Below are 56,046 nucleotides of genomic sequence, written 5' to 3'. Positions count from 1 at the left end.
GGCGGCGGTCTTCGCGGTCGTGGCGAGGAACTCCGACAGGCACCGCCCGACCTGCTCGTGGCCGCGGGCGTTGGGGTGGAACGACTCCTGCAACGCGTGCGAGGCGCGGTCCTGGTCGCGCAGACCGTCGAAGTCGACCGTCAGCCGGGTGAACCACTCGCTCTCCGGCTTGCCGCCACCGGTGCAGGCCTCGTGCTTCGCGCCCGCCCGCGTGAGGTCGAGGTAGCGGGCGTCGACGCGGTTCGCGGCGGTCTGGATGCCCTTGGCCAGCACGCCGACGCCGGTGTCGCGGACCCACGCCATGTCGGCGGTGCGCAGCGGGCAGCCCGCCAGGTTCTGGAGGTCGGCCGGGACCGACGACGCGACGGGGGAGGCGTAGGACTGGACGACCAGCGAGTACGAGCGCTGCGTGTAGCCCTCGGCGTCCATCACCGAGCGGATGTCCCGCAACGCCCTCTCCACCTTCGGCACCATCCGGTCGACCCGGCCGCGCCAGTCGTCGGACAGCGTCGCGGTGCAGTCGGCGCCGCGTTCGAACCAGGCCTGCACGCACCGGTTGAGCACGTCGGAGAACCGGGGGTCGTCGTTCGCGCCGACGGCGACCACGATGACCGCCACGCGGTTCACCCGCGCGATGGCGGCGAGCCGCTTCGCCTGGGACTGCTCGGTGTTCTGGAGCTTGTCGGTCAGCCCGACCTGCTCGGAGTTCGCGCCGGAGCAGGCCAGGTTGAACGTCTTGTCGATGCCCGCCACGGTCGTCCTGTTGATGGTGGCCCGCAGCGAGCGGTGGCACCAGTTGCCGTTCTCACCGTCCGTGCCGGGCTCGTAGCTGCCCGCACCCTCCCCGGACATGGTGCTGTCGCCCATGGCCACCATGGCCGTGGGCGCGTCGCGGGCGGGCCCCGGCGGTGCCGCGAAGCGGTGGTCGCTGACCACCGTCAGGACGGCGATGAGGGGCAACACCACGAGGAGGGCCGTGGCTCGGCGCGCTAGGGGGGACATCGGCGCCTACTTTACGGAAATCCGGCCCGCGTCGAGGACGAGCGTGCGGTCCGCCGCCTCGTGCACCAGGTCGTGGTGGGTGGCGACCAGCACGGCCGACCCGGCGTCCGCGGCCCGGCGCAGCACCCGCACGGCCGCGGGCGCGCTGCGGTGGTCCAGGTGCGCGGTCGGCTCGTCGGCGAGCAGCACCCCCGGTCCGGCGATCACGGCGCGGGCGAGCGCCGCGCGCTGCTGCTGGCCGAACGACACCTCGGCCGGGTAGCGGTCGCCGAGCCCGTCGATGCCGAGTTCGGCCATCAGCCCGTCCACCGCGTCGGCGACCGGCTCACCGCGCCGCTCGGGGTCCAGGCGCAGCGGCAGCGCGATGTTCTCGGACAGGGTCAGCTCGCCCGAGAGCCCCAGCGCCTGCGGCAGCACCGCGCACAGCCGCCACGCCGGGGGAGTGGCCAGCGACCGCCCGCACACCGCGACCGTGCCCCTGTCGGGCTGGTCGAACCCGCACAGCAGGGTGATCAGCGCGCTCTTGCCCGACCCGGACGGACCGGACAGCGTCACCAGCTCACCCGGCTCCACCGCGAGGTCGACGCCGCGCAGCACGTGCACCGCGCCGCTCGGGTGGTCGAACGACCGGTGCACGTCCTCGGCCCGCAGGCTCATGCCAGCACCCCGTCCCGGAGCGTGAAGCAGGTGTCCGCCAGCGCGATCAGCCTCGGGTCGTGCGAGGCGACCACGACCGGGACGCCGCGGCGGGACAGGTCCACGAGGGTCTCCAGGACGAGGTCGGCGGACGCGGCGTCGAGCTGCGAGGTCGGTTCGTCGGCGAGCACCACGGTCGCGCCGCGGGCGAGCGCGCAGCCGAACGCGAGCCGCTGCTGCTGACCGCCGGACAGCGCCGTCACCTTCCAGGTCGCCGTGCCGGGCAGGCCCAGCTGGTCGAGCAGGTCGTCCACCCGTTCGGGTCTGCCCGCGGACTGGGCCGCCGCGCGCAGGTTGTCGCCGACGGTCAGGTGCCCGATGAGGTTGTCGCCGGGGTTCTGGAACACCAGCGCCACGTCGGTGCGCCGCAACGCCCGCCGCGCGCGGTTCGACAGCGTCGCCGTGCCTGCCCCGCGCAGCTCGACGTTGCCCAGCGTCGGCCGCTCGACCAGGCTCAGCACGCGCAGCAGCGTCGACTTGCCCGACCCCGACGGCCCGGCCAGCACGGTGATGCCGGTCGACGGCACGTCGAGGCTCACGTCGGACACGGCCGTCACCGAACCCGCGGGCGTCCGGTAGTCGACGCCCACCTCCACCAGCCTCAGGACGTGGTCAGCCACGGATCAACTCCCCGATTCGAGCGGCCCGAGCGGCCCGCAGCGCGATCCACGCCGCGGCCACGACGACCAGCGCGCTGCCGACCGCCGTGGTGGCGAACAGCGGGAACAGGTTCGGCAGGACGGGCCCCGGCGCGAGGCGCGGCGCGGGGTCCAGTCGCGGCACGGCGAACCCGGTGCCGATCGCGCCCGCCGCGCCGCCCACGACGACCGCGAGCCCGGTCAGCGCGCCGAGTTCGACCAGGTGGCTGCTCAGCAGCGTGGCCGGGCTCATGCCCATCCGGGTGCTCAGCGCGCCCGCGACGGCGTTCTGCCGCCTGCGCACCTCGATGGCGAGCAGCAGCGCGATGGCCGCCACGATCGCCAGCACACCGCCGATGGCGGTGACGAACGTGAACGTCCACCGGATCGTCAGGAACGGCAGCCCGGAGATCGCCTTGGAGCGCTCCTCGACGTTGCGGTAGCCGATCTCGGCCTCCTGCAACGGCCGGACCAGGTCGACCGCCGACTTCGACGACCACAGGTACCAGGTGTTGACGTCCTCGACCGAGGCGACCCGGTCGATCGGCACCACGTACCCGGAGGTGCCGATCTTGGGGAACGACGGGAGGCCCGCGGCGGGGTTGAGCGGCGGCAGCCCCGGCAGCAGGACCTCGCGGTTCGGCGTCGCGCCGATCCTCAGCGGCTCGGTCAGCCTGGCGCGCAGCTCGTCGGGATCGGTGGACCCGAGGTAGGCGCCGTCGGTGAACGTCGCCGGGTCGACCACCAGCGCCGTGCGCTCGTACTGGCTGCTGACGCCGACGACCGTGGTCGAGCCGCGCAGTTCCGCGGGCAGCTCCCGCGCGCCGGTGACCAGGTCCGTGCTGATCTGCACCACGCTGTTCGCGCCCGTGTAGAAGCCGGACTTGTCGTCCAGCGACGCCTTCTGGGCGCCCGCCACGGTGCTGCCCACGGCGATCGTGCCGATGGCCAGGACGCCGACCAGGAGCACGCCCGTGACGGGACCGGCGGTCGCGGCGAGCCTGCGGACCGCGATCTGCGCGGCGGGCAGGTGCCACAGCGACAGCCGGTGCGACAGCCGCAGCAGCACGCGCGACACCCTCGCCGCGAGCAGCGCCGTGGTCAGCACGACCAGGAGCGGGAACGCGAGCGCGGCGGCGTCGATCCGCGGCAGCCCACCGATCTTCAGCGGCGTGGACAGGCCGCTGCCGAGCAGGCGCTGCCAGGCGAGGAACGCCAGCGCGCCGGTCGCCAGCTCCCACGGGACGGCGGCGAACACCCGCCGCGCCCGGCCGCTCGACGGACGGCCCTGGAAGGCGCGGTGCGTGCGGAACGCGGCGACCAGCCACGTCACCGCCAGGCTCGCGAGCACCGCGACGCCGACCGCCGCCGCGGCCGTCGGCACCGTGCCGGGTTCCAGCGAGGTCGACGGGGCGTAGACGGGGAGCAGCAGCCAGGCCACGCCCAGACCGGCGGTGCCGCCCAGCAGCAGCGGCAGCCCCAGTTCCAGCACGGCCCGACCGCCCAGCGCCGCGGGGCCGGAACCCCGGCACCACAGCATCCGCAGCTCGGTGTGGCCGCGCTGCACCCAGCCCGACGTCACCGTGGCGACGCCCGCGAGCCCGATCAGCAGGCTGATCAGGGTCAGCGGCAGGATCGCCGAGCGGACGTTGCCGATGGTCGCCCGCGCGTTCTCGACCACCAGCGGCAGCACCACGTTGCGGCGCAGCCCCTGGTTCGCCCGGTCCAGCACCGCGGTCCCGCGCTCCAGCAGGGCCTGCGCCTGCGCCGCGGTGGCCGGGGTCTCGGTGGGGAAGCGGACGGTCATGCCGACGCCGCCCGCGGTGACGCTCTCCGGCAGGTCGAGGAACGCCTGCCTGCTGGGCGTCCAGACCACGGCGCTGGTCACGTCGGTGTTCTTGTCGATCGGGTTCGGGATGACGAACTGCCGCTCGGTGCACCACCACTGGTCGAGCGGGTCGTTGAGGTCGGCGTAGACCGCGGTCACCGGGGGCAGCCGTCCGCCCATGCCGCGCTGCCCGAGCTGGAAGCCGTCCACGGTCCTCGTCAGGCTCAGCGGTACCCACAGCCCGTCGCGCGACCCGCCTTCGAGGACCTGGAGGCGGTCGAGCGCGCCGTCGCGGTAGCCGAACCTCGCGAACGTCTCGGCGCCGCCGAAGTCGGTCCTGCGCACCTCGGTGTAGGTGCCCGTCAGGACTTCGGCCCCGCCCGCGGCCTCGGTCGCGATGTCGATGACCTCGTTCACCGACTGAAGCGGAACGGGTCGCTTGGTGTTCTGGTCCAGGCCGGGGTGCAGCAGCTGGTCGCAGAGCCGGTCCGCCTGGTAGGCGACGGCGGCGCTGCCGGAGGCGGAGGAGTGCAGGACGGCGGCGGCCACCACGAAGCTCAGCAGCAGCGACGTCACGACGCTGACCAGCAGGGTCAGCGGGCTGGAGAGCGCGGCTCGGGGGGCAGCGCGCCACGGGATCTGCACTTCGGCACCCTATACGTCGGATGTTCGGTCGGAGGCGTTTTGGCGCCGAGCCTTGACAGTGGTCAGATGGTCTAGTCCAATTCCGGAAAGACCACCTGGAGGCCGCCACCACTAGGAGGACGAATGTCACGAGTGCTGGCCGCCAGGGTGGCGGCGGTGGTGACGTTGATGCTCGGCGCGGTGCTGGTGAGCCTCGCGCCCGCGTACGCCGCGGGTGTCACGGCCACCTTCACCAAGACGTCGAGCTGGGAGACGGGCTACACCGCCCAGTTCGTCGTCGAGAACGACACCAGCACGACGGTGTCGAGCTGGAAGGTCGAGTTCGACCTGCCCGCGGGCACCACCGTGGGCGCGTACTGGGACTCGTTGCAGACCAACGGTTCCGGCCACTACACGTTCACCAACCGCGACTACAACGGCACCGTGGCCCCCGGCGCCGCGGTGACCTTCGGCTTCAACGTCGCGGGCACCGCGAGCCCCGCCAACTGCAAGATCAACGGCGCTGCGTGCACCGGCGGCACGACCCCGCCGACCACCACCAGCACCACGACGACCACCACGACCACGACCACCACGACCACCACCACCCCGCAGCCGCCGGTGACCGGCCTGCCGAAGAAGGTGCTCGTCGGCTACCTGCACGCCAGCTTCGCCAACGGCTCCGGGTACATCAGGATGAAGGACGTCTCCGACGACTGGGACATCATCAACCTGTCCTTCGCCGAACCCACCTCGGCCACGTCCGGCCAGCTGCGGTTCAGCCAGTGCCCCGTCGCCGAGTGCCCGAACGTCGAGTCCGAGGCCGAGTTCATCGCGGGCATCCGCGCCAAGCAGGCCGCGGGCAAGAAGGTGCTGATCTCCATCGGCGGCGCCAACGGCCAGGTGCAGCTGTCCACGACGGCCGCGCGCGACGCGTTCGTCAGCTCCGCCTCGGCCATCATCGACAAGTACGGCCTCGACGGCCTCGACGTCGACTTCGAGGGCCACTCGCTCTCGTTGAACGCCGGTGACACCGACTTCCGCAACCCGACCACGCCGGTCATCGTCAACCTGATCTCCGCGCTCAAGACGCTGAAGGCCCGCTACGGCGCCAAGTTCGTGCTCACCATGGCGCCCGAGACGTTCTTCGTCCAGGTCGGCTACCAGTTCTACGGCGGCCAGGGCGGCGCGGACAGCCGCACCGGCGCGTACCTGCCCGTCATCCACGCCCTGCGCGACTCGCTGACCCTGCTGCACGTGCAGGACTACAACTCCGGCCCGGTCATGGGCCTGGACAACCAGTACCACTTCATGGGGGCGGCCGACTTCCACGTCGCGATGACCGACATGGTCCTCGCGGGCTTCCCCGTCCGCGGCGACACCACCAGGGTGTTCCCCGGCCTCCGCCAGGACCAGGTCGCCTTCGGCCTGCCCGCGAGCGTCAACGCGGGCGGCGGCTTCACGACGGTCGCCGAGACGCACAAGGCGCTGGACTGCCTGACGAAGGGCACGAACTGCGGGGCCTACCAGCCCAGGGCCGTGTACCCGAACCTGCGCGGCCTGATGACGTGGTCGATCAACTGGGACAGGTTCAACGGGTTCGAGTTCTCCAAGGCCAACAGGGCGTACCTGCCCCGATGACCGCCACTGCCGGGTGGTCCCCCCTCCCGGCATGGGCACCGTCGGCCGGGGAGCGGCTCAGCCGTTCTCCGGCCGATGTCCGGTCGCGCCGCGCAGCAGGGACCGGACCGCGGCCCCGTGCACCAGCCGGACCGGCAGGAAGAAGAGCCTGCCGAACGGGTTGTGGAACCCGACGGCCGTCCCGACCGTGAGCCGTCGACCGTCCGGGGAGACGTGCACACCGACCCGGAAGTCCAGGTGCAGACCGTCCACCCCCAGCACCACCTCGGTGTCGGTGCGGGCCAGCTCCGGGAACGGCACCCCGCGCTCCCCGAACCCCAGCGCGCCCACCAGCAGCCGGAACGCGGGCGGCGGTGCGGCGAACAGCCTGTCCACCCACGCGCGCGGGTCCGCGGAGGAGCCTTCGGGGAGGTCCGCGGAGTGGGCGTCGGCGTAGTCGACGCGGGGGAGAGCGGAACTCGCGGGGGTCGGCACGGGCACGGCTCCATTTCGCTCACCTGCGGGGCAGACCCGGACGGTAGCCGCCGTGGTCGCGGCCGGTGCCGGGGAGGTGCCGCGCACGATCAGCGGGCGGGGCTCGCGCGGACGTTCGTCGGTGCGGTGGTGGATGTCGGCGTGGGTGCTTCGGCGTCGCGGGGTGGTGGTGGATGTCGGCGTGAGTGCTTCGGTGTGCGGTGCGGTGGTGGGTGTTCGTGTGAGTGCTTTGGCGTCGCGGGGTGGTGGTGGATGCCGGCGTGAGTGCTTTGGCGTGACGGTGCGCGGTGGTGGGTGTTCGTGTGGCTGCTTCGGTGTGGCGGTGCGGTGGTGGATGTCGGCGTGGGTGCTTCGACGTGACGGTGCGGTGGTGGATGTCGGCGTGAGTGCCTCGGTGTGGCGGGGTGGTGGTGGGTGGCGGCGTGGGTGCCTCGGCGTGACGGTGCGGTGGCGGTCGGCGCTGGCGGCGTGGCCCGGTCGGTCACGGCACCGTCGTCGACCGGACCCCTCCTGCGCGGAGCGTTCTCGGCGTCGGACGGCGGTCCGCACCGGTCGAGGGAACCCCGGCACCCCCGTGGTGCGGGGGTGTGGTGTCGACTCAGGACGCCCGGCGCACGGCCTTCTCCAGCTCGGCGCGCTTCATCTTGGAGCGACCGCTGATGCCCAGCGCCTTGGCGCGCTCGACCAGTTCGGCCTTGCTGAGGTCGGACAGGGAGGGCTGCTTCGCGCGGGTGCCCTCCACGCTGCGGCGCAGCGCCTCCATGAGGTCGACCACCTCGGTCGCCTCCGGCGGTTCCGCGGCGGACGCGGTCTTCTTGCCCGCCCGCTTGGCGCGCAGCAGCTTCTCCACCTTGGCGGTGTAGGTGTCGCGGTACTCCTCCGGCCGCCACGGGCCGCTCATGGACTCGATGAGGGCCGTCGCCATGGCGACCTCCTTGGGCTTGGCGCGGTCGCCCGTCGGGAGTTCGTCCAGCACGTCCGCGGGGTCGCGGATCTCGTCGGCGAAGTACAGGGTCTCCAGCGCCAGCAGGTCGCCGTCCGCGCGGATCGCGGTCAGGTACTGCTTGCCGCGCATGACGAACGTGGCGATGCCCGCCTTCCCGGTCTTCGCCAGCGCCCGCACCAGCAGGCGGTACGGGCGGACGTACTCGGACTTCGCGGGCCCCAGCCAGTAGCTCTTCTGGAAGTAGACGGGGTCGATGTCGTCGAGGTCCACGAACGCGTCGATGTCGATCGTGCGGGACCGGCCGGGCGCGATGTCGTCCAGCTCCTCCTGCTCGACCACGACGTACTCACCCCCGCCGACGTCGTGGCCCTTCACGACGTCGGCGTAGTCGACCTCCTCGCCCGTCCGCTCGTTGATCCGCTGGTTGCGGATGCGGTCGGACGTGCCGCGCTCGAACTGGTTGAAGTGCACGGTGTGGTCGCGGGTCGCGCCGTAGAGCGCCACCGGGATCGTGACCAGCCCGAAGCTGATCGCTCCACTCCAGATCGCCCGAGCCATCGCCGCACCCTCCAGTCACCGGGAACCGCAGGTCGGGTACCACCGACGACAACACCTCAACCCCGTGGGCGGCCAGGGTCCGGGTTGCGCGGCGCACGGACGGCCGAATCGGGGACCCCTCCGCCACCGCGTCGGCGCGGCGGACCGGCACCGCACGCGGACGCGTGCACAATGACCCCGACGTGCCGCCCCTCCGACGGGGTGGAAGACTCTCCCACCGCCCCGCACCTCAGGTCGGCGCATCCCGTGCGGGCCAGCACGAAACGCGGGGCCAGAACGAAACGCAGGGCAGCACGAAACGCGGGGCAGCACGGATCACCGCGCGGTCCCAGTCGGAGCCCGGCGGTGCAGCCGTTTCCGGGCACGCTGAAGACACCCGCCGAGGTGGCGTTCCACCCGACGACGGCGGAACAGACCCGCCGGGGTGGCGTCCATCCGGCCGCGGCGCGCAACGGATCCGCCGCGATTGCGGAACGAACCCACCGAGGTAGCGGCAATCCAGCCCCGTGCGGAACAGGGTCCACCGAGGTAGCGGCCATCAGGCCTCGTGCGGAACAGGGCCCACCGCGGACGTCACGCCCGCTGATCACCGGCCGAAGTGCGGCTGCTCATCCCCTTCGACCGCCTCATGCCGCGCGGCGGATCATCACCTGCCCCGACCCGCAGTGCGCGCACACCGTGCGCGGCACGACCCGGTCGACCAGCAGTCGCCGCGAGTCCTCGAACGTCGGCACCGCCTTGCCCGGCACGAGCAGCGAGTCCAGCGCCTCGCGCCAGCGCTCGGCCTTCGCCCGCGCCCGCTCCACCGGGTCTTGCAGGTGGGCCCGCGCCCGCGCCCGCGACTCCTCGCGCGCCTCCTGGCCCGCCTGCCCCAGCGGGACCCTCTCACGCGGCTCGTACAGCTTCGCGTTGCGCCGGTGCACCCGCCACCACCGGCCGAACGGCACGCCCGGCACCGGTGGCTTCGCCCGCTGACCGCCGCTGCCGGACCACGCCCGCAGCCGGGCCCTCAGGAACTCGTGCGCCTCCTGGTCACGGCCGCGCGGCCTGCCCTGCCACGACCCGTCCGGCCGGTGGTCGACGGCCGCGAGCACCGCGTCGACCGACCACTCCTCGGCGAACCACGGCACCAGCACCGCGCGGACGGCCTGGCGGTCCGCGTCCACCCAACTCGCGCGCAGGCACACGGCTTCGACAGCCGTGTCGATCTCGGAATCGGTCTCGGGGATGACACGGCCGGGCCACTGCCTGGGGTCTAGCCTCACCCGCATCGCACGCTCCTCTCGGCTCGCCAACACCAAAAACGAACACCTGTTCGAGATGGTGCCGGTGAGCACCGACAAAAACGGGCGCGATGAGCGGCCCTGTGGGCCGTGTCAAGCTCGACACGCGGGCCGAAGGTCCCGATCTGGGCTTCTGAGCTGCGGTTTTGTCTCGGGGCGGGGCGCGGAAAATTTCTTCAAGATTTTTCGGTGATCGCCGCACCAGGGCTTCCGCAGCCGGGGGATTCCAGGTCAGGCGGGTCGTCCGGCCCCGGCCGACGCGGTTCGCCGGAACTCGCTCGGATTGGTGCCCCTGACCCGCTTGAACGCCGCGCTGAACCCGAACGGGTCGGAGTAGCCCACGGTGCGGGCGACGTCCGCGACGGTCGCGGCCTGCCGTTCGACCAGCAGGTCCGCCGCCAGCGTCATGCGCCAGCGGGTGAGGTAGGTCAGCGGCGGTTCGCCGACCAGGTCGGCGAACCGCTTGGCCAGCGTCGAGCGGGACACCCCGGTGCGGTCGGCCAGCGACGCGACCGTCCACGGGGCCGCCGGCTCGGCGTGCAGCAGGCGCAGCGCCTGGCCGACCACCGGGTCACGCTGGGCGGCCCACCAGGCCGGTGGCGCGCCGCCGGGCCGGTCGAACCAGTCGCGCAGGATGCAGACCAGCATCCAGTCCAGCAGCCGGTCGAGCACCACCTGCTGGCCCGGCGTGTCGACCGCGACCTCGGCGGCGAGGTGGTCCAGCACGGCGTCGGCCGCGCCCCCGGCGTCCACGCGCAGCACGACGGGCAGCGCGTCCAGCAGTCGGCGGCTGATCTCGCCGCGCACCGGGTAGGCGCCGACGATCAGGGTCGTCGCACCGCGCACGACACCGGCGTCCCCGCAGTCGTCGGCCCAGCCGAGCCGGTGCCGGGTCCCGCCCTGCTCGGGCGTCGCGCAGTGCTCGCCGCACTCGATCGGGTCGGCCAGGGTGCCGACCTCGTCGACGAAGCGGAACGTCGAGGGGCCGCGCACGACGATCGTCTCGCGGGCGCGCAGCGGCTCGGGCAGGCCGTGCTCCGGCACGATCCAGCCCGACCCGGTCAGGACGGTGCAGAGGGTCAGCGGCGCACCGTCCACGAAGTGCAGCGCCCAGGGCGGGGCCAGGGTGGTGCTGCCGAACAGCGAGCCGTGGGCCCGCACCCCGCGGATCAGGTCACTGAAGGCGTCCACCCCACCGACCTTAGACGAATGGACAGGCAATCCGGCTTCTCACCCATGGGCTCGTCCGAACCGGACGGGTTGACTCGACCCCATGAGCAACGACACCACCCTGGTTCTCGGCGCGACGGGCAAGACCGGTCGCCGTCTCGCCGCCCGGCTGCGACTGCGCGGCACGCCGGTGCGCGCCGCCTCCCGGTCGAGCCGGACCCCGTTCGACTGGTCCGACCCCGGCGGCTGGGACGACGCCCTGCGCGGTGCCGCCGTCGCCTACGTGGTGCCCCCGCGCGTGCCGGGTCCGGTGCACGAGTTCGTGGCGCGCGCCGAGGCCGCCGGGGTGCGGCGGCTGGTCCTGCTGTCCGGGCGCGGCGCCGACACCTGGGGCGACTCGCCGTTCGGGCTGGACATGCGGTCGGCCGAGGACGCCGTGCGCGCCTCGGCGCTGGAGTGGACCGTCCTGCGGTCGTCGAACTTCGCCCAGAACTTCGACGAGGACGTCTTCCACGCCCCGCTGGTCGCCGGGGAGCTGGCGCTGCCGTCCGGGTCGGTCCCCGAGCCGTTCATCGACGTCGAGGACGTCGCCGACGCCGCCGCCGCGGTGATCGGCGAACCCGGTCGGCACGCCGGGGCGGTCTACGAGCTGACCGGACCGCGCGGGATCACGTTCGGCGAGGCCGTCGAGATGATCTCCCGCGCGTCCGGGCTGCCCATCGCCTACCGGCGGATCTCCCCGGACGAGTACACCGCGGCCCTGGTCGCGCAGGGGGTCGGGCAGGAGGACGCGCACCACGTCGCCGAGATGTTCGTGCTGATGGAACGCGGGCTGATCGCCGCGACCACGGACGACCTCGCCACCGTGCTGGGCCGGGCGCCCCGCACGTTCGAGGACTACGTCGTGCGGGCCGCCGCGGCGGGAGCCTGGCGGCGCTGACCACCCCCGGCACGACCCGAAGGAAGGACTGCGATGAGCACCGACACCGGTTCACTGACGGCCGAGGACCTGGACTTCCTCCGCCGCCCCCTGCACGGGTTCCTGACCGTGGCCGCGGGACCGCTCCCGCCGCAACCCCGGCCGGTGTGGTTCGAGGCCACCGCCGAGGGCACCATCCAGCTGTTCACCGACCCGGACTCGCTCAAGGTGCGCCGCCTGCGCCGCGACCCCCGCGCCTCGATCGTCGTCGCCGCCCCGGTGGGTGAACGCGAGCGCTGGGTGTCGGTCGCGGGCCGCACCACCGTGGAACCGGGTGGGGCGCACGAGCTGTGCTCGCGCCTGGCCGCCCGCTACTGGGACCTCGACGAACCCCACCGCGCCGACGACCTGGCCGGACTGCTGGCCCTGGACCAGGTCCGCCTCGTCATCCACCCGGACTCGGTGAACCGCTACACGGCCTGAAGCCCCGGTCAGCCCGGCGGCAGCCCCTCGGGGTCGTAGGCGCAGGCCGCGTTCCACAGCAGGAACGAGGTCGCGCCCGCCTCCGCCGCACCCTCGACCTGCGCGCGCACCTCCGCCGGCCCGTACTGCTTGCCGAGGGAGAACGCCTGGAGCCAGGGTACGACCACCGTCCCGGAGCCACGGGTCACCGCCACGAAGTCGGCGACCGAGTTCCGGACGATGTCGTGGGGCTGCCCGTCGGGGTCGGCGACGCCGTACTCGCCCGCACCCCAGTGCGACGGGTAGACCATGGGCGCGACGTAGTCGACCCGCGCGGCCAGAGCGGGGATGTCCTGGGCGACGTCGGACCCGCTGCGCGCGGCGATCCCGAACACCGACGCGCCGACGAACGCCCCCTTCGGCCGCACCGCCGCGCGGGACTCGCCGAGGAAGTCCGCGATGGACAGTTCGGGCGTCGTGGTCAGGCCGGGGAACCGCATCCGGGCGAGCGGGCCGTCGGGGCGGCGGACGTAGTCGTAGAGGACGTCGTCGAACCCGAGCGAGGCCGCCTCGACGGCGAGGTCGATGTTGTAGGCCCGCACCTCGGGGTGCGCGAAGTTGGTGAACGCGTAGCCGCCGTAGCCCCCGGACCACGGCGTGCCGTTCTCGTCCTGCACGACCTGGTCCTTGGCGCCGCTCTCCCACGCCGCCCTGGCCAGGACGGGGTCGCGGAACGCCACCAGCCTGCCGACGACCCGCACGCCCATGTCGTGCAGCTGGGCGATCACGGCCCCCGCGTCGTAGGTGCTCGTGCCCGCCCCGATCCGCTTCGCCAGCGGCACCTGCGAGTCGTAGCCGATCTCGCCGCTCTCGTCCTTGACGTCGAGCTGCACGGTGTCGATCCTCTTCTCCCGCACCAGTTCCAGGACGGGGTCGCGCAGCGCCTGCGACGCCCACGCGCTCGCGCTCATGTGCACGGCCCTCATACCGGGGTGCCGGGCGGTGACCCGCAGGTCGTGGTGCCCGGCGTTGCCCGCCCTGTCCACGGCCTCGATGCGGACCTGCTCGGGCACGGCGGTGAGGGAGGCGCTGAAGGACCCGTCGGCCTCGACGGGCACGCGCTGCTCGTCGACCAGCACCGACTCGGCCCCCTCCGCGGTTCCCGCGACGGTGACCGGCCCGCGCAGCGACACCGCGTCGACAGCGTCGGCAGACACCGTCGGGGCCGTGTCGTCGACGGTGAACACCCGCTCGGTGCTCGTGCCCGGCAGGAACGGCAGGGCGTTGGCCACGTGCACGACCAGCCGGTGCTCCCCCTCGCCCAGGTCCACCGCCTCCGGGGTCAGCCGGTCGCCGTCGCGGCGGGTCGGCACGGCCGCGCCGTCGATCGTCACCTCCACCGAGTCGAGCGCGTCGGCGTCCTCCGAGCTGATGGCGAGCCTGCCCACGTCGGGGGAGCGCACGACCGCGCCGTCCTCGATCCCCTGGACCACCAGGGCCGTTCCTCTGCTGTGGACGACGCTGGTGCTGGTGGCGGCCACGGCCGTGACCGCCATGGCCACCGCGACGATGACCACACCTCGTGTGCTGACGGACGGTGAAACGCTCATCGCGGTCTCCGTGGTGCTCCGGGAAAACCGGACTACCCCGTGCTCGACGTGGCGGAAACCCGACCGCGCGCGGTCGACCGCAGTGGGTGACGTCGCCGAACGGAAACGGCGGAAACGTTGACAGCCCGTGAAAGTCAACCGCAACGCGGCCACACGAACGGGTGGCACGGTGCTCGGGCAGGATTGCGACCGTCGAACGCAGGCTATTCCTCGGCGACGCTCGACCCGGCTGGCGGACCACCGGGCCGGAAGCTCGTCGTCAGGGAGGAAGCCCATGCGCACCAACGCCCAGCGCGGTCTTCTGGAGGAGTCGACGGCACCTCCACCACCCCGCTTCCCCGTCCGCCTCCGCGGGTACGACCCCCGTTCGGTCCACGGTGAACTCGCCGCGATCGAGGCCGAAACCCTTGCCGCTCGGGCGAAGCACGAGGAGGCGGTGCTGCGGATCAGGGCCGCGGCGGCCGAGCTGGGGCGCGTCCACGCGACGCTGCACGAGTACGAGTGGCTGCACGCCGAGAACCCGACGCGCGAACCCCTGGCGTGCTACGTGCGCCACCTGGTGTACGTGGCGACGCGCGAAGCGCGGTCCATCGAGGAGGACGGGCGAGCCAGAGCACGCGCCACCGCCGAACGCGGTGAGCGGACGCTCGCCGCGCGCCGGGCCGAACTGGCCGAGGCCCACCGGGAGGGCGTGCGCCGGTTGGAGGACGCGGCGCGGCAGGCCGCGCGGCTCGTCGACGCGACGGTGCGCGACGTGGCCGACCTGGCGGGCGCGCTCGCCCACCTGCGCGCGGCCTCCACGGCCGGGGCGGGCTCGTGAGCCGCGCCGAGTGGCCCGTGGCGCTGCGGGAGGTGTTCGCGGCGTCGCAGCCCACGCTGCCCCTCCGGTTCCGGGGCTACGACCGGCTCGCCGTCGACGAGGCTCTCGCCGACGCCGCGGCGCGGAGGGAGGCCGCGGTCGAGGAGGCCGAGGCCTACGCCGACCTGGCGTGCGTCCTGGACGGCCAGCTGGCGGAGGCGCGAGCGGCGCTCGCCGAGTTCGACCGGCTGCACGCGGGGGAGGAGGTCCGCTCGGCGGAGGACGCGCACACCCGCGACGTGGTCGGGCGGGCGCGGCAGGACGCGCTCGCCGTGGTCGAGGACGCCCGTCGGGAGGCCCGCCTGCTCGTCGCGCGGGAGCAGCGGGCCGTCGCGTCGAGGGCGGGGGCGCTGGAGGACGAGGAACGGGACGGCAGGCAGCGGCTGGCGTCCTCGACCGACGCGGCGGGCGACGTCCTGCGGGCCGCCGCGAGCGGGTGCGCACGACTGCTGGCCCGGTTCGCCGAACGGCAGCGGGTGCTGGAGGAGTGGACGCGGGAGTTCTCCGGCCTGCTCGACGTGCTGCCGTCGTTCCGGGGGACCGTCGGCATACCGCGGAGCAGGAGGCCGGAGGAGGTCGGCGGTCTGCGGACCGAGGTCGAACTGGACGCGGAGGGCGCCCAGTGACCGGCGGTGCGCTTCGGCAAGGTCGAACAATTTCCGCGGAGCGTTACACGATCGTGTAATCGATTTGGTCGCCGATCGCGGGGAACGGTAATTTCCGTCGCGACCGTCGAAAGGCGTGGTGTTCGGAACCGCTGTTGTCGTCGCGTTGTTCCGTCCACGTCGCGTGGAATACTATCGTGAGGATCCTCCGTTGCTCAAGAAGATCGGGACCGTTGTCGTCGCCACGGCCGCTGGTGTGGTCATGCTGGGCGGAATGGCCTCCGCCTCGGAGGGCGACTGCGGTGACGCGTGTCGCGCCGACGGCACCGTCGGCCAGGACGGGAGCGTTGACCAGGGCCAACGCCGGCAGGTGGGCCTGGTCAACGTGAACGGCACGAGTGTGGCCGAGAACGTCAACGTCGTCGGCGCGATCTGCGACAACGAGATCAACGCCCTCGGGGTGCAGGTGTCGATCAAGAACGTCCTGAACGGCGCGGCGGTGCCGGTCGCGGCCCCCGGCTACCACGAGACGGTCAGTTCCTCTCCCGATTTCTGCGCGATGTCGGGAAACCTCGACGACTGAACTCGACGATTCCCCGGAGCGTTGTGCGCGGATTCGTCTACCAGCAGTGTCGGAACCGATCCTGCCGCACGATCGTGCGAGCCGGGGCCGGGAGTTCGACCAGGCCCCGTGCGCGGACCGCCCCGAGGCCGGTGATGCTGCCCGGCCAGGGTCCCCGGCGCGTCGGGGATCGCGGGGCAGGACCTTCGTGACCAGGTCGACGGGTGGGTGAGCTGGCCGCAGATCACGCGACGGCTTCTCCTGTGGATCGTCCTCTGTGAGAGGAAAACGATCTCAACGGGAGCAGCCGTCGCGCCTGTCCGGGACCTTTCGGAATCGGAGCGCGACGCTCCCGGTGGATTCCCCTCCAGGCATCACGGGTGGGGCCAGGGGTTGGCGGTGCACACCTTCCCGTCGGCCTGCTCCGCGTTCCCCCCGGTGATGCGCGTGAGCTCGTCGTTGGCGGTGCTGAACGTCTGCTGCATCATCACCGGCGCGGGGCTGCCGTGGGCGTCGCACGGCTCGTGCGGGTGGCCGAGGAAGTGGCCGACCTCGTGGTTGACCATGTACCGGCGGTAGTCCGCGAGGTCGTCGAACGCCGTCGCGCCGCGCGTCCAGCGAGCCGCGCTGAGGTGGACCACCCCGCCGATCCGGCACGAGGTGTCGAACGGCAGCTCGAACCCGCACAGCTCGCGCGCCGTCCGCTGGGCGGTGAGCCTGACCCGCAGGTCGGGTTCGCCCGCGTCGATCCGGCGGAACGCCGTGGCACCGCCCGCGGTCCACCCGCGCGGGTCGTCCAGCACCTGCTGCACCACCGTGCCGAACGCCGCGTCGCCCTCGGCCGTGCGCACCCCGTCCTCGACCTCCACGGTGAAGGTGTGCGCCGCCGCGTTCCCGGTCGCGCCGCCGCCGGGGACCACGTGCCAGGTCCCGTACCCGAGCGTGGGCACGGGAGGGCCGTCGGGCAGGTCCGCGCCGGACGGGCGGACCCGCACCGCGTCCGGTGTCGCCGACGCCGCCGGGGCCTTCGAGGGCTGGGTGCGAACGGTGATCAGTTCGTTGGTGGGCAACGACCGCGGTTCCGCGTCGCCGGAGGCCCCCGCCAGCCGCATGGTGGTGATCGCGGCCAACGACAGCGCGCAGGCCGCGGTCGTGCACACGATGTTCCGGACGTGCGGTTTGCCGAGCACCACGAGTCATCTCCCCGAAAAGGACGTCACCGGTCATCGGTCCGGTGTGTCCATTCTGCTGAAAGCGGGAGGAGGATGTGCGGTTCGCAACGATCATTCACCTGTAACGGTATTACCCGATCGTGAATTCGGTGGATTCTACGACGTTCAGGCCTGGACCGAGACCCGAAACGGTGGTTTGGGGCCTCGGGAGCACCTTTCCGGGCGAGCGTGGCGGATTGGGGGTGCCGCCCGCTCCCCGGCGTCGTACGGTCCGGACATGGTGGCGTACCTCAGGGTCTACGAACTTCCGTTCCTCGTGGAGTGCGAGGACGTCACCGTTCCGGACATGACGGACGCGGTGCGGGTGTGGAGCCACCGCGGGGAGCCGGTCGTGTTCACCGTCGGCGACGGGTTCACCTTCGTCGTCAACTTCCACCTGCTGCCCGTCGTGCTCATCACGGACGTCACCGGGATCACCAGGGACGAGGACGGCGAACTGGCACCGGTCGTCCGGGTGGCCCTACCGCCCGTGTTCATCGACGGCTGCCGGTCCGAGCTGAACGGTGAGCACCTGGTGTGACGCGCGTTCTCGCGAGAACCGGTTCCGCCGGTTCCCGGCGCGCCGGGAACCGGCGGCGAGCCGTTCGGCTTCGCCCTTCCCGCGGCGGTGGGTCCTGTTCGGAACGCCGGGGGGACGGGCCGTCCAGCACGATGTCGGCCGCCCTGCCCACGGCGGTCCGGTCGCCCCTGGCGTCGACCGGCGCCCTGATCGGCAGGTAGACCTCGTCCACCGTCGCGTCCGCGCGCACCTCACCGTCCCGCTGGGCGCGGGACACCCCTCGACGGCGTCGCGCACCGCGGTGGCCGAGGCCTCCACGCGGTCGGTGAGCCCCGTCGGGCCCGCGGGGTCCTCCAGCAGCGCGACGAGCGCGAGCTTCGCCGGAGCGCCCGAGAACGTCTCCCGGAACACCGCCCCGGCCCCGCCGCCCTCGCCCCGCGCCCGCGCCGTCCCGGCGAGCAGCGCGGGGTGCCGGACGACCGCGGCCTCGACCAGTGCCCGCTAGGTGGGGAAGTGCCGGAGACGGTGCCGATCCCGACACCCGCCCGGCGCGCGACCGCCTCGGTCGAGCCCGCGCCGCCGGACTCGCCGAGGACCTCCACGGTGATCGCGACCAGGTCGACGTGCTGGCCGGGTTCCACGCCGAGGGCACCGACGTGCGGCACCCGATGGCCCCGCTCGGCGACACCCCGCTGCTCACCCGCGACGCGCTCCGGCGGCACTTCGCCGCGGCGGCGTCGGCGGGCCTGGCGGGCTTCCGCGTCGAGGACGTGCGCGTCCACCGCACCGCCGACCCCGAGGTGGTCGTCGGCGAGTTCACCCACCGCGGCGACGGGGACCGGGCCGTGCCGGGCGTCATCGCCCTGCGGGTCCGAGAGGGGGTTCGTCGTCGAGTCGCGCGACTACGTCGACCACCTCGGGCTCGCTCGTGCCGCGAACGCGCTCGACGCCCTCCGCGCACGGCTGACGAGCGCGGAGATCACCCGCGGACCTTCGGAACCCCGGTGCTCAGCGCCACCAGCCGGTCGTAGGAACCGTTGAAGACGTTCTGGTCCAGCGGCGTCGAGGTGTACTGCCAGATCGTGTAGAACTCCCACGCGTACGGCAGTTCGCCCACCGAGTCCGAGTACCTGGCGACCCAGAGCGGGTTGGTGGAGCTGAAGTCGCCCAGGTTGCCGGTGCACTGGGCCCACCAGTGCGTCGAGGTGTAGATCACGGGCCACCGACCGGTGCGCGCCGCGTAGGTGTCGCTGAAGCTCAGGATCCAGTCGACCATGGCGCTGCCCGCCATGCCGTAGCAGGTGTCGCCGTACGGGTTGTACTCGATGTCCAGCACACCCGGCAGGGTCTGGCCGTCGGCCGACCAGCCGCCGCCGTTGTCGATGAAGTAGTGCGCCTGGGTCGCGCCGTCCGACCGGTCCGGCAGCGCGAAGTGGTACGCGCCGCGGATCATGCCGACGGCGTAGGCGCCGGTGTACTGCGAGTCGAACCACGGGTTGAGGTAGCCCGTGCCCTCCGACGCCTTGACGTAGGCGAACCGGTTGCCCTCGTCCCAGTGCGCGGCCCAGTCGACCTCACCCTGGTGGCTGCTCACGTCGATGCCCTGGACCGCGCCGTCGGTGGACACCCGTGGAACGGCCGTCGAGGAGCGGTCGGTCCCCTCGTGCTTGGCGATCTGCGAGCCCGCGTAGTGGTCCGCCGATCCCTCCGGCAACCGCGCCTCGGCGGTCGCGCGGACGTGGACCGGGACCAGGACCCCGATCACCACCGTCACGACGGTGGTCCGCGTCGCCCACCCCTTCCACCCGCGTGGTGTCGACATGGCTTCCCCCGTCCTCGTGCCCGCCCGGTCGGCCGGGCGGTGCGGCGACTGCTTCCGCGCAGCGGCTACCCCCGATCCGCCGCGGGAAAAACGCCTGTCCGCCCGGTCAACCCGTGCGTGGAGCGAAACACGAAATTTCTGCACGCGCAGTGACCGCGCTCGCTTTCCGCCGTGGGGGTCTTGCCCGATCGAGTGTGCCTGGCCAAACCTCGTCGAACCCTTTTCCGCTCATGAGGTGAATTCCCGTCGGAGGGCGGCGGTGAAAACGAATTCGCGTTCGACGGGCCTCGCCGGGTGGGTGGGCGTCGCCTTTCCGGGATCACGGTCGCGGGTGTTCGGGCACCGGGTCCGGCGGCGGCGCGGGCACCTCCAGGGAGGCTCGGGCCGCCAGCAGTTCGGCACGCCCCTCCAGCAGGCCGTTGTCGGCGCAGAAGTGGCCGAAGGCGCGGCGGACGTGCAGCAGCGCGTCGGCCACCACGCCGCCGGGATCGGTGCGGGCGAGCGCGGCGAGCTGGGCCTGCACCGGCTTCGTGGTGCTCACGAAGACCCGCAGGACGCGGTTCACCAGCTCGCCGGGGACCGGTCGCGGAGCGGCCGGGTCGTCCAGGTGCCGCAGGGGTGCCGCGGCGGCGTCCAGAGCCGTGCCGAGAACCGCGACCGGATAACCGAATTCGGACTTCAACCACGTGGTTTCACTGCTCATGCGACCAGCGTAGGAGGATTCGCCGGTCGTCGCGATAACGCGATTCACGTCGGCCGGAGGAATGCGGAAGCATGGTGACTGGCGGTCAACAGGTCACTCAATTCGGTGAAACCGACGGTGGCTGGCAGACAACGTCAGTAATCAGCGCCTACGGTCGACGGACCGATCTGTTCGACGACGAGGAGACGCCCAGGTTTCCGGTTGGTTCCAGGCATTCCGCAGTGGAGGTCCACGATGGACGACGTGGTGTCGGCAGGGTTCGCCCAGATCTCCCGGCGACGCGGAGCGACCGTGCTCACGGTCGCGGCCGAGGTCGACATGGCCACCTCGGGGGTGCTGCGGTGGGTGCTGTACGAGTTGCTGGGGGAACGGCCCGCGACGCTCGTGCTCGACCTGCACCGGGTGGGTTTCTTCGGCTCCAGCGGGACCAACGCCCTCATCGGCGCGGTCCACCGCGCCGAGCGGCTCGGGGTCCGCTTCGTGGTGGCCGCCGACAAGCGCGCCGTGCTCCGCGTCCTGGCCGTCACCGGGGCCGCCGACCTGGTCGCGGTCTACGGCTGCGTCCCCGAGGCGCTGGAGGCGTTCGTCCCGCGACCCCGCGCCGGTGCCGGGCTCCGCGTGCCCTCAGGGGTGAGGTAGATCGCCGTCGCCGTGGAGGAGAGCTGGGGCGAACCGACGTCGCTGACCGTCCGGTGCGGGTTCCTCGCGGGCGCCGTGATGGTCACGGCGTCCGGGGAGCTCGACCTGGACACCGTGCCGGAACTGGAGCGCCGGGTCGCCGCGGCGCTGGAGGCCGCGACCGCGTGCACCTCCGCGACCGTGGTCGTGGTGGACCTGACGTCGGTGTCCTACCTGGACTCGTCCGGGCTGAACATGCTGGTGCGGTGCCACGAACTCGCCTGCCGCCACCACCTCGCCCTGCACGTCGTGGCGTCGGACCGCCGCGTCCTGCGGCCGATCCACGCGACGGAACTCCAGCACGTGCTGCTGCTCTACCCGACCACGGCCGAGGCGCTGGCCCCGCCGACCACCTGACCGGGCAGCAGCGCCCACGCGGACTCGCCGCCGTCCGGGTCGGGGAGCACGCCCCAGCCCGAGCACAGCCGGTCGAGCAGCGTGCTCGCCCGGCTCGGGCAGAGCGGCGAGGACCGCAGGGCGGGCGCGGGCTCCGCGCGGCCGACCTCCACGAGCACGTCGCCCAGCGACGACGACAGCCGCAGCACCCTCGGCCGGTCGCTGTGCGCGTAGGTGTTGGCGACCAGTTCGCTCGCCACCAGCAGCACGTCGTCGACGAGGAGGCCGTCGAACGCCGAGGAGCGGCAGTGCTCGCGCAGGGAGCGGCGCACGGCGCCCGCGGTGTCGTGGTCGGCTATCCGCAGTTCCCACGGGATCGGAGCGCCTGCGTGCCGGAAGGTCGGCTGTCGCGCGTCCATGGCGTTCCTCCCGCGGTGAAGGGGTTCTACGGGGCGGGTACCCGCCGCGGGCGGTGCGAGACGTTCCGTCCAGGGGGAAGTGTGCGCTAGGGAGCTGGTTTCCACCCGAGCGCCGGACCCAGCTCCGCGGCGATGTCGGTGAGGATCTGCACGTAGTCCTCGTGCTCGAAGGTGAACGGCAGGGCGAACGCGACCTCGTCGACCTCCTGGAACCCGGCGTGCGCGTGCAGGCGGTCGGCGATCTCCCGCGCCGGGCCCACCAGGTCGGGCGCGAACAGCAGGCGGGCGGGCCCCTGCGGGGTGGCGGTGCGCGGCAGCCGCTTCTCCGCGTAGGCCTCGTACCTGGCGCGCTGCTCCGGCGACGCGCTGTCGGTCGGGATCACCACGAGCCCCTGCGAGACGCGGGCCCGGTCGCCGTCGGGGTGGTGGGAGCGGAACTCCCGCACGTGCGACCGCTGGATCTCGGCGAAGTCCTCGGACTCCTCGGCCTTCACCACGCTGCTGGTGAGGAAGTTCATCCCGTTCTCCCCGGCCCACCGGGCCGAGCGCAGGCTGGCGCCGCCGTACCACATGCGCCGCCCCAGGCCCTCGGAGTGCGGCTGCACGCGGTCGGAGAACACCTCGAAGCCCTCGACCCCGCTGAAGTCGGTGGCGGCCTCGCCGCGCACGAAGTCCAGCAGCCGCCGGACGCGCTCGTAGCCGAAGTCCTCGACGTCGGCGGTGTCCGGGTACAGCGCCCGCTTGACCCGCTCGTAGTGCATCGGCGGCCCGACGCTGACGCCGGGGTTGAGCCTGCCGCCGGACAGGACGTCGACCGTGGCCAGGTCCTCGGCCAAGCGCAGCGGGTTCTCCCAGCCGACCGGGATCACGGCCGTGCCCAGTTCGATGCGCGAGGTCCGCTGGGTGGCCGCCGCGAGCACGGCGACGGGGGAGGAGATGCCGTGCTGGAGGTGGCGGTGCCGCACCCAGGCGCTGTCGAACCCCAGCCGCTCGCCCAGCTCGATGATCTCCAGCGTCGAGTCGTGGCCCCTGCGCGGGTCGGCCGCGTCGAACAGGCCGATGGTGAGGAAGCCCAGCTTCCGCAGCGGTTCCGAGGTGCGTGGCACGCGGGCTCCTTCGTCGTCCGGCGAACGTCGTGATTGTGGCAGGCGGACGGTCGAGGGGTCGGTGACGTGCCGCGCCGCGTCCACTGGTCGGGAACGCCGATGTCGCACCGGGGTGCCGGGTGGTCCGCTCCGCCGGCCGGTGCGGTGGGCGCACCGGCCGGGCGGGGGAGCCTCAGGTGGAGAGGGTGGCCACCGGGTCCACGCCGTAGGTGCGGGCGTAGCCGTTCTCGGTGCCCACGAACAGGTCCACGACGTCGAAGTAGCGGTCCCAGAAGGGGGTTTCGCGCAGCGCGTCGACCAGGAGCTGGTAGGCGGCGTGGTCGTCCGCCTCCCAGACCCAGATGTCGGTGACCCGCGCCGAGTAGAACTCCGTGTCGTAGAAGCGGGACCTGACGCCGCGGGTGCGGGCCTCGACCACCGGCACGACCTGCGTGGTGAAGGCGTGGACGCGTTCGGCCACGGTCATCGCCAGCCACTCGGGCGTGGTCTTGACCAGGATGAACGCGGTGACCGGCGACTCGGTCCGCTCAGCTGGCACCGACGGCCTCCGGTGCGGTGAGGACGGCGGGCTTGAGGGTCTCCGCGCACCACCGCGCGAACCCGGTGCCGGGCCGCGCCCCCGGCTCGCGGACGACACCCGCGTCCAGGCCCTGGTCCTTGGCGCGCTTCATGCCGACCACCCCTTCGACGAACGCCGGGTCGAGACCGTGGCCGAGCAGGGCGGAGCGCAGGTCGTCGAGCGCCTGGCGCCGGTAGCGGACCGGACGGCGCAGCTCCTCGGTCATGACGCGGGCCAGGTCCTCGGGCGACAGGTCCTGCGGGCCGAGCACCGGCACGCTGTCGACGCCGGTCCACGAGCGGTCCAGCAGCAGCTCGGCCGCCACCGCGGCGATGTCGGCGACGGCCACCAGCGGGGCCGCGCGGTCCGCGGCGACGGTGTCGGTGAAGACGCCGTCCTCGCGGATCGAGTCGACCTCCTCCAGCAGGTTCTCGAAGAAGGACGGGCCTGCCAGCGCGCGGTAGGCGACGCCGGAGCCCGCGATCAGGTCGTCCACGGCGAGGGTGGCGGTGACCAGCCCGGCGCTGTCGGCCTGCGGGGTGCCCCGGCCGAGGGCCGAGACGCCGACGACGTGGCTGACGCCGTGGGCGGCGAACGCCTGCGCCGCGGGACGGGTGAAGCCGCTGTACGCCTCGTCCGGTGGGAGCGAGCCGTTCGGCGGCACCAGCCAGAACACGGCGTCGGCCCCGGCGAAGGCGCGGTCGACGGTCGCGGGGTCGCCGTGCGAGCCGGTGACCACCTCGACCCGTCCGCGCACGGCCTCGGGGAGCCGGGCGGGGTCGCGCACCACGACGCGCAGCTCCTCTCCTCGGGCGGGCGCGGCCTCCAGCAGCAGCGGCAGCAGCCGCCTGCCGATGTTCCCGGTGGGTGCGGTGATGACGATCATGGAACCTCGCGTTCTGCTTCGGGTCGGTGTGACCTCGTCATCGTGTGGACACCACCGCTTTTGCCACAATGGGAACTTCAGCATCAGATCATTGCCTGAAATGGAACAACGCTGATGAGCAGCCCGGACTCGAAGCTCGACGCCAACCTCGCCGTCGCCCTCGACGCCCTGCTGACCGAGCAGAGCGTCACCAGGGCCGCCGCGCGGCTGCACACCTCGCCCGCGGCGATGAGCCGCACCCTGGCCCGGCTGCGCAGGCTGCTCCAGGACCCGCTGCTGGTGCGGGCGGGGCAGACGATGGTGCCCACGCCGCGCGCCCAGGTGCTCCGGGGCGAGGCCGCGGCGGTGGTGCGCGACCTGGCGGCGCTGCTCACCCCGAGCGGGAGGGTCGACCCCGCCGCGCTGCGGCGCACCTTCACCGTGCAGGCCTCGGACGTGGTCGGCGCGGCGCTGGCACCGGGGCTGCTCGGGCTCGCCCGCCGCCGGGCGCCGGGCGTCTCGCTGCGGGTGCTGTCCGAGGAGTGGGAGGCGGGCCCGGCGCTGCGCGAGGGCCTGGTCGACCTGGAGATCGGGATCATCGACCACGTCGACCCGGAGACCAGGGTCGAGGAACTGGTGACGCTGCGGATGGCGGCGGGCGTCCGGGCCGCGCACCCGCTCGCCGAGGGCCCGCTGACGCCCGCCGGGCTGGCCGCGGCCCAGCACGTGGCGGTCAGCCGCCGGGGCCGCTTCACCGGCCCGCTGGACACCGCCCTGGCCGGGGTGGGGCTCCGCAGGCGGATCGGTGTCGTCCTGTCCGGGCACCTCGGGGCGATGGCGCTGGCCGCGGTCGAGGACGTCGTCTGCCTGGTGCCGACCGCGCTGCCGGGCGAGCCCCCGTCACCGCTCAGCGACGCGGCGCACTCGCTGGGGCTGCGGCTGCTGGACATCCCGCTGCCGTTGCCACCGCTGACGATCGGCATGGCCTGGCACCCGCGCCACACCGCCGACGGGGCCCACCGGTGGCTGCGGGACGCCGTGCGCCGGGTGCTCCGCCCGGCCGGGGAGGAGTAGGGGGAGCGGCCGAGCCGGTCGTCGTGGGTCTGGTGGAGCGGGTGGCGGGCACCGGCCACCCGCCCACCTCTACGCGAACGGTGCCACCTCGCGGGCGGCGGGCTTCCCCGCGCTCCTGGCGGAGCCGCCCGAGCACCCGTCCGACCGCCGTTCCACCGTCATGTCCGACGCCGGGACCGCGTGGCGCACCCCGTCCACGGTGCCAGTCCGAGCGGCGGGCCCCAGCGCCTCGGTCCGCCCCCTCCGGGGACCGGGACGTGTCGCCGCACTGCTCGATTCGTGGTCACCAGGGGGAAGCTAGTGAGATCCCGATCAGTTCGGTGAATACCGTCCGCGAACAGCGCGAGAAGGCGGAAGGCCAGGCCACGTGGGGCCCGCGAGCGGCCCGGAGGCCGGGAACGCCTATTCGTCCAGGCGTGAAAGACCTTGACGGGGCCCCGGATCGAGCCCGTGACCGCGTCACGCGGTGCGGTCGGCTCAACGGGTGACGAGCCGGGGAGCGTACCGGTGAACCGGTTGATCTCCACCGCGACGCCCACCCCTGTTTCCGCCGGATGGCCTGCGGATGCCGGGGGCGCGGCGCAGGATGGGCGGGATCACCGGTCGACAGGACCCCACCAGGGGCGATCCGACCACGGAACCAGGAGGTCTGCCCCGTGACGCAGCCCGATCCGAACCCGATCTACACCTCGCTCGTCGCCGAGCACGGCGATCCCGGCGCGGTGGAGCCGGGGGACCCCGTCGATCGCCACCCGGAGCCCCACGAGTCGCCGCGGTCGAGATCGCAGAGGGTTGAACGCCGCCCCTAGGCTGGTCCGTTCGCACCATTGACAGCGGATGTGACGCGTAGCACACTCCCTTACGCCTCATGATTGAAACGTTTCATCACGTACCGGGAGTCGTGTGTGGACCTGCCCCAGGAGCAGCCGCTCGTCGTGCTCGACCGCGTCTCGAAGACCTTCGGCGCGGTCGCGGCGCTGACCGACGTCACCCTCGCCCTGGTGCCCGGCGAGGCGCACGCGCTGCTGGGCGAGAACGGCGCGGGCAAGTCCACCCTGATCAAGACCCTCGCGGGCGTGCACCGCCCCGACAGCGGACGGGTGCTGGTCGACGGCGAGGAGGCGCGGTTCTCCGGACCGGCCGACGCCAGGGCCGCCGGGATCGCGGTGATCTACCAGGAGCCGATGCTCTTCGGCGACCTGTCGATCGCGGAGAACGTCTACACCGGACGCCAGCCCCTCAGGGCGGGGCGCCGCATCGACACCAGGGCCATGCACGCGCACACCGCGGCCCTGTTCGACCGGCTCGGCGTCGCGCTCGACCCGGTCCGCCCCGCGCGCGGCCTGTCCATCGCCGACCAGCAGGTCGTCGAGATCGCCAAGGCGCTGTCGTTCGACGCGCGGGTGGTCGTGATGGACGAGCCGACCGCCGCCCTGTCGGCCCGCGAGGTCGACCGGCTGTTCGAGGTCGTCGAGGTGCTGCGCGCCCAGGGCACCGCCGTGCTGTTCGTGTCGCACCGGCTCGACGAGGTGTTCGCGCTGTGCCGGCGGGCGACCGTGCTGCGCGACGGCGAGCACGTGTGGGACGGACCCCTGGACGGCGAGACGCCGGACGGGCTGGTGCGCCGCATGGTCGGCCGCGAGCTGTCCGCGCTGTTCCCCAAGCAGGACACCACCCCCGGCGAGGTGCTGCTCGACGTCCGCAGGCTCACCAGGGAAGGCGTGTTCACCGACGTCTCGTTCCAGGTCCGCGCGGGCGAGATCGTCGGGCTGTCCGGCCTGGTCGGCGCGGGCCGCAGCGAGGTCGCCCGCGCGATCTTCGGCATCGACCCCGTCGATGCGGGAGAGGTGCGGGTCGGCGGAAGGCCGCTGAGGCTCGGCTCGCCGACCGCCGCGATGGCCGCGGGCATCGGCCTGGTCCCGGAGGACCGCCGCCAGCAGGGCCTGGTCGTGGACGCCTCGGTGGAGCGCAACGTCGCACTGGCCTCGCTCGGCCGCCTGTCCCGGTTCGGGCTGCTCCCGCGCGGCGCCGAACGGCGGCTCGCGCAGGACTGGTCGCTCAAGCTGCGCATCAAGACCGCGCGCCTCGGCGCGCCCGCCGCCACGCTGTCCGGCGGCAACCAGCAGAAGGTCGTGCTCGCGAAGTGGTTGTCGCGCAAGCCCTCCGTGCTGATCGTCGACGAGCCCACGCGCGGCATCGACGTCGGCACCAAGGCCGAGGTGCACCGGCTGCTGTCCGAGCTGGCCGGGGAGGGCGTGGCGGTGCTGATGATCTCCTCGGAGATGCCCGAGGTGCTGGGCATGGCCGACCGGGTGCTGGTCATGCACGAGGGCGGACTCGTGGACGACATCGCCCGTGCCGACGCGACCGAGGAACGGGTGGCGCTGGCCGCGGCGGGCAGGCCGGGGGTGGCCTCGTGACCGCCGTCGCGCCCTCGCGCGCCCGCCGCGTCGCCGCGCTGGTGGGCCGCGCCCGCGAGCTGGGCATCGTCGTGGCGCTCGCGCTGGTGATCATCCCGACCGCCTTGGTCAACCCGAGGTTCGTGGAGGCGCAGGGCATCCGCGACCTGCTGCTCAACGCCTCCGTGGTGGCCGTGCTGGCGGCGGGCCAGACGCTCGTGGTGGTGACCCGCAACGTCGACCTGTCCGTCGGCTCCACGCTGGGGCTCTCGGCGTTCCTGACGGCGAGGGTGTTCGCGGACCACCCCGACGTCCCGATCGTCCTGGGCCTGCTCGTGGGCGTGGGTGTCGGCCTGGTCTGCGGGGTCGTCAACGGCCTGCTGGTCGCGGTCGGCCGCGTGCCCAGCCTCGTGGTCACCCTCGGCACGCTCCACGTGTTCCGCGGCGTGGACTTCGCGCTGGCGCAGGGCACGCAGATCAACGCCTCCAACCTGCCCGACGACCTGCTGGACCTGGGCAACGGCAGGCTGTTCGGCGTCCCGGTGCTCGTGCTGATCACGCTCGCCGTGGTTGCCGCCGCCGCGCTGTACCTGCGGTCCTACCGCTCCGGCCGCGACCTCTACGCGATCGGCTCCAACCCCGAGGCCGCCGTCCTGGCCGGGATTCCCGTGCCACGGCGGGTGTTCACCGCGTTCCTGCTGTCGGGCACGGTCGCGGGCCTGGCGGGCGCGCTGTGGGTCGCCCGGTACGGCACGGTCGACGCGGCGGCGGGCACCGGCCTGGAACTCCAGGTCGTCGCGGCGGTCGTCGTCGGCGGCGTGGCGATCTTCGGCGGCTCCGGCACGGTCGTCGGCGCGGCGCTGGGCGCGCTGCTGCTCGGCACGATCGCGAGCTGCCTGGTCGTGCTGCGCGTCCCGGCGTTCTGGCAGCAGGCCATCAGCGGCGCACTGCTCATCGGCGCCATCACCGTCGACCGGCTCCTGGCGCTGAGGCTCGCCAGGGAGCTGCGCGGAAGGAGTGACCACGATGCTTGAGCGGTTCGCCCGCTGGGAGACCGCGCTGGTCGCTCTCCTGGTCCTCGTGGCGGTCGTCGGCCAGATCCGCACCGGCGGTGCGTTCCTGGACGGCGGCAACCTGTTCTACCTCGGCCTGGACATCGGCGAGGTCGCGCTGATCGCGCTTCCGCTCACGCTCGTCGTGGTGTCCGGCGAGATAGACCTGTCCGTCGCGTCCGTGCTGGGCCTGTCCAGCGCGGTCATCGGCGAGCTGTGGGACGCGGGCTGGACGCTGGAGGCGATCCTGCCGACGGTGGTCGTGCTCGGCGCGGTGTGCGGAGCGGTCAACGGCCTGCTGGTGACCCGCCTCGGCCTGCCGTCCCTGGCCGTCACGATCGGCACCCTCGCCCTGTACCGGGGTCTGGCGCTGGTCGTGCTCGGCGACCGGGCCGTGGCCGACTTCCCCGCCAGCTTCACCGAGTTCGGCACCGCACCCGTTCCCGGCACCTGGGTGCCGTGGCCGATCCTGCTGTGCGCGGTGCTCGCCGTCGCGTTCGCGATCACCCTGCACACCAGCTCGTTCGGCCGGTCGGTCTACGCGATCGGCTCGAACGAGGAGGGCGCCCGCTTCTCCGGCATCCGGGTCAAGCGGGTCAAGCTCACGCTGTTCGTCCTGACCGGCGCGATGTCCGCGCTGGCCGGGATCGTCTACACGTTCCGCTTCTCCAGTGCCCGCGCCGACAACGGAGTCGGCCTGGAACTCGCGGTCGTCGCCGCCGTCCTCCTCGGCGGCGTCTCCATCTTCGGCGGACGCGGAACGCTGGGCGGTGTGCTCGCCGGAGTGCTCCTGCTCGGCGGTCTGCGCAACGTCCTCATCCTCGACGACGTCTCCACCGAGATCCTCACCGTCGTCACCGGCCTGCTGCTCCTGGTGAGCGTGCTCGCGCCGGCGCTGACGGCCCGCGTTCGCACGTCAAGCACAGGAAGGCGATCACCATGACCCCACGCCCCGCGGTCACCACGCTGGTGCTGCTGCTGTCCGGCGCGGTCGCGCTGGCCGGGTGCAGCGGCACCAGCAAGAACAGCGTCCAGTCCGACGCCCCCGCGGCGGGCGGCACGGCCGCCGCCGACCCGAACGCGACGATCAAGGAGGGCTTGAGGATCACCTTCCTGCCCAAGGCGGTCAACAACCCGTACTTCACCGTGGCGCAGAAGGGGTCGGACGAGGCCGCGTCGGCGATCAAGGCCGAGCTGAAGGCGACCGGCCCGTCCGAGGCCAGCGCGTCCTCCCAGGTCACCTACATCAACACCGCCGCGCAGCAGAAGCAGAACGCGCTCGTGCTGTCGGCCAACGACGCCAACGCCGTCGCCCCGGCGCTGAAGACCGCGCGGTCGCAGGGCGTCAAGGTCGTCACGTTCGACTCCGACGCCGCTGCCGACGCCCGCGACGTGTTCGTCAACCAGGCCACGGCGCAGGAGATCGCCGCCGTGCAGGTGAAGATGGTCGCGGAGGCGACCGGCGGCCAGGGCGAGATCGCGATCCTGTCGGCGACCCCCAACGCCACCAACCAGAACGCCTGGATCGAGATCATGAAGACCGAGCTGGCCAAGCCCGCCAACGCCGGTCTGAAGCTCGTGGAGACGGCCTACGGCAACGACGACGACCAGACGTCGTTCCAGAAGACGCAGGGCCTGCTCCAGGCGCACCCGAACCTCAAGGGCATCATCTCGCCGACCACCGTGGGCGTGGCCGCGGCGGCCCGCTACCTCAGCTCCTCGGAGTACAAGGGCAAGGTCGCGCTCACCGGCCTGGGCACGCCCAACCAGATGCGCGACTTCGTCAAGGACGGCACGGTCAAGTCGTTCGCGCTGTGGGACCCGAGCAAGCTCGGCTACCTGGCCGTCTACGCCGCGGGCGCGCTCGCGTCCGGCCAGATCACCGGCGCGGAGGGCGAGGAGTTCAAGGCGGGCGACCTCGGCGACTACACGATCGGCGCCAAGGGCGAACTGGTGCTCGGTCCGCCGACCGAGTTCACCGCGAGCAACATCGACCAGTTCAACTTCTAGCCCTGGGGGCACGATGACGGAGACCGCGGACCGGGTGAAGGACGCCCTGCGCGCACAGCGGATCGAGACGCCGTCGTGGGCGTACGGCAACTCCGGCACCCGGTTCAAGGTGTTCACCCAGCCGGGAGTGCCGCGCACGCCGTTCGAGAAGATCGACGACGCCGCGCAGGTGCACGCCTTCACCGGCGTCGCGCCGACGGTGGCGCTGCACATCCCGTGGGACACCGTCGACGACTACCGGGCGCTGGCCGACCACGCCGCCGAGCGCGGCGTGGCGCTGGGCGCCATCAACTCCAACGTGTTCCAGGACGACGACTACAAGCTCGGCAGCGTCACCAACCCGGATCCCCGGATCCGGCGCAAGGCGACCGACCACCTGCTGGACTGCGTGTCCATCATGGATCAGACGGGGTCGCGCGACCTCAAGCTGTGGTTCTCCGACGGGCTGAACTACCCCGGCCAGGACAACCTGGCGCGGCGGCAGGACAGGCTGGCCGAGGCGCTGCGGGAGGTCTACGACCGGCTGGGCGACGACCAGCGGATGCTGGTGGAGTACAAGCTCTTCGAGCCCGCGTTCTACGCCACCGACATCCCCGACTGGGGCACCGCGTTCGCGCACTGCGTCGAACTCGGGCCCAAGGCGCAGGTGGTGATCGACACCGGTCACCACGCGCCGGGCACGAACATCGAGTTCATCGTGGCGTTCCTGCTGCGGCAGAAGAGGTTGGGGGCGTTCGACTTCAACTCCCGCTTCTACGCCGACGACGACCTGATGGTGGGTGCGGCCGATCCGTTCCAGCTGTTCCGGATCATGCACGAGATCGTCCGCGCCGACGCGCTGGGGCCGGAGGCGGGCATCGCCTTCATGCTCGACCAGTGCCACAACATCGAGGCGAAGATCCCGGCGATCATCCGCTCGGTGCTCAACGTCCAGGAGGCCACGGCGAAGGCGCTGCTGGTCGACGCGGACGCGCTCGACGCGGCTCAGGACTCCGGTGACGTGCTGGAGTCGAACGACGTGCTGATGGACGCCTACAACACCGACGTCCGTCCGCTGCTCGCCGAGCTGCGGACCGACATGGGGCTCGACCCCGATCCCGTCCGGGCCTACCGCCGGTCCGGTTACGGCGATCGGATCAGCGCGGACCGCGTTGGCGGCGACCAGGCCGGGTGGGGCGCCTGAACCGATGACCTTCACGAGGGGAAACCGATGAGCGGCGGGGTCAACCGGCGGGACTTCCTGGTGGGCACGGCGGTGGGGGCGGGGGCCTTGGCACTTCCGATGGGCACGGCGGCGGCGGATGTGGAACCGGCGGGCGGTGTGCGGGTCGAGTCGACGACGGTCGAGTACGCGGAGACGCTGCTGGGCACGGACGTCGCGAAGCCGCGGCTGTCGTGGGTGCTGGCGGCGGACGGCGCGGGTGGCGCGCAGACCGCGTACCAGGTCCGGGTGGACGGGGTGTGGGACACCGGCAAGGTGGTGTCCGACCGCGGCGTCGGGATCGTCTACGACGGTCCCGCGCTGCGCCCGCACACCCGGTACACCTGGCGGGTCCGGGTGTGGGACCAGCGCGGCAGGCCCTCGGCGTGGAGCGCGGCGAAGTGGTGGGAGACGGCGTTCCTCGGCACGGCGTGGACCGCGAGGTGGATCGGCGCCGCGCCACCGGTCGCCGGGCTGTCGTTCGACCCGGCGTCGTGGATCTGGTCGCCCGGCGCGACCCCGTCCGGCGCTCCCGCGGGCCCGCGCTGGTTCCGCGCGGGCCTGGACGTGCCACCGGGGACCACCCGCGCGCGGATCATCGCCACGGCCGACGACGACTTCACCCTCTTCCTGAACGGGCAGCAGGTGCTGTCCTCGCCGGAGCAGGTCGACGGCTGGAAGCTCGGCAGGTCCGCCGACGTCACCGCCGGGGTGCGCGCCGCCGGTGGCCGGGTCGTGCTCGCGGCGCTGGCCACCAACCGCGGCACCGTCTCGGTCAACCCCGGCGGCCTGCTCGTGCGGCTGGTCGTCGAATCCGGTGCCGGGCAACGGGAACTGGTCACCGGAACCGGGTGGAAGGTCGCCGAGACCGAGCAGGACGGGTGGCAGCGGAAGGAGTTCGACGACTCGGGGTGGGTGGCGGCGACCGTGCTCGCGGCGTACGGCCAAGGCCCGTGGGGTCGGGGCGTGAGCCTGGTCGTGGAACCCCCGGCGCCGGTGCTGCGCAAGGAGTTCAGCCTCGCCAAGCCGGTCGCGAGCGCCCGGCTGCACATCGCCGGGCTGGCCTACCACGACGCCCGGCTCAACGGCGGCAAGGTCGGCGACCGGGTGCTGGACCCCGGTTTCACCGACTACGAGGAGACCGTCCTCTACGCCACCCACGACGTCACCGCGCAGCTCAAGGAAGGCTCGAACACCCTGGACGTGACGCTGGGCCGCGGTTTCTACGGCATGACCACGCCGAACGTCTGGCGCTGGGAGCAGGCGCACTGGCACGCCGAGCCGAAGCTGCTGGCACAGATGGAGATCACCCACACCGACGGCTCGCGCACCACCGTCGCCACGGACACGAGCTGGCGGGTCGCGGAGAGCCGGACCGTCACGAACTCGCTGTACGCGGGGGAGTCCTACGACGCCCGCCGCGCGGTCGAGGGCTGGAGCGAGCCCACGCTGGTCACCGCGCCGACCGGCACCCTGAGGGCCCAGCAGCACGAACCCATCCGCGTGGTGGAGACCGTGCGCGCCACCGCCGTCACCGAGCTGCGAGCCGGGGTCTACGTCGTGGACCTCGGCCGCACGATGGCGGGGTGGTCGCGGATCACCGTCACCGCACCCGCGGGCACGGTCGTCCGGCTGGCCCACGGCGAGCGGCTCAACCCCGACGGCAGCGTGCTCAACACCAACGGCCACGTGCCCGGACGCCACCAGGTCGACGAGTACACCTGCTCCGGGCAGGGCGTCGAGACGTGGGAGCCCCGCTTCTCCTACAAGGGTTTCCGCTACGTCCAGGTCACCGGCTTCCCGACCAAGCCGGGGCTGGGCGACGTGGTCGGCCGGGTCGTGCACAGCGACGTGCCGGAGACCGGGACGTTCCGCTGCTCCGAGCCGTTCTTCGAGCAGCTCGACCGCGCGATGAAGCGGACCCTGCTCAACAACCTGCACGGCATCCCCACCGACACCCCGATGTTCGAGAAGAACGGCTGGACCGGCGACGCGCAGCTCGGCGCGCCGGTGCTGGCCCACGCGTTCGGCGTGCAGCGGTTCCTGACCAAGTGGATCGGCGACCTCGCCGACAGCCAGACCGGTCCCGGTGCGCTGCCGGTGATCGTGCCCAGCGGCGGCTGGGGCTACCAGGAGGCCGCGCCCTCGCCGGAGTGGACGACGGTGTACCCGTTCCTGGTCCGCGAGATGTACCGGGTCTACGGCGACGAGCGGCTCGCGGCCGACCACTGGGCGACGCTGACGAAGTACCTGGACTGGGAGGTCGGCCGCCTGCGAGGAGGGCTGGCCACCACGGCGCTGGGCGACTACCTGCCGCCCGGCTACGGCGGCAACCCGCCGGAGGACACCCGGCTCACCGCGACCGCGTACCTGCACCGCGCGCTGGTCGCCACGGCCGAACTCGGCGACCTGCTGGGGCACGCGGACGTCTCGGCCCGCTACCGGGCCACGGCGAACGCCTGCCGCGACGCGCTGAACGCGGAGTTCCTCGTCGACGGGCACTACCGCAGCGCGCGGGACCCGGACTTCCGCCAGACCTCGCAGGCGATCCCGCTGATGTTCGGGCTCGTCCCGGCGGGCCAGGTGCCGTCGGTCGTGGCGGCGCTGGTCGCGGACGTCCGGGCGCGCGGCGACCACCTCAACACCGGGGCGCTGGGCACCAGCGTGCTGCTCAGGGCGTTGACCCAGCACGGTTTCCCCGACGTGGCGCACGCCATCGCGGTGCAGCGCGGCTTCCCGAGCTGGGGATTCTGGTTCGACAACGGCGCCGACACGATGTGGGAGATGTGGCCCGCGGACTCGCGGTCGCGCGACCACTACTTCCAGGGCACGGTCGTGCAGTGGCTCTACGAGAACGTGGCCGGCCTGCGCCCCGGTGACGCGGGCTACAAGACGTTCGTCGTGCGGCCGGACGCCCGCGTCGGCGTGACGTGGGCGCGGACCTCGATCCGGACCGTGCGCGGCACCGCGTCGGTCGGCTGGTCGCTGGTCGGCGCGGAGGTGCGGCTCACCGTGGAGGTCCCCGTCGGGTCCACGGCCGAGGTGCACGTCCCGGCCGCGTCGCGCGAGGCCGTCACCGCTCCGGCGGGCGCGGAGTTCGTCCGCGTCGAGCCGGGTTTCGCGGTGCACCGGGTGCCGTTCGGGACGTGGCGGTTCACCGGACGGCAGTGAATCGTTTCAGCAGAATCGTCGCCCGACGAATAGGATCGCGCGATGGCGCCGAGCATCAAGGACGTGGCGGAACGTGCCGGGGTTTCCCTCGGCACGGTCTCCAACGTGCTCAACCGGCCGGACAAGGTGTCCGAGGCGACCAGGGAGGTCGTCCTCGCGGCCATCGCGGAACTGGGGTTCGTGCGCAACTCCCAGGCCGCGCAGCTGCGCGCGGGCACCAGCCGGTCGCTGGGCCTGATCGTGCTGGACCTGGCCAACCCGTTCTTCCACGACATCGCCAGGGGCATCGAGGACGTGGCCACCGAACTGGGCTACGCGCTGGTGCTGTGCAACTCCGACGAGCAGGCCGCCCGCGAGGACCGGTACCTGCGACTGCTGGAGGAGCAGCGGGTCAGGGGAATGCTGATCACCCCCGTGGGGCCGATGTCCGAACGGCTCGACGCGCTGCGCCGCCGCGGCACGCCGACCGTGCTGGTGGACCGGCACTACCAGGGGGTGGACTGCTGCTCGGTCGCGGTGGACGACGTGGCAGGCGGTGAACTGGCAGGCGAGCACCTGGTCGCCGCGGGGCACCGGCGGATCGCCTACGTCACCGGCCCGCTGTCGCTGCGGCAGTGCAAGGACCGGCTCACCGGGCTGCGCCGCGCCGTCGCCGACCGGGGCGTGGCGGTCGACGTGGTCGAGGTGCCCGCGCTCAAGGCCCGCCACGGGTACGAGGCCGCGCGCGAGCTGTTCGACGGCGGTGCCGCGCCGACGGCGGTGTTCTGCGCCAACGACCTGCTGGCGCTGGGCGTGCTGCGCGCGGCGGTCAGCACCGGCCGCCGGGTGCCCGACGACGTCGCCCTGCTGGGCTACGACGACATCGAGTTCGCCGCGGACGCCGCCGTGCCGCTGTCGTCGGTGCGCCAACCGACCCTCCACATAGGACGGACGGCGGCGCGGTTGCTCGTGGAGGAGTGCGACCAGCCCGCGGCGCACTCGCACCAGCAGATCATGTTCCGCCCCGAGCTGGTCGTCCGCGAGTCGACGTGAAGCGCCGGATCGAGAGGACACCTCGACTTCGGTGCCGCACGCGGGATTCGCTCGTCCGTGCGGCCACCGGACCGACTCGGCCGCCTAGCATGGCCGGATGGCCCTTGACCTCTACGCCGGAATCCCCGTCGACGACTTCCCGTCGGCGCTCACCTGGTACGAGAAGTTGTTCGGCTTCCCCGCCTCCTTCGTCGCGAGCGACACCGAAGCCGTGTGGGACCTCGCCGAGCACCGATCGGTGTTCATCTGCCAGAGGCCCACGCACGCCGGACGGGGGATGCTCAACATCGTCGTCGACGACCTGGACGCCGCCGTCGCCCGCATCGCCGCGGCCGGGATCAGGCCCACGAAGCGCGAGACCTACGACAACGGCGTGCGCAAGGCGACCTACCACGACCCCGAGGGCAACGAGGTCGGGTTCGGCGGTGCTCCCCTCCTGGGCTAGCGGGCCGTGTTGAGCTTCCCGAACAGCGGCAGGTCGCCCGCCGACGGTCCGGCCAGCAGCGTGATCGTGCCGCTCGCCGGGCGCCACGCGCGGTCGGCCGTCGACCACCGCCGCAGCGCGTCCGCCTCGATCGGCACCCGCGCCCACACCGCCTCGCCGGGAGCGGCGCGCACGGTCGTGTAGCCGACGAGCCGCCGGTCCTCGCCCAGCGCCTGGTAGACCTGAACGACCTCCCGGCCCTCGCGCGCACCGGTGTTGCGGACCCGCACCCGCACGTCGAAGCCCGCCCCGGCGTCGACGTTGTCGCGGGCGGAGAAGCCCTCGTAGGCCCATGTCGTGTAGCCCAGCCCGTGGCCGAACCAGTACGCGGGCGCCACCGGGTGCGCCGCCCACGCGCGGTAGCCGATCAGCGCGCCCTCGGTGTAGCCCAGCACGCCGTCGACCGGCGTCGTGTCCAGCACCGGCACGTCCGCCGTGCGCGCCGCCCACGTCGTCGGCAGCCGCCCGCCGGGCTCGGCCGCGCCGAGCAGCACGTCGGCCAGCCCGTCGCCCGCCTCCTGGCCGGGGAACCACGTGACCAGCACCGCGGCGACCTCGTCGCGCCACGGCAGCTCCACCGGCCCGCCCGCGTTGACCACCACGACCGTGCGCGGGTTCACCGCCGCGACCGCGCGCACCAGCTCGTCCTGCCTGCCGGGCAGCGCCAGCGTGGTGCGGTCGAAGCCCTCGCTCTCGATCTCGTCGGTCGTGCCGACCACGACGACCGCCACGTCCGACGTCCGCGCCAGCTCCACGGCCGCCGCCAGCTCCACGTCCTCGTCCACCAGGGGCGGGTCCGCGGCCAGCGCGACGGCGTTGCCCTCGCCGGGCGTGAGCCGCCGCCGGGCGCGCACCAGCACCTCGTGCCCCTCCCGCACGGGCCAGGTGGCCTCGCGGAACGACGGCGCGACGTGCACGTAGGTCGGGTCGTCGGACTCGGGCACGACCAGCTCGTCCACGAGCACGTGCCCGTCGACCTCCAGCAGCACCTCGCCGAGCCCGACCACCGCGAACCGCCAGTCGCCCGGCGACGGAGGCCTCAGCAGTGCGCTGACCTCGACGAAGGCCGCGTCCACGTCGATCGACGGGTCGAGGATCCGGCCGCTGAGCCGGTGCTCGGCGTGGACCACCTCGCCGTCGGGGTCCAGGTACCGCACGAGCACGCCGGGCTCGCCGGTGACCGGGTCGCTGGTGTGCTCGGGCTTGAGCGGGGTCGGCCGGGTGTGCAGGACCGCGCCCGCGCGGTGCACGACCTCGGCCCGCCCGGCGAGCGCGGAGCGGATGCCGTCGACGGGGGAGACCACGGCCGCCGGGAACACCCCGGCGCTGCCGCCGCCCTGCACCCGCGCGTCCACGGCGTTCGGGCCGAGCACGGCCACGCGGGTCAGCGCGGCGGGGTCCAGCGGCAGCAGGGCGTCGTTGCGCAGCAGCACCGCGCCCGCCGCGACGGCCCGCCGCAGCCGGGCGCGCGACTCGTCCGGGGTGATCCGCGGCGGCGGCACCGGAGTGGCGGGGGAGAGCGCCCCGACCCGCCTGGCCAGCAGCAGGATGCGCCGCAGCCGGTCGTCGACCTCCGACTCGGCCACGTCGCCGCGGAGCACGGCCTCCTCCAGCGGAGCGGCGCGCAGCTCGTGCGGGCCGGGCATCGCGAGGTCGGTGCTCGACCCGACCGAGCGCACCGCGCCCCAGTCCGACACCACGACGCCGTCGAAGCCCCACTCGCCGCGCAGCGGCTCGTCCAGCAGCGGGCTGTCCGACATCGTCGTGCCGTTCACGCCGTTGTAGGCCGACATGACGACCCACGCGCCCGCGCGCACGGCCGCCTCGAACGGCGCCAGGTACACCTCGCGCAGGGTCGCCTCGTCGATCCGGGCGTCCAGCGTCAGCCGCTCGGTCTCCGACTCGTTGGCCACGTAGTGCTTCGGGGTGGCCGCGACGCCGCCGGACTGCACGCCGCGCACGTAGGCGGCGCCGATGCGGGAGGTGAGCAGCGGGTCCTCGGAGAAGCACTCGAAGTGCCTGCCGCCCAGCGGGGAGCGGTGCAGGTTGAGGTTCGGCGCGAGCAGGACGTCCACGCCCTTGCGGCGCGCCTCGGCCGCCAGCAGCCTGCCCAGCCCGCTCACCACGTCGGCGTCCCAGGTCGCCGCCATGGCCGTCGGCGACGGCAGGGTCAGGGCCGTGTCGCGCTCGTCCCAGCGCTCGCCGCGCACGCCCACCGGCCCGTCGGAGAACACGATCGCGCGCAGCCCGATCGACTCCTCGGCCTGGCCGCGGAACGTGCCGCCGCCCGACAGCAGGCGGATCTTCTCCGCCAGGGTCAGCCGGTCGATGAGCACGTCGAGGTCGGTGTCGGTGCCGGGTCTCTGCGTGGTCGTCATGGGGCGATCACTCCTGGGGTGGTGATTTGGAGAGCGCTCTCCGAGTAGGGACACCCTCGCCTTTCGACGTCACGTGTGTCAAGTCATGCCCACGACCTGGTATCGCGGTGCGCGGGAGCCCGAATTTCGCTGTTCCCACACCGGAATCGCGCCACCGGGGACAAAGCCCTTGGAGAGCGCTCTCCAAGGCGTTCGGAAAGCGGTCTCCGGGCGGCCGACCGGAGCACCGGCCGTCGGCGTCCGGCGGTCGGCTCGACCGGTTCGTGACCTGGAGAGCGCTCTCCGCTGTGTTATAAAGCCTCCATGAGCGCAGCGTCCCAGGCACGTCCTCCCACGTTGGAGGACGTGGCACGGGTGGCGGGGGTGTCGAGGGCGACGGTGTCGCGCGTGATCAACACGACCCGCAACGTCGACCCGGCCATCCAGGAGACCGTGCGGCGGGCCATCGCCAAGACGGGCTACACCCCCAACACGGCGGCGCGCTCGCTGGTCACCCGCCGCACCGGCACCATCGCGCTCGTCGTGTCCGGCGCGGGCGGCTTCGGCGGCGACATCCTGGTGGACCCGTTCTTCGGCCGCGTCGCCAGCGGCATCATCAGCGCGCTGCGACCGCGCGGCATCTACCCGCTGCTGATGTTCGCCGACACCCCCGAGACCCGCGCGCACGTGGTCGACCACCTGCGGCAGGGCAACGCCGACGGCGCGGTCGTCGTCGCCATCCACTCCGAGGACCCGCTGCCCGCGATGCTCGTCGCGGCCTCCGTGCCCTCGGTGCTGTTCGCCCGCCCGACCCGGCCGCTGTCGATCAGCTACGTCGACCTCGCCCACCGCGACGGCGCGCGGCTGGCCGTGGACCACCTCGTCGCCCGCGGCTGCCGGCGCGTCGCCACCATCTCCGGTCCGCTCGACGTGCCCGCGAGCCAGGAGCGGCTGGCCGGGTTCCGCGAGGCCTGGGCCGCCCACGGCCACCCCGAGGCGCCGTTCGTGGAGGGCAACTTCACCCAGGACAGCGGCGAGCGCGCCATGGAGCGCCTGCTCGCCGAGCACCCGGACGTCGACGGGGTGTTCGCGGCCAACGACCTGATGGCCTCCGGCGCCCTGCACGTGCTGCGCGACCACGGCCGCCGCGTGCCCGACGACGTCGCCGTCATCGGCTTCGACGACAGCAGCGCCGCCACTTCCAGCAGGCCTGCCCTGACCACCGTGCGCCAGCCCGTGGAGGACATGGCGGCGGAGATGGTCGGCCTGCTGCTCGACCGCATCGGCAGGCAGGACCGCCGCGTCACGTCCGTGGTGTTCGAGCCGACGCTGGTGGTCCGCCAGTCGGCGTGAGGGGGATCAGCCCCGGCGCGGTTCGCCGCGCAGCGCGTTGAGGCCGCCGCGCGCGTCCTCCAGGACGATCTGCTCGGCGGCGGCGGAGTCGCCCGCGCGCAGGGCGTGGACCAGCGCCCGGTGGCTGGCGTAGCGGTCGAGGCCGAACTCCTTGTCGGCGGCGACCCGCTCCAGCAGGCGCGTCCGCCGTTCCGACGGGGAGAACACCCTGGTCTGCTCCAGCAGCCTGACCAGGACCGAGTTCGCCGCGCACGCGTTCACGCCCTCGTTGAACCGCTGCATGGTGTCGAGCAGCGCGTCGAGGTGCCGGTCGATCGGCTTGCCGTCGTCGTGCCGCTTGCGGATGACGATGTGCAGGTCGTCGGCCTCGTCGAGGATCGCGTCGAGGCGGTCGAGCTGGTCGGGGGTGGCGTGCCGGGCGGCGAACCGCGCCACCAGGCCGCGCAGGCCGATCTCGACCTCGGCGAGGTCCTGGCGCGCCGTGTCCCCGATCGTGGCCACGACGACCGTGCGCGGGCCGGTGCGCTCGATGAGCCCGTCCTGTTCGAGCCGCCGGATGGCCTCGCGCACGGGGGTGGGGCTGACGGACAGGCGTTCGGCCAGCCCGCGTTCGGTGATCTTCTCGCCGGGACGCAGCTCGCCGGACCCGATGGCGTCGCGGACCGCGCGGTAGGAGCGGTCGGCGAGCGTGTCGTTGGTGAGCGTGCTCAAGGTGTCCCGTGCCATGCCACCACGATAGACGACGTGCGATTGGTTAAGTCTTAAGAAACTTTTGACAAGCTTGCTATAGCATCTTACGGTGTGCCGCACGCCACTCCGGCGTTCCCACCTGGGCCATCCCACTCCACCGGGGGATCACGTATGACGTCGGCAACCACACCCGTGGACCGCGCGGCCGCGCGCGGGATCGTCTTCTTCTGCGCCCTGGCGGTGTTCGCCCAGGAGTCGATGTGGACGTTCTACGACGCGCAGGTCCCGCCGCTGCTGCGGGAGCACGTCGGCAGCGCCGCGGTCGTCGGCCTGCTCATGGGCATGGACAACCTGCTCGGCATCTTCATCCAGCCGTGGATGGGCAACCGGTCCGACAACACCAGGACCGCGTGGGGGCGCCGGATGCCCTACATCGCCGTGGTGATGCCCGCCTCGGCGCTGCTGTTCCTGCTCATCCCGCTCTCCTGGTCGTTCGCGTCGCTGGTCGTGGTGATGTTCCTGTTCGCCCTGGTGGGCAACAGCTTCAAGCCCGTCGTCGAGTCGCTGATGCCGGACTTCGTCGAGCCGGAACGCCGCAGCCGGGGCAACGCGGCGGTGAAGGTCGCCTCCGGGCTCACCACCGTCACCACGGCGGTCATCAGCGTCCTGCTGGTCGACGACCACCCGACGCTCGCCTTCGTCGTCCCGTCCGCCACCGCGTTCGTCGTGGTGGCCGTGCTGGTGTGGCGGGTGCGCGACAACCGGTCGCGCGCCTACCGGGCCGCGCTGGTCGAGGACGCCGCCGACGCCGGGAGGACCGACGCGGTCCGGGGCGTGCGGATGCGCGCGGTCGTGCTCGGCATCGTCCGCGACGTCGACCGCAGCCCGCTGCTCCTGCTGGCCTCCGTGCTGCTCTTCGGCGGTGCCTACGCGGCGTCGCGGGCGCTGATGACGCCCTACGCGATGGAGGCCGTCGGGCTGTCCCGGGGCGACGCCGGCGGGCTCACGCTGCCGGGCGGGCTGGCGTTCCTGGTCGCCGCCTACCCCGCCGCGCTGCTCGCGGAACGGATCGGCCGCCTGCGCACGATGACGATCGGCATGGCCGTCTTCGCCGCGGCGATGGTCCTGGCGACCGCCGTGCCGACCGCGACCGCGACGATGGCCGCGCTGGTCCTGGCCGGGGTCGGCGCCTCCGGGTTCATCATCAACGCCGCCGTGGTGCTGTGGAACCTCGCGCCCACGATGCGCGTGATCGGCACCTACACCGGCCTGTACACGGTGACCTGGCAGCTGGGCGGGCTGGTCGGTCCCGCGGCCGTCGGCGGCATGGTCGACATCACCGGCTGGCGCTTCATGCTGCTCGACGCGGGTCTGCTCGCCGCGCTCGCCGTCGTCGCGGTGCTGCGGATCCGGGTGCTGGCCCGCCGCCGCACCTCCGGCGTCGCGAAGGTGCTGTGACGCCGTGGCCCTGGTCCTGATCACGACCGACCACCTGCGCCCCGGCGACGAGGTCGACCTCCTGCTCGCCGAGGCGGGCCACCGCACGCGCCACCTGCCCGGCACGGGCGTGCGCGACCCGGCCGAACTCGTGGCCGCCCTGGACGGCGTCGAGGGCGCGGTCATCGGCACCGAGCCGCTGACCGCCGCGGTCCTGGGCGCCGCGCCCGCGCTGCGCGCCGTCGTCCGCTCGGGCGTCGGCCACGACTCCGTCGACGTCGAGGCCGCCACCCGCCTGGGCATCTCGGTGAGCACCCTGCCGGGCGTCAACGCCAACGCCGTCGCCGAGTACACCCTGGGGCTGCTGATCGCCGCCGCCCGGCGCCTGGTGCCGCTCGCGCTCGGCGTCGCCGAGGGGCGCTGGCCGCGGGGGAGCGGTCGCGAGCTGCGCGGCGCGACCCTGGGCCTGGTCGGCTACGGCGCGTCGGCGCGCGGGGTCGTCCCGCTCGCCCGCGCGTTCGGGATGACGGTGCTGTGCACGACGAGCGTCCCGGACGACGACCCGTCCGTGCGGTTCACCGACCTCGGCACGCTGCTGCGCGAGTCGGACTACGTCTCGCTGCACACCGCGCTCACCCCGCGGACGCGGCGGCTCGTCGACGAGGACGCGCTCGCGACGATGAAGCCGACCGCCGTGCTGGTCAACACCGCTCGCGGTCCGCTGGTCGACGAGGCCGCGCTCGTGCGGGCCGTGACCACCGGGGTCATCGCGGGGGCCGAGCTCGACGTCGTGGACGTCGAGCCGCTGCCCGCCGACAGCCCGCTGCGCGGGGTCGACGGCATCACCGTCTACTCGCACATGGCGGGCCAGACCGCCGAGGCCCGCCGGGCGGCCGGGGTGGGCGCCGCCCGTGAACTCGTCGCCGCGCTCGCCGGGGCACCGCGGTCGTCGGTCAACGCCCACCTGATCACGGCGGGGTAGGTCCGATCTTCGCGTGTTATGCTATAGCAAAAGTCAAAAGTAACCCATTGAGCGGGCAGGGAGCGCGGATGAGCAAGCCGGACGAGGCGGTCGACGAGGTGCGGATCCTGGTGCCCTCGGGGATGTTGGGCGCGGGCTTCGACGTGGCCGCCGTCGAGCGCGGACTGGCGCTGGGAGCCGACGTCATCGCCGTCGACGGCGGGTCGACCGACTCGGGCCCGTACTACCTGGGCTCGGGGAAGCCGAAGACCGCCGCGGCGGCCGTGTCCCGCGACCTGCGCATCCTGCTCGGCGCGGCGGCGCGGGCCCGCATCCCGCTGATCGTCGGCTCCTGCGGCACGAGCGGCACCGACTCGGGCGTGGACTGGGTCGCGGGCATGGTCGACGACATCATCGCCGAGGACGGCCTGGACCTCGCGGTCGCGACGATCTACAGCGAGCAGACGGCGGCCGACGTCGTGGAGCACCTCGACGCGGGCCGCGTCCACCCGTTGCCGCCCCTGCGGGACCTGGCCGCCGAGACGGTGCGGAGCTGCACCCACATCGTCGGGATGATGGGCCACGAACCCATCGTCGAGGCGCTGCGGAGCGGAGCGGACGTCGTGCTCGCGGGCCGCGCGACCGACACGGCGCTCGCCGCCGCGTACCCGTTGATGAAGGGCCTGCCCGCCGGGCCGAGCTGGCACGCGGCGAAGATCGTCGAGTGCGGCGGCCAGTGCACGACCAACCCGCGCTCCGGCAGCGTGTTCGCCACGATCGACCGCACCGGCTTCGTCATCGAATCCCTCGACGAGTCCGTCTCCTGCACACCGCACTCGGTGGCCGCGCACATGCTCTACGAGACGGCCGACCCGTTCCGGATGCGCGAACCCGCGGGCACCCTCGACGTCACCGACGCCGTCTACACCGCGCTGGACGACCGCAGGGTCCGCGTCGAGGGGTCCCGGTTCGAGGTCGCCGACCAGCACACCGTGAAGCTCGAAGGCGCCCGGATCACCGGCTACGAGACCCTGTCGTTCACCGCCATCCGCGACCCGCTGATCCTCAAGGACGTCGAGGGCTGGGCGGAGTTCCTGCGGCAGGTCCTCACCGGCCGGGTCACCCAGACCCTCGGCCTCGACGCCGCCGACTACGCGTTCGACATCCGGCTCTACGGCCACAACGCGGTCCTCGGCCACCTCGACCCGGACACCTCGCCGCCGCGCGAGGTCGGCGTGATGCTGCTGGTGCAGGCCGCGTCCCAGGAGACCGCGACGGCCGTCGCGAAGGTCGCGAACCCGTTGATGCTGCACCTGCCCGCCACCGACATGGCCTACCTGCCGAGCCTGGCCTTCGCCACGTCGCCCGCGGAGACCGAGCGCGGCGCGGCCTACGAGTTCGTCCTGAACCACGTGGTCGACACCGAGACCCCCACCAGCATGTTCCGCACCCACCTGCGAAAGGCCGCCGCCCATGTCTGACACCAGCCCGACCCTCGGAGACCTGGCGCTGGAGGTCCGGTCGAAGAACGCGGGCCCCTTCTGGGTCACCGTCGAGCTGTTCATGCGCGACGAGGCGGGCTACGCGATCGTCGCCGACGAGGAGTTCCTCGACGAGGCCGTCGTCGCACGCCTCTACGACGTCCCCGCCGACGGGGTGCGGATCTTCCGCATCCCGTCGCTGCACGTCGTGAAGATCTCCTACCCCCGTCCGGTCAGCCAGGGCAGCCTGTTCGACCGCGACGTCCACGCGGGCCAGCACCACGTGCCGCTCGCCGTCCTCGTTCCCTGACCGACGCGACGAGGAGCCGGACCGGTGTTCTCCCGCGTTGCGCCCCGGCTCCTCGTCGCCGTCGTCACGGCGCTGTCGGCCGTGCTGCTCACGTGGCTCGACGTGCCCGCGGCCCTGCTGTTCTCGGGAGTCCTGGGTGGACTCACGGCGTCGTCCACCGGCCGCCGCGAACCGGGGCCGACCCGGTTCGCGGGCACGGTCGCGCAGGCCGTGCTCGGCGCGTCGATCGGCGCGATGGCCGACCGGACCGTGCTGGGCGAGGTGGCCCGGCACTGGCAGGCCATCCTCGTCGTCGTCACCGCCACCCTCGTCGTCAGCACCGGCGTAGGGCAGCTCCTCCGCCTCCTGCCGACGGTCGACGGCCGCACCGCCGTGTTCTCCTCGGTGGCCGGGGGCGCGGTCGGGTTCATCACCGGCGCGCGCGAGGCCGGCGCGGACGAGCACGTCGTGATGGTCGTGCAGTACCTCCGCGTGCTGCTCGTCCTCGTGTCGATGCCCGCCGTGGTCCTCTGGCTCGACCCCGGCTCACGGGCCGTCGGCGACCAGGTGTCCGCGAGCGCGGCGAAGTCGGCGCTGTTCGCGCTCCTCGCCGTGACCGCGGGCCTGGTCGCGAACCGGCTGCTGGCGTTCGCGGGCTCGGCCCTGGTCTGGCCGATGCTCGCCGCCCTCGGCCTGGCCGCCTGCGGCCTCTTCGACCACCCCGCGATGCCCACCGCGGCCCTCGGTGCCGCGTTCCTCGTCGTCGGCCTCCAGATCGGCTCCTCCCTGTCGCTGGACAAGGTCCGCGCCGTGACCCGCGTGCTCCCGCTGGCGGGCGTGCAGATCGTCGCGACCGTCGCCGCCTGCGCCCTGGTCGGCGTCGGCCTGAGCCGCCTCACGTCGATCAGCGCCTACGACGCCTACCTCGCGTCCACACCGGGCGGCCTCTCAGCGGTGCTGGGCCTGTCCCTCGCGACCGAGTCCAACACCCCGCTGGTCATGGCCTTCCAGGTGACCCGACTGGTGGTGTCCCTGCTGTTGCTGCCGCTGTTCGCCACCGTCGGCCGCCGCGACGGGTGACCTCCGCGACTGCCGAGGTCGCCGGTCGTGGATGTGCCGAACCGGGTGTCAGCGGCAGCGCCGACCAGAGCGCGTGGCCGATCGACCCTGCCGCTTGCTCGACGACGCCGTGTCCACCGAACGCGTGGAAGCCGCCACCGCGGGCGCGGACGCCGTCGCCCTGGCCGTGGAGGTGGTCGGTCCCTCCACCAGGAAGACCGATCGGCTGGAGAACGGGCTGACCGGCACCGTCGCGGTGACCGGCACGGCGTCGACCACGGTCGCCCCGGCCGATCTCCACGGCGTCCGCGAACGCTGACCACGCACGTCCGCCCGGCCGAGGGCGTCCCACCCCGGCCCCCTAGGGCTGCACCCGGACCGCCGACCCGGAATACTCCAACCAGCCGCACCGACGACGTCTGGGGGACCTATGCCAGCGCCGTCGCCCACCGGCGCCGTCGAGGCGGGCTTCCGGTTGGCGGTCGGCCGGTTCGCGGGCCCGGTCCGGGGCGTCGGACTCGCGGTCATCAGCGTGTTCGGCGTGCTCGCCGTCCCGGACGACGCCGTCCCGCTCGGCCTCGGCCTGCTGGGGTTGGCGCTGGTCGGCGCGGTCTCCGACGGCGTCCCGGCCACCCGCGGCACCCTGGTCGCGCTGGCGCTGGCCGTCGCACGGGCCGGGGCGATCTGCGCGACGCAGTCGTGGACGGCGTCCGGGCCGAACCTGTGGGCGCTCAACGTCCTCACCATCACCGCGATCACGTTCCAGTGGGAGTGGCCGCTCAAGATCGCGGTCCCCGCCACGGTCGGGTTGCTCGCCGTGTTCCTCGCGGCGGGCGGGCCGCCGTCGACGCTGCTGCGCGTCGGGGTCGAGTGCCTGCTCGCGCGGCTGGCGTTCCTGCTGCTGGTCCGCTCCGCCCGCGGGGTCGACGAGCTGCGCGCCCGGCAGGCGGCGCTGGAACGGGCCGAGGTGCTGGCCCGTGAGCGGCGCAGGCGGGAACGGGAGTACCTCGCCCTGCTGCACGACACGGCCTCGGCGACGTTCCTGCTGGTCGGCAGCCGCACCGCCGACCCGGCGGAGGTCGCCGACTTCGCCCGGCGCGACCTGGCCGTGCTGACCGGATCGACCGGCGGACCCGGCCTGGACGACCGGCTGGTGGACGTGGAGTCGTCGCTGCGGTCGGTGGTCGAGCGCAGCCCCCTCGCCATCGACGCGCGCTGGGAGCACGTGCCGCTGCTGCCGGTGCCGGTCACGCTGGCGCTGGTGCGAGCCGTGCGCGAGGCCGTGACCAACGTCGAGCGGCACGCGGGCGTGCGCGCGGCGGCGCTCGGTGTCGCCGGGTCGGGCGACGGCCTGGTCGTGACGGTGACCGACACCGGCACCGGGTTCGACCCGACCGCCGTGCCGGAGCACCGCCGGGGCATCCGCGGCTCGCTGGTCGAGCGGATGGCCGCCGTCGGGGGCCGCGCCACCGTGGACTCGCGACCCGGCGGCGGCACCACCGTGCGGCTGGAGTGGCCGCGTGGCTGACGACGACCGGCTCTTCGCCAACATCAGGATCGTCCTGCTCGCCGTGACCGCCGTCGTGCAGACCGGCCTGAACGCGACGTGGCTGGTCCAGCACCAGCGCGACTACCGGCCCGCGTGGGTCGAGAACACCGCGTTCGCCACCCTGGCGCTGGTCACCGTCGTCTGCGCGGTCTGGCTGCTGCGCCGCCGACCGCTGCCCGCGCCGGTCGCGTTCGGCGGCGCGGCGGTGGTGCTGGCCGCCTCGGTCGCGGCCACCGCCGCCCTCCCCGAGGACGGGTTCTTCCTCGACGTGCACTGGTCGTTCGGCCTGGTCGGCTGGCACCTGCTCGTCCTGCTCGTCGACCGCCTCGGCGTGCTGATCGGCGCGCTCGCGGCGCACGGCGTGGCGAGCGTGACCCAGTTCGTGCTGGTCGGCGACCACGACCGCGCCGAGGTCGGCGGGGCGGGTGTCGTCGTGCTCAGCGTCCTGGGCTTCCAGGCCGCGATCGTGGTGATCTCGCTGGTGCTGCGCCGCCAGACGGGGCTGGCCGCGGCGGTCGCGGCCGACCGCGACCGGATCGCCACCCGTGCCGCGCTGGCCGAGCAGTGGGAACGCGACCGGCGGCAGACGTTCGCCGGTCAGCTCGGTGCGACGCTGCCGCTGCTGGTCGGGCTGGCCGACGGCGCGCTCGACCCGCGCGACGACGCCACCCGCCGCCGCTGCGCGCTCGCCGCGACCCAGCTGCGCAGGCTGTTCGCCGAGAACGACGACGTGCCCGACCCGCTGGTGCACGAGGTCAAGGCCTGCGTGGACGCGGCGGAACGGCGGGGCATCGAGGTGTCGCTCGCGGTCAGCGGCTCCGCCGTGGCGGTCCCGACGGTCGTGCGGCGCGAGCTGACCGCCCCGCTCGTGGTCGCGCTGTCGCACACCCGCACCCGCGCGCGGGTCAGCGTGCTGCGCACCGACCAGGAGGTGCGCGTCGCCGTGCTCGCCGACACCGATCCCGGCGACGGGATCGCACCGACGTCGCCGCTCGTCCGAGTGGAGTGCGACACCTACGGACCGCGGACGCGGATGGAGGCCAGATGGAAGCCCAACTGACCGCCGTGGTGGTCGACGACCACCCGGCGGTGCGCGCCGGGGTCGCCTACTGGCTCGGCGCGGGCACCCCGCCGATCACGGTGGTCGCCGCGGGCGAGGACGTGCGGGTGGCGTGGATCGGCGACGGCGCGACCGCCGACGTCGTGATCCTCGACCTGCACCTGGGCGGTCCGACCCCCGCGCTGGGAGACCTGCGCAGGCTCGTCGAGGCGGGCAGGCGCGTGGTCGTGTACTCGATGCGCGCGGACGACGACATCGCGCTGACGTGCCTCGAACTGGGCGCGCTGTGCTACCTGACCAAGGCCGAGGGCGAGGAGCACCTGGTCGAGGCCGCCCGCGCGGCCGGTCGCGGCGACCCGTACACGCCGCCGTCGCTGGCGGGCGCGCTGGCCGGCGACCGCTCCGACCACCGGCCCGCGCTGTCGGCGCGGGAGACGGAGGTGCTGGTCGAGTGGTTCCAGTCGGAGTCCAAGGACTTCGTCGCGCAGCGGCTGGGGATCAGCGCGAGCACGGTCAACTCCCACCTGGAGCGCATCCGGATCAAGTACGCCCAGATCGGCCGCGAGGCCCCCACCAAGGCGGCGCTGGTGGCCCGCGCGATCCAGGACGGGCTGATCGGCGTCGAGGACCTGTGACCCAACCGTCACGACGGTGTGGTGCGAACGACCGACAGAGCCCGGCGGTGATCGCGGATAGCGTCCTGGCAGACCGGACGGTCCCTGTCGGGCCGGAGGTCCATCCGCACCTCCTCGCCGGCCGCCGTCCGGCGAGGGTCTACCGAGGAGTTCCATGACGCACCTCCGTGGCCCCCTGCTCGCCGCCGCCGCCACGACCGCCGCGCTGCTGCTGTCGTCGTGCGCGAGCGAGACCGCGGGCACCGCGGTGCAGTCGACGTCGACCGCGCCGATCACGGCCGCGACGAGCGCCGTGAGCCCGGCGACGTCCGCGTCGTCCACCGCGTCCTCGTCCGCCTCGCTGCCGAAGGCCGCGGCGGGTGACGTCACCAAGCCCGGCTCCGAGCTGAAGGTGGGCGACCGCGCCGTCGTGCCGTTCAAGTACGGCACGGACAAGAACGGCACCATCGCCATCACCGTGACCGCGATCGAGAAGGGCGACAACGCCGACCTCGCGAAGTTCGGCGACAAGGCGAAGGGCCTGATCCCCTACTACATCAGGGTCACCGTCGAGAACGTCGACGGCAGCGACCTCGCCTACAGCTCGGTCAGCCTCCGGGCCATCGGCACGGACGGCAAGTCCACCGGCGTGATCATCACCGGTGAGACCGACAAGTGCGAGTCCGAGACCGCCAAGAAGGACTTCACCACCGCGGGCGCGAAGTTCGAGACCTGCGTCCTCCAGGCCTCCCGCGAAGGCCTGGAGGTCGCGGGCGCGACCTTCGACAAGGGCGACGACTACCTGAAGTCGCCCATCACCTGGAAGAGCTGACACCCGCTGGGGGTGTGGAACGGGGTGCGGCGTGCGGAGCCGCGCCCCGTTCCGTCTACTCGGGGGCGATGCCGGTCTGGTCGCGGATCCAGTCGGCCACGACGTCCACCCGCGAGATGATCTCGGCGCCGGGCTGCGGGCACGCGGGTCCGGTGCTCTCCACGGCCACCAGCACCCCGGTGCGGTCGTCCTCGGTCGTGAAGAACGGCGCACCCGAGTCCTGCGGGCAGGGGCTGTTCTCCACGGTGCGCGGCGCCACCGGCTGGGCCTGCAACTCGTTCGCCGCGATGGCCGAGACGGTGAACTCACCCCGCTTGAGGTGGTCGGTCGGCGTGATGACGGTCGCCGAGAGCGACCCCCACCCGGCGAACTGCACCCGCTGGCCGATCACGGGCGGCGCCGAGGGCAGCGCCAGCGGCACGACGTCCACCACGGGGACGCTGAGCTTCGCGACCGCGAGGTCGTTGAGCGGTGACTGGCGGATGTCCACGACCTCCGCGGTCTGGCCGCCCCGCTCGCCGGTGGTGAGCTTCCCGATCGTCACCACGGTCGTGTACAGGGGCTTGCCGCCCACCCGCACGTCGTTGACGTCGTGGAAGCAGTGCCCCGCCGTGACGATCCACTGAGGAGCGATCAGCGCGCCGCTGCACCCGCCGCTGCGGACCCCGCCGGTGGCCTCCGGGATGTCGTCGGAGGACAGCTTCGCGTTGAACGGCAGGATCGGCTTCGGCGGCGGGGGAGGGGTCGTGGTGGTGACCGCCGTCGTCGCGGGACCCGCGCCGTCGGCGTTGAGCAGCACGCTGCGGTCGGGCCGCCGGGCCTGCTCGGCCAGGGTCGTGGCCTTCAGCTCGGGCAGCGCGACGGCGGCGAAAGCGGCCCCCGCGCCCAGCACCGACGCGACCGCCAGCGTCCCGAGCGGCAGGAGCGGGCGTCTTCGTGAACTCGTCCTCACCCCCGTAGTACGGATGAACGATCACCGCGGTTGAACCGGATCGCGATCGGTGTCCGAACGGACACCGGCGGGTTCCCGTTCCGGGCCCGGGCGCACCCCTGCCGTGGACCGCCGGACGGCGAGCCCGACCGCGGCGGCGGTCCAGCCGAGCAGGACCAGCAGCCCCGCCCACCACGGCAGCGGGAAGTAGCCCATCGAGGGCGTGTAATGGCCCACGACCTGCGGGAACTCCTCCACGGTCTGCTGCACGGCGAAGCCCGCGGCCGGTGTCACGCGCAGCAGCCAGCGGGACACCTCGTCGGGCAGCAGCGGCAGCACGCCCAGCGCGTAGGGCAGCAGCACCACCCCGACCACGGTCAGCACCGCCGCCCACGCCCGGCCCAGCAGCGCGCTGACGGCGACCGCGAGGACGGCCACGGCGGCGGCCAGCGCGCCGACGCCCACGACCACGCGCAGGCCCGTGAGCGGTGACACGGGCAGGACACCGCCGCCGTTGGCGCGCAGGACCGCCGAACCCACCAGGACCACCACCGCGGCGGCGACCGTCCCCGAGGCGAACGAGACCGCGGCGAGCACGGCCGCCCGACCCGGCAGCGCACCGGGATCGCGGCGGGGGGCGAACCGCGCGGCCACCACGACCAGCACCAGCAGACCGAGGACGAGACCGACGAGCAGGCCCTCCACGGAGCGCCCGCCCACCGTCGGTCCCGGCCCGACGTCGCCGGACCCGGTCACCGTCACCGTCCCGCCCGACTCGACGACCCCCGGCGCCCGGTGGTGCTTCTCCCAGTCGGTGGCGCCCGACTCGCCGATCTGCGAGCCGGTCCACCCGGTGACGGGGGCGCCGTCCACCGTGACGTCGTCGAACACCCCGGTGGCCTGGGTGAACCGGGCCTGCCCGCTGGTCGCGCCGAGCGCGGTCGGCACGAGCGTCAGGTCACCCGGCGACGTCGCGAGCAGCCCCACCCGCACGGTGTCCGGGAGCCCCGGCAGCTCCGCGGTGCCGACGGTCGTCCACCGCTCGCCGTCGGTCGACTCCTCGCCGGTGACGACGTCGCCGGAGCGGGTCAGGCGCAGCCAGCGCGGCGCCGTCAGCGGGCCGGGACCGCCCGCGGTGTCGTGGGCGTAGTCGTGCTGCATCCGCACGCCGTGCGCGCCGGTCATCACGAGCGCGGCGTAGGACGAGCCCTGCTCGGTGCCGTCCTTGACGACGACGCCGACCTTCGCCCACGGCACGAGACCCTCCACGATCTCGTCGTGGTCCGGCGGCGGGTAGGTGATGATCCCGGTCATCGACGTCAGCCGCGCGGTGATGGTCCCCTCGCGACCCAGCGGGCGGTGCGCGAAGGTGAACTGGTCGCTCACCGCGAGGCCCCGCGGTCCCACCGGGTCGGTGGGGCACTCGACCTCGACGTTCCCGGCGCTGCACGACGAGCGGTCGGCGACCGCGAGCAGCAGTCCGGGTAGGACGATGAGCAGGACGGTGACGGCGACGGCGACGATCCGGCCACGGGTGCGGAACCCGTTCCGGGCTGCGGTGGTGTTCACGGCGGCAGTTCTACGGACACGGCGGTGACACGACCCGAACCGCCGCTGTCACCCCGCTGTTAGGTCCGGCGCGGCATCCTGGGCGGATGGACCAACCACGTCATCCGGCGCTGCGGGTGCGGGCGCGATTCACCGCGCTCTACGTCGTGCTGTTCCTCGCCTCGGGGCTCGGGCTGCTTGGCCTGACCTACCTCCTGGTGGGCACGACGATCAGCGTGCCCGCCGAACAGGGGCCGCCGAGCCCGGAAGTCCTGCCGGCGCCGCCCGTCGAGGGGATGTGGCCGCGCCAGCTCCTGGTGGGCTCGCTGATCGCGCTCGCCGTGATGGGCGCGCTGTCCGTCGTGATGGGCAAGATCGCCGCAGGCCGGGTGCTGCGCCCGCTGCGGTCCATCACGGCGGCGACGCGGCGGATCACCGCCGACAACCTGCACGAGCGGCTGGCCGCGCCGGGACCGGACGACGAGGTCAAGGACCTCGCCGACACCATCGACGGTCTGCTGGAGCGCCTGGAGACCTCGTTCGCCGCGCAGCGCCGGTTCATCGCCCACACCTCCCACGAGCTGCGCACACCGCTCGCCACGATGCGGGCGTCGCTGGACGTGGCCGTGGCGAAACCCGAGCCGCAGGCGCAGACCGTGGCGCTGGCGGACCGGCTGCGCACCGAACTGGACCGGGTCGACGAACTGCTGGAAGGCCTGCTCGTCCTCGCCCGCGCGCAGCACGGCGTGCTCGCCGACCGCGTCCAGGTCTCGCTCGCCGCGCTCGCGTCCACAGCCCTCACCGAGCACGCCGGAGCCATGTCCGCCAAGGGACTCGTGCTGGACGTCAGCGCGGTCACGGGCGGCGCGCTGACCGTCGGCAACGCCGCCCTGCTGACCCGCATGGTGGAGAACGTCGTCGACAACGCCGTCGTGCACAACGTCGACGGCGGCTGGATCCACGTCAAGGCCGGGACCGAGGCCCGGCTCGTCGTCGAGACCGGCGGACCCGTGCTCGACCCGGACCACGTCGCCCGGCTCGCCCAGCCGTTCCAGCGGCTCGGCGCCGACCGCACCGGATCGGACACCGGCACCGGCCTCGGCCTGTCGATCGTGTCGGCCATCGCGGGCGCGCACGGCGGCAGGCTCGACCTGGGCGCACTGCCCGAAGGCGGACTGCGCGTCACCCTGTCGCTGCCATGAGGGTCCTGGTGGTGGAGGACGCGCGGACGCTGGCCGCCGTCGTCGCGGAAGGCCTGCGCGACCAGGGGATGGCCGTCGACGTCGCCCACGACGGCCTGGTCGCCGCGGCCAAGCTCGACGTGAACGCCTACGACGTGGTCGTGCTCGACCGCGACCTGCCGGGCGTCCACGGCGACGTCCTGTGCCAGATGATCACCGAACGGGACGACCGCGCGATGGTCCTCATGCTGACCGCGGCGGGCTCACCGGGCGACCGCGTCAGCGGCCTGACCCTGGGCGCGGACGACTACCTGGCCAAACCGTTCCACTTCCCCGAACTGGTGCTGCGCGTCCGCTCCCTCGCCCGCCGCCGCCCCACCGCCCGCGGCCGGGTCCTGCGCGCGGCGGGCGTCGAACTGGACCCGGTGCGCCGCACGGCGACCCGCGACGGCACCCGCCTCGACCTGTCGGTGAAGGAGTTCGCCGTGCTGGAGGCGCTGCTGCACGCGGCACCGGCCCACCTCAGCGCCGAGGACCTGCTGGAGCGGGTGTGGGACGAGCACGCCGACCCGTTCACCAACACCGTGACCGTCACGATCGGCCGCCTGCGCCGCAAATTGGGCGCTCCAGCGGTCGTCCTCACCACCGCGGGCGTCGGCTACCGGATCGGGGACCCGGCCGACTGACTTGCGGGCATGTCTCATGAAGTTCGACCGGTGGCGATGCGCAGGAAGCTATCCCCAGGTGAGGGGGTCCAAGTGGAGGTAGAACTGTTGCCGGTCAGCGTCAAGCGTGATGCCGTAACCACGGGCGAAGGCATCGTCGGCGGCGATCGCTCGGTTCTCGTCGTTCCACGCTTCCCTGGCGTTGGCGAGCAGCAGGGCGATATCGGCATACCTGTCCGCCCGGCCGAGGCGTCCGAGGTCTACGAATCCCGCGAAGTCGAGCGTGCCTGGATCCAGGATGATGTTCGGCAGGCAGAGGTCGCCGTGACAGACGACCGTATCGGCGGCTTCCTGTCGAAGGCGCCGGCGGAGTTGGTCGGCAAGTCGATCGAGCAACTCGGTCGGCGGCGTCTGCTGCTGCTCGACCGGCAAGAAGTCCGGGTTGACCGCACGGCGCGCGACGACGTCCTGGGCGGTGACGAACATCTGCCTCAGGTCGCGGGTGAACGGACAGTCCTTCGTCGGCAGCGCGTGCAAGCCACGCACAGCCTCAGCGATGGAAGGCCACGCCTGCTGGAGCTCCCCTGCCGACACGCTGTCGGCAGGCACCCCACGGACGGCACTGGTTACCAAACACCCGCCACCGGCGTCAGCGATCCAGTCGAGCGCCCTGGGCCCCGAGATGCCACTGGCACTGAGCCAACCGACCCGGTCCCGTTCCCGCACCAGGAGATCCTGTTGCCCCGCCGGTACGCACTTGGCGAACCGCGAGCCGTCGGCACTGCGAAAGACGTAAGCGCCGGACTCTCCATTCGTGACGGGCTCCCATCCGCCGGAATGGTGCTGGGCGAGAAAGAACCCCCACTCATGGTGCGGTGACCCACTCACGAAGATCATCGTAGCCGGCGGTCTGCTCGGCTTCCACCGGTCTGCCTGACTCTTCGTCCGAGGTGGTGCAGAGGTAGATCACGGCGCAGAATTCGCCTTGCCGGGCCTACCGGGCCTCTCTTGCGGCGTAGCCGCGCCAAACCTACAACCTCATCGAGCAACGCCCACCGGAATCGGTGCGCGCCACCAGGCCGTCGCGACCTCCCCGTTGATAGGCGTGCCACCACGTACCCACCGAGACCCCGAACACCTCCGCCGCCTGCCGATGGCCCTCCACTCGCCCGGCTTCCAGCGCCGCCACCACCCGCAACCGCAGCACCCCACGTTCCGCAGGCGACAGCCGGTGCGCACCCTCGACCTCGATCACGGGTGATCAACCCGTGGGCGAGTGATCACTTTCGGCTCAATAGCTCTAGTAGTGCTCCGTTGTCACCCACTTCGCTGCCCCTGAACAGCCCGTTCCGGTTTTGTCGGACCCCGCCGGCATCCTGACCGCCATGGACATCGACCAGTTCTGGGCGCTGATCGCCGCCGCCCGCGCCCGCGCGGCCGACCCCACCGATCCGGCGGCGGTCGCCGAGCAGGCGAGCGCGCTGCTCGCGACCCGTCCGCCCGCGGAGATCGTCGCCGCC

General features: G+C 73.0%; 55 protein-coding genes (1 of these 55 only partly in view). 33 read left to right on the top strand and 22 right to left on the bottom strand.

Translation table 11 applies throughout. The features are described 5' to 3' along the window. The 4 genes in view from AC156L_RS23720 to AC156L_RS23705 are tightly spaced (at most 6 nt apart) and all read right to left on the bottom strand, a layout consistent with a single transcriptional unit that may run on beyond the window. A protein-coding gene (locus AC156L_RS23720) for a GDSL-type esterase/lipase family protein (protein ID WP_330880777.1) crosses the window boundary here: on the bottom strand, positions 1–1,002 show its 5' portion. The gene continues 57 nt to the left of window position 1, outside the view; the window shows 1,002 of its 1,059 coding nt (coding positions 1–1,002); its start codon is at positions 1,000–1,002; its stop codon lies beyond the left edge, outside the window. A gap of 6 nt (positions 1,003–1,008) precedes the next feature. Continuing rightward, the gene (locus AC156L_RS23715; RefSeq protein ID WP_330880779.1) at positions 1,009–1,659 is read right to left on the bottom strand and encodes an ABC transporter ATP-binding protein; all 651 of its coding nucleotides are present in this window, start codon (positions 1,657–1,659) and stop codon (positions 1,009–1,011) included. After that, entirely contained in the window at positions 1,656–2,318 is a 663-nt protein-coding gene (locus AC156L_RS23710) for an ABC transporter ATP-binding protein (RefSeq protein ID WP_330880781.1), read from the bottom strand. The genes AC156L_RS23715 and AC156L_RS23710 overlap by 4 nt, the downstream gene beginning before the upstream one ends. Next, a complete protein-coding gene (locus tag AC156L_RS23705) occupies positions 2,311–4,809 on the bottom strand; it encodes an ABC transporter permease (RefSeq protein WP_330880783.1) in 2,499 nt (832 codons plus the stop codon). Before AC156L_RS23705 ends, AC156L_RS23710 begins: the two co-directional genes overlap by 8 nt. A gap of 123 nt (positions 4,810–4,932) precedes the next feature. Between AC156L_RS23705 and AC156L_RS23700 the strand changes: the two genes are divergently transcribed. Then, positions 4,933–6,429 carry a chitinase gene (locus AC156L_RS23700; protein WP_330880785.1) on the top strand — a complete coding sequence of 499 codons (1,497 nt, stop codon included), beginning with the start codon at positions 4,933–4,935 and terminating at the stop codon, positions 6,427–6,429. 57 nt (positions 6,430–6,486) lie between these two features. On the opposite strand, the gene AC156L_RS23695 is transcribed toward AC156L_RS23700, so the two are convergent. The 4 genes from AC156L_RS23695 to AC156L_RS23680 all read right to left on the bottom strand — a co-directional run bounded on the left by AC156L_RS23695 (position 6,487) and on the right by AC156L_RS23680 (position 10,881). Further along, positions 6,487–6,909: a DUF2867 domain-containing protein gene (locus AC156L_RS23695; protein WP_484407270.1), complete on the bottom strand. Its 423-nt coding sequence runs from the start codon at positions 6,907–6,909 to the stop codon at positions 6,487–6,489. A gap of 592 nt (positions 6,910–7,501) precedes the next feature. Next, the gene (gene ku, locus AC156L_RS23690; RefSeq protein ID WP_330880789.1) at positions 7,502–8,407 is read right to left on the bottom strand and encodes a non-homologous end joining protein Ku; all 906 of its coding nucleotides are present in this window, start codon (positions 8,405–8,407) and stop codon (positions 7,502–7,504) included. A gap of 626 nt (positions 8,408–9,033) precedes the next feature. Next, a complete protein-coding gene (locus AC156L_RS23685) occupies positions 9,034–9,678 on the bottom strand; it encodes a hypothetical protein (protein WP_330880791.1) in 645 nt (214 codons plus the stop codon). Between the two features lie 243 nt (positions 9,679–9,921). Beyond that, positions 9,922–10,881 (bottom strand): AraC family transcriptional regulator, encoded by a 960-nt coding sequence (locus tag AC156L_RS23680; protein WP_330880793.1) that lies wholly within the window; start codon positions 10,879–10,881, stop codon positions 9,922–9,924. An 82-nt stretch (positions 10,882–10,963) separates the two neighbouring features. Here AC156L_RS23680 and AC156L_RS23675 point away from each other — a divergent pair, with 82 nt between their 5' ends. Together AC156L_RS23675 and AC156L_RS23670 are read left to right on the top strand one after the other, a co-directional pair. Next, positions 10,964–11,800: an NAD(P)H-binding protein gene (locus AC156L_RS23675; protein ID WP_330880795.1), complete on the top strand. Its 837-nt coding sequence runs from the start codon at positions 10,964–10,966 to the stop codon at positions 11,798–11,800. 33 nt (positions 11,801–11,833) lie between these two features. Beyond that, positions 11,834–12,262 (top strand): pyridoxamine 5'-phosphate oxidase family protein, encoded by a 429-nt coding sequence (locus tag AC156L_RS23670; protein WP_330880797.1) that lies wholly within the window; start codon positions 11,834–11,836, stop codon positions 12,260–12,262. 8 nt (positions 12,263–12,270) lie between these two features. Here the strand turns inward: AC156L_RS23670 and AC156L_RS23665 are convergent, their stop codons facing one another. Then, positions 12,271–13,851 carry a putative glycoside hydrolase gene (locus AC156L_RS23665; protein ID WP_330880799.1) on the bottom strand — a complete coding sequence of 527 codons (1,581 nt, stop codon included), beginning with the start codon at positions 13,849–13,851 and terminating at the stop codon, positions 12,271–12,273. A 274-nt stretch (positions 13,852–14,125) separates the two neighbouring features. On the opposite strand from AC156L_RS23665, the gene AC156L_RS23660 reads away from it, so the two are divergent. The 3 genes from AC156L_RS23660 to AC156L_RS23650 all read left to right on the top strand — a co-directional run bounded on the left by AC156L_RS23660 (position 14,126) and on the right by AC156L_RS23650 (position 15,898). Further along, positions 14,126–14,671, top strand: coding sequence for a hypothetical protein (locus AC156L_RS23660; RefSeq protein WP_330880801.1), 546 nt, complete (start codon positions 14,126–14,128; stop codon positions 14,669–14,671). Next, positions 14,668–15,336, top strand: coding sequence for a hypothetical protein (locus AC156L_RS23655; RefSeq protein ID WP_330880803.1), 669 nt, complete (start codon positions 14,668–14,670; stop codon positions 15,334–15,336). The genes AC156L_RS23660 and AC156L_RS23655 overlap by 4 nt, the downstream gene beginning before the upstream one ends. Before the next feature lie 190 nt (positions 15,337–15,526). Next, on the top strand, positions 15,527–15,898 hold the full coding sequence (locus tag AC156L_RS23650; RefSeq protein ID WP_330880805.1) for a hypothetical protein: 372 nt from the start codon (positions 15,527–15,529) through the stop codon (positions 15,896–15,898). A 353-nt stretch (positions 15,899–16,251) separates the two neighbouring features. Here AC156L_RS23650 and AC156L_RS23645 read toward each other — a convergent pair whose 3' ends face one another. Next, on the bottom strand, positions 16,252–17,070 hold the full coding sequence (locus tag AC156L_RS23645) for a DUF3152 domain-containing protein (RefSeq protein WP_330880807.1): 819 nt from the start codon (positions 17,068–17,070) through the stop codon (positions 16,252–16,254). 256 nt (positions 17,071–17,326) lie between these two features. Between AC156L_RS23645 and AC156L_RS23640 the strand changes: the two genes are divergently transcribed. Together AC156L_RS23640 and AC156L_RS23635 are read left to right on the top strand one after the other, a co-directional pair. After that, a complete protein-coding gene (locus AC156L_RS23640; protein ID WP_330880809.1) occupies positions 17,327–17,629 on the top strand; it encodes a hypothetical protein in 303 nt (100 codons plus the stop codon). A gap of 473 nt (positions 17,630–18,102) precedes the next feature. Beyond that, the gene (locus tag AC156L_RS23635; protein ID WP_330880811.1) at positions 18,103–18,639 is read left to right on the top strand and encodes a hypothetical protein; all 537 of its coding nucleotides are present in this window, start codon (positions 18,103–18,105) and stop codon (positions 18,637–18,639) included. Here AC156L_RS23635 and AC156L_RS23630 read toward each other — a convergent pair. Both AC156L_RS23630 and AC156L_RS23625 read right to left on the bottom strand, forming a co-directional pair. Continuing rightward, complete coding sequence (locus AC156L_RS23630) at positions 18,588–19,430, bottom strand: lysozyme (RefSeq protein WP_330880813.1); 843 nt, start codon at positions 19,428–19,430, stop codon at positions 18,588–18,590. The two genes, AC156L_RS23635 and AC156L_RS23630, sit on opposite strands and share 52 nt — an antisense overlap. A gap of 319 nt (positions 19,431–19,749) precedes the next feature. Further along, positions 19,750–20,133 carry a hypothetical protein gene (locus AC156L_RS23625; protein ID WP_330880815.1) on the bottom strand — a complete coding sequence of 128 codons (384 nt, stop codon included), beginning with the start codon at positions 20,131–20,133 and terminating at the stop codon, positions 19,750–19,752. Positions 20,134–20,367: 234 nt separating this feature from the next. On the opposite strand from AC156L_RS23625, the gene AC156L_RS23620 reads away from it, so the two are divergent. Together AC156L_RS23620 and AC156L_RS23615 are read left to right on the top strand one after the other, a co-directional pair. After that, positions 20,368–20,772 carry an STAS domain-containing protein gene (locus AC156L_RS23620; protein ID WP_330880817.1) on the top strand — a complete coding sequence of 135 codons (405 nt, stop codon included), beginning with the start codon at positions 20,368–20,370 and terminating at the stop codon, positions 20,770–20,772. A gap of 12 nt (positions 20,773–20,784) precedes the next feature. Further along, positions 20,785–21,168: an STAS domain-containing protein gene (locus AC156L_RS23615; RefSeq protein WP_330880819.1), complete on the top strand. Its 384-nt coding sequence runs from the start codon at positions 20,785–20,787 to the stop codon at positions 21,166–21,168. Here AC156L_RS23615 and AC156L_RS23610 read toward each other — a convergent pair. From AC156L_RS23610 to AC156L_RS23595, 4 genes are all read right to left on the bottom strand, one after another. Beyond that, complete coding sequence (locus AC156L_RS23610; RefSeq protein WP_330880821.1) at positions 21,126–21,566, bottom strand: ATP-binding protein; 441 nt, start codon at positions 21,564–21,566, stop codon at positions 21,126–21,128. The two genes, AC156L_RS23615 and AC156L_RS23610, sit on opposite strands and share 43 nt — an antisense overlap. 86 nt (positions 21,567–21,652) lie before the next feature. Then, entirely contained in the window at positions 21,653–22,672 is a 1,020-nt protein-coding gene (locus AC156L_RS23605) for an LLM class flavin-dependent oxidoreductase (protein WP_330880823.1), read from the bottom strand. A gap of 172 nt (positions 22,673–22,844) precedes the next feature. Then, positions 22,845–23,210 carry a darcynin family protein gene (locus AC156L_RS23600; protein WP_330880825.1) on the bottom strand — a complete coding sequence of 122 codons (366 nt, stop codon included), beginning with the start codon at positions 23,208–23,210 and terminating at the stop codon, positions 22,845–22,847. Next, positions 23,200–24,117: an NAD(P)H-binding protein gene (locus AC156L_RS23595; RefSeq protein ID WP_330880827.1), complete on the bottom strand. Its 918-nt coding sequence runs from the start codon at positions 24,115–24,117 to the stop codon at positions 23,200–23,202. The genes AC156L_RS23600 and AC156L_RS23595 overlap by 11 nt, the downstream gene beginning before the upstream one ends. A gap of 114 nt (positions 24,118–24,231) precedes the next feature. Here AC156L_RS23595 and AC156L_RS23590 point away from each other — a divergent pair, with 114 nt between their 5' ends. The 9 genes from AC156L_RS23590 to AC156L_RS23550 all read left to right on the top strand — a co-directional run bounded on the left by AC156L_RS23590 (position 24,232) and on the right by AC156L_RS23550 (position 36,480). Beyond that, positions 24,232–25,170, top strand: coding sequence for a LysR family transcriptional regulator (locus tag AC156L_RS23590; protein ID WP_330880829.1), 939 nt, complete (start codon positions 24,232–24,234; stop codon positions 25,168–25,170). A 905-nt stretch (positions 25,171–26,075) separates the two neighbouring features. Further along, positions 26,076–27,590, top strand: a complete 1,515-nt coding sequence (locus tag AC156L_RS23585; RefSeq protein ID WP_330880831.1) for a sugar ABC transporter ATP-binding protein — start codon at positions 26,076–26,078, stop codon at positions 27,588–27,590. Next, entirely contained in the window at positions 27,587–28,603 is a 1,017-nt protein-coding gene (locus tag AC156L_RS23580; RefSeq protein ID WP_330880833.1) for an ABC transporter permease, read from the top strand. Before AC156L_RS23585 ends, AC156L_RS23580 begins: the two co-directional genes overlap by 4 nt. After that, positions 28,596–29,564 carry an ABC transporter permease gene (locus AC156L_RS23575; protein WP_330880835.1) on the top strand — a complete coding sequence of 323 codons (969 nt, stop codon included), beginning with the start codon at positions 28,596–28,598 and terminating at the stop codon, positions 29,562–29,564. The genes AC156L_RS23580 and AC156L_RS23575 overlap by 8 nt, the downstream gene beginning before the upstream one ends. Next, complete coding sequence (rhaS, locus tag AC156L_RS23570) at positions 29,561–30,631, top strand: rhamnose ABC transporter substrate-binding protein (protein ID WP_330880837.1); 1,071 nt, start codon at positions 29,561–29,563, stop codon at positions 30,629–30,631. The genes AC156L_RS23575 and rhaS overlap by 4 nt, the downstream gene beginning before the upstream one ends. A gap of 13 nt (positions 30,632–30,644) precedes the next feature. Further along, positions 30,645–31,814 carry an L-rhamnose isomerase gene (rhaI, locus tag AC156L_RS23565; protein WP_330880839.1) on the top strand — a complete coding sequence of 390 codons (1,170 nt, stop codon included), beginning with the start codon at positions 30,645–30,647 and terminating at the stop codon, positions 31,812–31,814. A gap of 27 nt (positions 31,815–31,841) precedes the next feature. Next, positions 31,842–35,003: a family 78 glycoside hydrolase catalytic domain gene (locus tag AC156L_RS23560; RefSeq protein ID WP_330880841.1), complete on the top strand. Its 3,162-nt coding sequence runs from the start codon at positions 31,842–31,844 to the stop codon at positions 35,001–35,003. Positions 35,004–35,045: 42 nt separating this feature from the next. Beyond that, positions 35,046–36,035 (top strand): LacI family DNA-binding transcriptional regulator, encoded by a 990-nt coding sequence (locus AC156L_RS23555; RefSeq protein ID WP_330880843.1) that lies wholly within the window; start codon positions 35,046–35,048, stop codon positions 36,033–36,035. 97 nt (positions 36,036–36,132) lie between these two features. Continuing rightward, positions 36,133–36,480 carry a VOC family protein gene (locus AC156L_RS23550; protein ID WP_330880845.1) on the top strand — a complete coding sequence of 116 codons (348 nt, stop codon included), beginning with the start codon at positions 36,133–36,135 and terminating at the stop codon, positions 36,478–36,480. On the opposite strand, the gene AC156L_RS23545 is transcribed toward AC156L_RS23550, so the two are convergent. Next, positions 36,477–38,897 (bottom strand): glycoside hydrolase family 3 C-terminal domain-containing protein, encoded by a 2,421-nt coding sequence (locus tag AC156L_RS23545; protein ID WP_330880847.1) that lies wholly within the window; start codon positions 38,895–38,897, stop codon positions 36,477–36,479. The genes AC156L_RS23550 and AC156L_RS23545 overlap by 4 nt on opposite strands. A 303-nt stretch (positions 38,898–39,200) precedes the next feature. On the opposite strand from AC156L_RS23545, the gene AC156L_RS23540 reads away from it, so the two are divergent. Beyond that, a complete protein-coding gene (locus tag AC156L_RS23540) occupies positions 39,201–40,229 on the top strand; it encodes a LacI family DNA-binding transcriptional regulator (RefSeq protein ID WP_330880850.1) in 1,029 nt (342 codons plus the stop codon). 6 nt (positions 40,230–40,235) lie between these two features. Here AC156L_RS23540 and AC156L_RS23535 read toward each other — a convergent pair whose 3' ends face one another. Beyond that, entirely contained in the window at positions 40,236–40,955 is a 720-nt protein-coding gene (locus AC156L_RS23535; protein ID WP_330880852.1) for a GntR family transcriptional regulator, read from the bottom strand. 135 nt (positions 40,956–41,090) lie between these two features. Here AC156L_RS23535 and AC156L_RS23530 point away from each other — a divergent pair, with 135 nt between their 5' ends. The 10 genes from AC156L_RS23530 to AC156L_RS23485 all read left to right on the top strand — a co-directional run bounded on the left by AC156L_RS23530 (position 41,091) and on the right by AC156L_RS23485 (position 50,201). After that, complete coding sequence (locus tag AC156L_RS23530) at positions 41,091–42,377, top strand: MFS transporter (protein ID WP_330880854.1); 1,287 nt, start codon at positions 41,091–41,093, stop codon at positions 42,375–42,377. 4 nt (positions 42,378–42,381) lie between these two features. Continuing rightward, positions 42,382–43,338 (top strand): NAD(P)-dependent oxidoreductase, encoded by a 957-nt coding sequence (locus AC156L_RS23525; protein WP_330880856.1) that lies wholly within the window; start codon positions 42,382–42,384, stop codon positions 43,336–43,338. Between the two features lie 68 nt (positions 43,339–43,406). Then, complete coding sequence (locus AC156L_RS23520; RefSeq protein ID WP_330880859.1) at positions 43,407–44,798, top strand: acyclic terpene utilization AtuA family protein; 1,392 nt, start codon at positions 43,407–43,409, stop codon at positions 44,796–44,798. Then, positions 44,791–45,108 (top strand): DUF4387 domain-containing protein, encoded by a 318-nt coding sequence (locus AC156L_RS23515; protein ID WP_330880861.1) that lies wholly within the window; start codon positions 44,791–44,793, stop codon positions 45,106–45,108. The genes AC156L_RS23520 and AC156L_RS23515 overlap by 8 nt, the downstream gene beginning before the upstream one ends. Positions 45,109–45,132: 24 nt before the next feature. After that, the gene (locus AC156L_RS23510) at positions 45,133–46,167 is read left to right on the top strand and encodes an AbrB family transcriptional regulator (RefSeq protein ID WP_330880863.1); all 1,035 of its coding nucleotides are present in this window, start codon (positions 45,133–45,135) and stop codon (positions 46,165–46,167) included. A gap of 73 nt (positions 46,168–46,240) precedes the next feature. Then, complete coding sequence (locus AC156L_RS23505) at positions 46,241–46,465, top strand: hypothetical protein (protein WP_330880865.1); 225 nt, start codon at positions 46,241–46,243, stop codon at positions 46,463–46,465. A gap of 111 nt (positions 46,466–46,576) precedes the next feature. Continuing rightward, positions 46,577–47,674: a sensor histidine kinase gene (locus tag AC156L_RS23500; protein ID WP_330880867.1), complete on the top strand. Its 1,098-nt coding sequence runs from the start codon at positions 46,577–46,579 to the stop codon at positions 47,672–47,674. Beyond that, positions 47,667–48,755, top strand: coding sequence for a hypothetical protein (locus AC156L_RS23495; protein WP_330880870.1), 1,089 nt, complete (start codon positions 47,667–47,669; stop codon positions 48,753–48,755). Before AC156L_RS23500 ends, AC156L_RS23495 begins: the two co-directional genes overlap by 8 nt. Then, positions 48,740–49,390 carry a response regulator transcription factor gene (locus AC156L_RS23490; protein ID WP_330880872.1) on the top strand — a complete coding sequence of 217 codons (651 nt, stop codon included), beginning with the start codon at positions 48,740–48,742 and terminating at the stop codon, positions 49,388–49,390. The genes AC156L_RS23495 and AC156L_RS23490 overlap by 16 nt, the downstream gene beginning before the upstream one ends. Positions 49,391–49,544: 154 nt before the next feature. Then, entirely contained in the window at positions 49,545–50,201 is a 657-nt protein-coding gene (locus tag AC156L_RS23485) for a hypothetical protein (RefSeq protein WP_330880875.1), read from the top strand. 55 nt (positions 50,202–50,256) lie between these two features. On the opposite strand, the gene AC156L_RS23480 is transcribed toward AC156L_RS23485, so the two are convergent. Both AC156L_RS23480 and AC156L_RS23475 read right to left on the bottom strand, forming a co-directional pair. Further along, a complete protein-coding gene (locus AC156L_RS23480) occupies positions 50,257–51,153 on the bottom strand; it encodes a S1 family peptidase (protein ID WP_330880877.1) in 897 nt (298 codons plus the stop codon). Positions 51,154–51,174: 21 nt separating this feature from the next. After that, positions 51,175–52,701 carry a DUF1349 domain-containing protein gene (locus tag AC156L_RS23475; RefSeq protein WP_330880880.1) on the bottom strand — a complete coding sequence of 509 codons (1,527 nt, stop codon included), beginning with the start codon at positions 52,699–52,701 and terminating at the stop codon, positions 51,175–51,177. Positions 52,702–52,787: 86 nt separating this feature from the next. Here AC156L_RS23475 and AC156L_RS23470 point away from each other — a divergent pair, with 86 nt between their 5' ends. Further along, positions 52,788–53,882: a sensor histidine kinase gene (locus AC156L_RS23470; RefSeq protein ID WP_330880882.1), complete on the top strand. Its 1,095-nt coding sequence runs from the start codon at positions 52,788–52,790 to the stop codon at positions 53,880–53,882. Then, entirely contained in the window at positions 53,879–54,547 is a 669-nt protein-coding gene (locus AC156L_RS23465; protein WP_330880884.1) for a response regulator transcription factor, read from the top strand. Before AC156L_RS23470 ends, AC156L_RS23465 begins: the two co-directional genes overlap by 4 nt. 48 nt (positions 54,548–54,595) lie before the next feature. On the opposite strand, the gene AC156L_RS23460 is transcribed toward AC156L_RS23465, so the two are convergent. Both AC156L_RS23460 and AC156L_RS23455 read right to left on the bottom strand, forming a co-directional pair. Then, complete coding sequence (locus tag AC156L_RS23460; RefSeq protein ID WP_330880886.1) at positions 54,596–55,423, bottom strand: APH(3'') family aminoglycoside O-phosphotransferase; 828 nt, start codon at positions 55,421–55,423, stop codon at positions 54,596–54,598. A gap of 133 nt (positions 55,424–55,556) precedes the next feature. Beyond that, entirely contained in the window at positions 55,557–55,781 is a 225-nt protein-coding gene (locus AC156L_RS23455; RefSeq protein WP_330880888.1) for a COG3415 family protein, read from the bottom strand. Between the two features lie 130 nt (positions 55,782–55,911). On the opposite strand from AC156L_RS23455, the gene AC156L_RS23450 reads away from it, so the two are divergent. Then, positions 55,912–56,046, top strand: a 135-nt coding sequence (locus AC156L_RS23450) for a DUF4240 domain-containing protein (RefSeq protein ID WP_484407275.1), incomplete at its 3' end; no start/stop codon positions are given.

It is taken from the genome of Umezawaea sp. (genome assembly GCF_057122925.1).
The sequence above is the reverse complement of the archived record's forward strand: the minus strand, read 5'-3'. Positions and strand labels throughout refer to the sequence as shown.

Coding starts and splice junctions, on each gene's coding strand:
- AC156L_RS23620 (WP_330880817.1), top strand. CDS start 20,368: ATGGACGACGTGGTGTCGGCAGGGTTCGCCCAGATCTCCCGGCGACGC.
- AC156L_RS23515 (WP_330880861.1), top strand. CDS start 44,791: ATGTCTGACACCAGCCCGACCCTCGGAGACCTGGCGCTGGAGGTCCGG.
- AC156L_RS23530 (WP_330880854.1), top strand. CDS start 41,091: ATGACGTCGGCAACCACACCCGTGGACCGCGCGGCCGCGCGCGGGATC.
- AC156L_RS23675 (WP_330880795.1), top strand. CDS start 10,964: ATGAGCAACGACACCACCCTGGTTCTCGGCGCGACGGGCAAGACCGGT.
- AC156L_RS23460 (WP_330880886.1), bottom strand. CDS start 55,423: ATGATCTTCGTGAGTGGGTCACCGCACCATGAGTGGGGGTTCTTTCTC.
- AC156L_RS23665 (WP_330880799.1), bottom strand. CDS start 13,851: ATGAGCGTTTCACCGTCCGTCAGCACACGAGGTGTGGTCATCGTCGCG.
- AC156L_RS23595 (WP_330880827.1), bottom strand. CDS start 24,117: ATGATCGTCATCACCGCACCCACCGGGAACATCGGCAGGCGGCTGCTG.
- AC156L_RS23500 (WP_330880867.1), top strand. CDS start 46,577: ATGCCAGCGCCGTCGCCCACCGGCGCCGTCGAGGCGGGCTTCCGGTTG.
- AC156L_RS23590 (WP_330880829.1), top strand. CDS start 24,232: ATGAGCAGCCCGGACTCGAAGCTCGACGCCAACCTCGCCGTCGCCCTC.
- ku (WP_330880789.1), bottom strand. CDS start 8,407: ATGGCTCGGGCGATCTGGAGTGGAGCGATCAGCTTCGGGCTGGTCACG.
- AC156L_RS23535 (WP_330880852.1), bottom strand. CDS start 40,955: ATGGCACGGGACACCTTGAGCACGCTCACCAACGACACGCTCGCCGAC.
- AC156L_RS23575 (WP_330880835.1), top strand. CDS start 28,596: ATGCTTGAGCGGTTCGCCCGCTGGGAGACCGCGCTGGTCGCTCTCCTG.
- AC156L_RS23660 (WP_330880801.1), top strand. CDS start 14,126: ATGCGCACCAACGCCCAGCGCGGTCTTCTGGAGGAGTCGACGGCACCT.
- AC156L_RS23545 (WP_330880847.1), bottom strand. CDS start 38,897: ATGACGACCACGCAGAGACCCGGCACCGACACCGACCTCGACGTGCTC.
- AC156L_RS23485 (WP_330880875.1), top strand. CDS start 49,545: ATGACGCACCTCCGTGGCCCCCTGCTCGCCGCCGCCGCCACGACCGCC.
- AC156L_RS23555 (WP_330880843.1), top strand. CDS start 35,046: ATGGCGCCGAGCATCAAGGACGTGGCGGAACGTGCCGGGGTTTCCCTC.
- AC156L_RS23490 (WP_330880872.1), top strand. CDS start 48,740: ATGGAAGCCCAACTGACCGCCGTGGTGGTCGACGACCACCCGGCGGTG.
- AC156L_RS23700 (WP_330880785.1), top strand. CDS start 4,933: ATGTCACGAGTGCTGGCCGCCAGGGTGGCGGCGGTGGTGACGTTGATG.
- AC156L_RS23465 (WP_330880884.1), top strand. CDS start 53,879: ATGAGGGTCCTGGTGGTGGAGGACGCGCGGACGCTGGCCGCCGTCGTC.
- AC156L_RS23670 (WP_330880797.1), top strand. CDS start 11,834: ATGAGCACCGACACCGGTTCACTGACGGCCGAGGACCTGGACTTCCTC.
- AC156L_RS23560 (WP_330880841.1), top strand. CDS start 31,842: ATGAGCGGCGGGGTCAACCGGCGGGACTTCCTGGTGGGCACGGCGGTG.
- AC156L_RS23715 (WP_330880779.1), bottom strand. CDS start 1,659: ATGAGCCTGCGGGCCGAGGACGTGCACCGGTCGTTCGACCACCCGAGC.
- AC156L_RS23685 (WP_330880791.1), bottom strand. CDS start 9,678: ATGCGGGTGAGGCTAGACCCCAGGCAGTGGCCCGGCCGTGTCATCCCC.
- AC156L_RS23630 (WP_330880813.1), bottom strand. CDS start 19,430: ATGTCGACACCACGCGGGTGGAAGGGGTGGGCGACGCGGACCACCGTC.
- AC156L_RS23640 (WP_330880809.1), top strand. CDS start 17,327: ATGGTGGCGTACCTCAGGGTCTACGAACTTCCGTTCCTCGTGGAGTGC.
- AC156L_RS23550 (WP_330880845.1), top strand. CDS start 36,133: ATGGCCCTTGACCTCTACGCCGGAATCCCCGTCGACGACTTCCCGTCG.
- AC156L_RS23610 (WP_330880821.1), bottom strand. CDS start 21,566: ATGGACGCGCGACAGCCGACCTTCCGGCACGCAGGCGCTCCGATCCCG.
- AC156L_RS23470 (WP_330880882.1), top strand. CDS start 52,788: ATGGACCAACCACGTCATCCGGCGCTGCGGGTGCGGGCGCGATTCACC.
- AC156L_RS23520 (WP_330880859.1), top strand. CDS start 43,407: ATGAGCAAGCCGGACGAGGCGGTCGACGAGGTGCGGATCCTGGTGCCC.
- rhaI (WP_330880839.1), top strand. CDS start 30,645: ATGACGGAGACCGCGGACCGGGTGAAGGACGCCCTGCGCGCACAGCGG.
- AC156L_RS23625 (WP_330880815.1), bottom strand. CDS start 20,133: ATGAGCAGTGAAACCACGTGGTTGAAGTCCGAATTCGGTTATCCGGTC.
- AC156L_RS23540 (WP_330880850.1), top strand. CDS start 39,201: ATGAGCGCAGCGTCCCAGGCACGTCCTCCCACGTTGGAGGACGTGGCA.
- rhaS (WP_330880837.1), top strand. CDS start 29,561: ATGACCCCACGCCCCGCGGTCACCACGCTGGTGCTGCTGCTGTCCGGC.